At 59.8% G+C, this 54886-nt stretch carries 60 protein-coding genes (2 of these 60 running past the window's edge); 26 read left to right on the forward strand and 34 right to left on the reverse strand.

The genetic code is table 11. The features are described 5' to 3' along the window. Both KGA98_RS03710 and KGA98_RS03715 read left to right on the forward strand, forming a co-directional pair. Positions 1-240: the 3' portion of a PAS domain-containing protein gene (locus KGA98_RS03710; RefSeq protein WP_223501317.1), read on the forward strand. Its footprint begins 237 nt before the window's first position; the window shows 240 of its 477 coding nt (coding positions 238-477); the start codon falls outside the window, past its left edge; it ends in the stop codon at positions 238-240. Positions 241-294: 54 nt separating this feature from the next. Beyond that, on the forward strand, positions 295-900 hold the full coding sequence (locus KGA98_RS03715) for a hypothetical protein (protein ID WP_223501320.1): 606 nt from the start codon (positions 295-297) through the stop codon (positions 898-900). 3 nt (positions 901-903) lie between these two features. On the opposite strand, the gene KGA98_RS03720 is transcribed toward KGA98_RS03715, so the two are convergent. Continuing rightward, positions 904-1863: a MerR family transcriptional regulator gene (locus KGA98_RS03720; RefSeq protein WP_223501323.1), complete on the reverse strand. Its 960-nt coding sequence runs from the start codon at positions 1861-1863 to the stop codon at positions 904-906. A 223-nt stretch (positions 1864-2086) separates the two neighbouring features. Here KGA98_RS03720 and KGA98_RS03725 point away from each other — a divergent pair, with 223 nt between their 5' ends. The 7 genes from KGA98_RS03725 to KGA98_RS03755 all read left to right on the forward strand — a co-directional run bounded on the left by KGA98_RS03725 (position 2087) and on the right by KGA98_RS03755 (position 6719). Then, positions 2087-2656 (forward strand): antibiotic biosynthesis monooxygenase, encoded by a 570-nt coding sequence (locus tag KGA98_RS03725; RefSeq protein WP_223501331.1) that lies wholly within the window; start codon positions 2087-2089, stop codon positions 2654-2656. A gap of 174 nt (positions 2657-2830) precedes the next feature. Further along, entirely contained in the window at positions 2831-3541 is a 711-nt protein-coding gene (gene folM, locus KGA98_RS03730; RefSeq protein WP_090453111.1) for a dihydromonapterin reductase, read from the forward strand. A 19-nt stretch (positions 3542-3560) separates the two neighbouring features. After that, a complete protein-coding gene (gene folE, locus KGA98_RS03735; protein WP_008046221.1) occupies positions 3561-4121 on the forward strand; it encodes a GTP cyclohydrolase I FolE in 561 nt (186 codons plus the stop codon). A gap of 2 nt (positions 4122-4123) precedes the next feature. After that, a complete protein-coding gene (folX, locus tag KGA98_RS03740) occupies positions 4124-4495 on the forward strand; it encodes a dihydroneopterin triphosphate 2'-epimerase (RefSeq protein WP_007970304.1) in 372 nt (123 codons plus the stop codon). Positions 4496-4592: 97 nt separating this feature from the next. Then, a complete protein-coding gene (locus tag KGA98_RS03745; protein ID WP_046040093.1) occupies positions 4593-4889 on the forward strand; it encodes a DUF1244 domain-containing protein in 297 nt (98 codons plus the stop codon). Beyond that, entirely contained in the window at positions 4882-5220 is a 339-nt protein-coding gene (locus KGA98_RS03750) for a HopJ type III effector protein (protein WP_057716401.1), read from the forward strand. Before KGA98_RS03745 ends, KGA98_RS03750 begins: the two co-directional genes overlap by 8 nt. A 248-nt stretch (positions 5221-5468) precedes the next feature. After that, complete coding sequence (locus KGA98_RS03755) at positions 5469-6719, forward strand: aspartate aminotransferase family protein (RefSeq protein WP_223501333.1); 1251 nt, start codon at positions 5469-5471, stop codon at positions 6717-6719. Between the two features lie 175 nt (positions 6720-6894). On the opposite strand, the gene trxB is transcribed toward KGA98_RS03755, so the two are convergent. After that, positions 6895-7851 carry a thioredoxin-disulfide reductase gene (gene trxB / locus KGA98_RS03760; protein WP_057716403.1) on the reverse strand — a complete coding sequence of 319 codons (957 nt, stop codon included), beginning with the start codon at positions 7849-7851 and terminating at the stop codon, positions 6895-6897. 314 nt (positions 7852-8165) lie between these two features. On the opposite strand from trxB, the gene cysZ reads away from it, so the two are divergent. Next, entirely contained in the window at positions 8166-8918 is a 753-nt protein-coding gene (cysZ, locus tag KGA98_RS03765; RefSeq protein ID WP_057716404.1) for a sulfate transporter CysZ, read from the forward strand. Between the two features lie 36 nt (positions 8919-8954). Further along, positions 8955-10154 (forward strand): glycosyltransferase family 4 protein, encoded by a 1200-nt coding sequence (locus KGA98_RS03770; protein WP_154861600.1) that lies wholly within the window; start codon positions 8955-8957, stop codon positions 10152-10154. A 119-nt stretch (positions 10155-10273) separates the two neighbouring features. Here the strand turns inward: KGA98_RS03770 and KGA98_RS03775 are convergent, their stop codons facing one another. The 3 genes from KGA98_RS03775 to KGA98_RS03785 form a co-directional block, all read right to left on the reverse strand. Then, the gene (locus tag KGA98_RS03775) at positions 10274-11377 is read right to left on the reverse strand and encodes an NADH:flavin oxidoreductase (protein WP_223501339.1); all 1104 of its coding nucleotides are present in this window, start codon (positions 11375-11377) and stop codon (positions 10274-10276) included. Positions 11378-11567: 190 nt separating this feature from the next. Next, positions 11568-12050: a glutathione peroxidase gene (locus KGA98_RS03780; RefSeq protein WP_150812800.1), complete on the reverse strand. Its 483-nt coding sequence runs from the start codon at positions 12048-12050 to the stop codon at positions 11568-11570. A 122-nt stretch (positions 12051-12172) separates the two neighbouring features. Then, complete coding sequence (locus KGA98_RS03785) at positions 12173-12658, reverse strand: peptidylprolyl isomerase (protein WP_007942189.1); 486 nt, start codon at positions 12656-12658, stop codon at positions 12173-12175. Here KGA98_RS03785 and KGA98_RS03790 point away from each other — a divergent pair. From KGA98_RS03790 to KGA98_RS03800, 3 genes are read left to right on the forward strand one after another with little or no spacing between them, the layout of a single operon-like run. Continuing rightward, complete coding sequence (locus KGA98_RS03790; RefSeq protein WP_057716672.1) at positions 12627-12953, forward strand: DUF3565 domain-containing protein; 327 nt, start codon at positions 12627-12629, stop codon at positions 12951-12953. The two genes, KGA98_RS03785 and KGA98_RS03790, sit on opposite strands and share 32 nt — an antisense overlap. 60 nt (positions 12954-13013) lie before the next feature. Continuing rightward, a complete protein-coding gene (gene pta / locus KGA98_RS03795) occupies positions 13014-15113 on the forward strand; it encodes a phosphate acetyltransferase (RefSeq protein WP_223501342.1) in 2100 nt (699 codons plus the stop codon). Next, entirely contained in the window at positions 15114-16019 is a 906-nt protein-coding gene (locus KGA98_RS03800; RefSeq protein ID WP_057716407.1) for an acyltransferase, read from the forward strand. Between the two features lie 394 nt (positions 16020-16413). Here the strand turns inward: KGA98_RS03800 and KGA98_RS03805 are convergent, their stop codons facing one another. The 6 genes from KGA98_RS03805 to KGA98_RS03830 all read right to left on the reverse strand — a co-directional run bounded on the left by KGA98_RS03805 (position 16414) and on the right by KGA98_RS03830 (position 22710). After that, positions 16414-17217 carry a hypothetical protein gene (locus tag KGA98_RS03805; RefSeq protein ID WP_223501344.1) on the reverse strand — a complete coding sequence of 268 codons (804 nt, stop codon included), beginning with the start codon at positions 17215-17217 and terminating at the stop codon, positions 16414-16416. Then, positions 17217-17804, reverse strand: coding sequence for a 2OG-Fe(II) oxygenase (locus KGA98_RS03810; RefSeq protein WP_223501352.1), 588 nt, complete (start codon positions 17802-17804; stop codon positions 17217-17219). The genes KGA98_RS03805 and KGA98_RS03810 overlap by 1 nt, the downstream gene beginning before the upstream one ends. Beyond that, a complete protein-coding gene (locus tag KGA98_RS03815) occupies positions 17785-18336 on the reverse strand; it encodes a hypothetical protein (RefSeq protein WP_223501354.1) in 552 nt (183 codons plus the stop codon). The genes KGA98_RS03810 and KGA98_RS03815 overlap by 20 nt, the downstream gene beginning before the upstream one ends. A gap of 542 nt (positions 18337-18878) precedes the next feature. Next, the gene (gene cysN / locus KGA98_RS03820; RefSeq protein ID WP_102669094.1) at positions 18879-20777 is read right to left on the reverse strand and encodes a sulfate adenylyltransferase subunit CysN; all 1899 of its coding nucleotides are present in this window, start codon (positions 20775-20777) and stop codon (positions 18879-18881) included. 9 nt (positions 20778-20786) lie between these two features. Next, positions 20787-21704, reverse strand: a complete 918-nt coding sequence (gene cysD, locus KGA98_RS03825; protein ID WP_008046199.1) for a sulfate adenylyltransferase subunit CysD — start codon at positions 21702-21704, stop codon at positions 20787-20789. A 247-nt stretch (positions 21705-21951) separates the two neighbouring features. Then, complete coding sequence (locus KGA98_RS03830) at positions 21952-22710, reverse strand: Nif3-like dinuclear metal center hexameric protein (protein WP_057716409.1); 759 nt, start codon at positions 22708-22710, stop codon at positions 21952-21954. 103 nt (positions 22711-22813) lie between these two features. On the opposite strand from KGA98_RS03830, the gene algW reads away from it, so the two are divergent. Beyond that, a complete protein-coding gene (gene algW, locus KGA98_RS03835) occupies positions 22814-23974 on the forward strand; it encodes a Do family serine endopeptidase AlgW (RefSeq protein ID WP_223501356.1) in 1161 nt (386 codons plus the stop codon). A gap of 116 nt (positions 23975-24090) precedes the next feature. Here the strand turns inward: algW and hisC are convergent, their stop codons facing one another. The 10 genes from hisC to KGA98_RS03885 form a co-directional block, all read right to left on the reverse strand. Continuing rightward, positions 24091-25143 (reverse strand): histidinol-phosphate transaminase, encoded by a 1053-nt coding sequence (gene hisC, locus KGA98_RS03840; RefSeq protein ID WP_154861588.1) that lies wholly within the window; start codon positions 25141-25143, stop codon positions 24091-24093. A gap of 2 nt (positions 25144-25145) precedes the next feature. After that, entirely contained in the window at positions 25146-26483 is a 1338-nt protein-coding gene (gene hisD / locus KGA98_RS03845) for a histidinol dehydrogenase (protein ID WP_223501364.1), read from the reverse strand. Positions 26484-26609: 126 nt separating this feature from the next. Beyond that, positions 26610-27245: an ATP phosphoribosyltransferase gene (gene hisG / locus KGA98_RS03850; RefSeq protein ID WP_008018703.1), complete on the reverse strand. Its 636-nt coding sequence runs from the start codon at positions 27243-27245 to the stop codon at positions 26610-26612. A gap of 125 nt (positions 27246-27370) precedes the next feature. Next, positions 27371-28636 carry a UDP-N-acetylglucosamine 1-carboxyvinyltransferase gene (murA, locus tag KGA98_RS03855; RefSeq protein WP_056728381.1) on the reverse strand — a complete coding sequence of 422 codons (1266 nt, stop codon included), beginning with the start codon at positions 28634-28636 and terminating at the stop codon, positions 27371-27373. A gap of 22 nt (positions 28637-28658) precedes the next feature. Further along, positions 28659-28898 (reverse strand): BolA family protein, encoded by a 240-nt coding sequence (locus KGA98_RS03860; RefSeq protein ID WP_020796650.1) that lies wholly within the window; start codon positions 28896-28898, stop codon positions 28659-28661. Between the two features lie 114 nt (positions 28899-29012). Then, a complete protein-coding gene (locus KGA98_RS03865; protein WP_057716413.1) occupies positions 29013-29318 on the reverse strand; it encodes a lipid asymmetry maintenance protein MlaB in 306 nt (101 codons plus the stop codon). Further along, a complete protein-coding gene (locus KGA98_RS03870) occupies positions 29315-29968 on the reverse strand; it encodes a phospholipid-binding protein MlaC (protein ID WP_150812804.1) in 654 nt (217 codons plus the stop codon). Before KGA98_RS03870 ends, KGA98_RS03865 begins: the two co-directional genes overlap by 4 nt. 11 nt (positions 29969-29979) lie before the next feature. Continuing rightward, a complete protein-coding gene (gene mlaD, locus KGA98_RS03875) occupies positions 29980-30447 on the reverse strand; it encodes an outer membrane lipid asymmetry maintenance protein MlaD (RefSeq protein ID WP_007970271.1) in 468 nt (155 codons plus the stop codon). Continuing rightward, the gene (gene mlaE / locus KGA98_RS03880; RefSeq protein WP_057716415.1) at positions 30447-31244 is read right to left on the reverse strand and encodes a lipid asymmetry maintenance ABC transporter permease subunit MlaE; all 798 of its coding nucleotides are present in this window, start codon (positions 31242-31244) and stop codon (positions 30447-30449) included. The genes mlaD and mlaE overlap by 1 nt, the downstream gene beginning before the upstream one ends. Beyond that, positions 31244-32053 carry an ATP-binding cassette domain-containing protein gene (locus KGA98_RS03885; RefSeq protein WP_007986707.1) on the reverse strand — a complete coding sequence of 270 codons (810 nt, stop codon included), beginning with the start codon at positions 32051-32053 and terminating at the stop codon, positions 31244-31246. Before KGA98_RS03885 ends, mlaE begins: the two co-directional genes overlap by 1 nt. Before the next feature lie 275 nt (positions 32054-32328). Between KGA98_RS03885 and KGA98_RS03890 the strand changes: the two genes are divergently transcribed. The 10 genes from KGA98_RS03890 to KGA98_RS03935 all read left to right on the forward strand — a co-directional run bounded on the left by KGA98_RS03890 (position 32329) and on the right by KGA98_RS03935 (position 39415). Next, positions 32329-33303, forward strand: coding sequence for a KpsF/GutQ family sugar-phosphate isomerase (locus KGA98_RS03890; RefSeq protein ID WP_223501368.1), 975 nt, complete (start codon positions 32329-32331; stop codon positions 33301-33303). Then, a complete protein-coding gene (locus KGA98_RS03895) occupies positions 33303-33827 on the forward strand; it encodes a KdsC family phosphatase (protein WP_008018712.1) in 525 nt (174 codons plus the stop codon). The genes KGA98_RS03890 and KGA98_RS03895 overlap by 1 nt, the downstream gene beginning before the upstream one ends. Before the next feature lie 7 nt (positions 33828-33834). After that, positions 33835-34407, forward strand: coding sequence for an LPS export ABC transporter periplasmic protein LptC (gene lptC / locus KGA98_RS03900; protein ID WP_154910433.1), 573 nt, complete (start codon positions 33835-33837; stop codon positions 34405-34407). Further along, the gene (gene lptA / locus KGA98_RS03905) at positions 34394-34942 is read left to right on the forward strand and encodes a lipopolysaccharide transport periplasmic protein LptA (RefSeq protein WP_057716418.1); all 549 of its coding nucleotides are present in this window, start codon (positions 34394-34396) and stop codon (positions 34940-34942) included. The genes lptC and lptA overlap by 14 nt, the downstream gene beginning before the upstream one ends. Further along, positions 34942-35667 (forward strand): LPS export ABC transporter ATP-binding protein, encoded by a 726-nt coding sequence (gene lptB / locus KGA98_RS03910; protein WP_008054366.1) that lies wholly within the window; start codon positions 34942-34944, stop codon positions 35665-35667. Before lptA ends, lptB begins: the two co-directional genes overlap by 1 nt. A 246-nt stretch (positions 35668-35913) precedes the next feature. Beyond that, a complete protein-coding gene (locus tag KGA98_RS03915) occupies positions 35914-37407 on the forward strand; it encodes an RNA polymerase factor sigma-54 (RefSeq protein WP_015093497.1) in 1494 nt (497 codons plus the stop codon). A gap of 74 nt (positions 37408-37481) precedes the next feature. Further along, a complete protein-coding gene (gene hpf / locus KGA98_RS03920; protein WP_007941242.1) occupies positions 37482-37790 on the forward strand; it encodes a ribosome hibernation-promoting factor, HPF/YfiA family in 309 nt (102 codons plus the stop codon). A gap of 12 nt (positions 37791-37802) precedes the next feature. Further along, a complete protein-coding gene (ptsN, locus tag KGA98_RS03925; protein ID WP_008046148.1) occupies positions 37803-38267 on the forward strand; it encodes a PTS IIA-like nitrogen regulatory protein PtsN in 465 nt (154 codons plus the stop codon). A gap of 2 nt (positions 38268-38269) precedes the next feature. Next, positions 38270-39127: an RNase adapter RapZ gene (gene rapZ / locus KGA98_RS03930; RefSeq protein ID WP_102669082.1), complete on the forward strand. Its 858-nt coding sequence runs from the start codon at positions 38270-38272 to the stop codon at positions 39125-39127. Between the two features lie 15 nt (positions 39128-39142). Continuing rightward, a complete protein-coding gene (locus KGA98_RS03935; protein ID WP_057716420.1) occupies positions 39143-39415 on the forward strand; it encodes an HPr family phosphocarrier protein in 273 nt (90 codons plus the stop codon). Between the two features lie 28 nt (positions 39416-39443). On the opposite strand, the gene KGA98_RS03940 is transcribed toward KGA98_RS03935, so the two are convergent. The 6 genes from KGA98_RS03940 to pmbA all read right to left on the reverse strand — a co-directional run bounded on the left by KGA98_RS03940 (position 39444) and on the right by pmbA (position 44797). Then, positions 39444-40337, reverse strand: a complete 894-nt coding sequence (locus KGA98_RS03940) for a ZIP family metal transporter (RefSeq protein WP_057716421.1) — start codon at positions 40335-40337, stop codon at positions 39444-39446. Positions 40338-40368: 31 nt separating this feature from the next. Next, on the reverse strand, positions 40369-40980 hold the full coding sequence (locus tag KGA98_RS03945) for a superoxide dismutase (RefSeq protein WP_218494923.1): 612 nt from the start codon (positions 40978-40980) through the stop codon (positions 40369-40371). Positions 40981-40982: 2 nt separating this feature from the next. After that, a complete protein-coding gene (locus tag KGA98_RS03950; protein WP_090453088.1) occupies positions 40983-41411 on the reverse strand; it encodes a hypothetical protein in 429 nt (142 codons plus the stop codon). Between the two features lie 27 nt (positions 41412-41438). Continuing rightward, positions 41439-42815 (reverse strand): class II fumarate hydratase, encoded by a 1377-nt coding sequence (locus KGA98_RS03955; protein ID WP_223501372.1) that lies wholly within the window; start codon positions 42813-42815, stop codon positions 41439-41441. After that, complete coding sequence (locus KGA98_RS03960; protein WP_090453084.1) at positions 42808-43203, reverse strand: FagA protein; 396 nt, start codon at positions 43201-43203, stop codon at positions 42808-42810. Before KGA98_RS03960 ends, KGA98_RS03955 begins: the two co-directional genes overlap by 8 nt. Before the next feature lie 247 nt (positions 43204-43450). Next, positions 43451-44797 (reverse strand): metalloprotease PmbA, encoded by a 1347-nt coding sequence (gene pmbA, locus KGA98_RS03965; RefSeq protein ID WP_057716426.1) that lies wholly within the window; start codon positions 44795-44797, stop codon positions 43451-43453. 108 nt (positions 44798-44905) lie between these two features. Between pmbA and yjgA the strand changes: the two genes are divergently transcribed. After that, positions 44906-45430 (forward strand): ribosome biogenesis factor YjgA, encoded by a 525-nt coding sequence (gene yjgA / locus KGA98_RS03970; protein ID WP_056728351.1) that lies wholly within the window; start codon positions 44906-44908, stop codon positions 45428-45430. Between the two features lie 48 nt (positions 45431-45478). Here the strand turns inward: yjgA and tldD are convergent, their stop codons facing one another. From tldD to mreC, 7 genes are all read right to left on the reverse strand, one after another. Further along, positions 45479-46921 carry a metalloprotease TldD gene (gene tldD, locus KGA98_RS03975; protein WP_223501375.1) on the reverse strand — a complete coding sequence of 481 codons (1443 nt, stop codon included), beginning with the start codon at positions 46919-46921 and terminating at the stop codon, positions 45479-45481. Positions 46922-46933: 12 nt separating this feature from the next. Beyond that, complete coding sequence (locus KGA98_RS03980) at positions 46934-47788, reverse strand: carbon-nitrogen hydrolase family protein (protein WP_218494920.1); 855 nt, start codon at positions 47786-47788, stop codon at positions 46934-46936. 183 nt (positions 47789-47971) lie between these two features. Next, entirely contained in the window at positions 47972-51775 is a 3804-nt protein-coding gene (locus KGA98_RS03985; protein WP_223501384.1) for a YhdP family protein, read from the reverse strand. A 75-nt stretch (positions 51776-51850) separates the two neighbouring features. Next, positions 51851-53308: a ribonuclease G gene (gene rng, locus KGA98_RS03990; protein ID WP_090453080.1), complete on the reverse strand. Its 1458-nt coding sequence runs from the start codon at positions 53306-53308 to the stop codon at positions 51851-51853. 45 nt (positions 53309-53353) lie between these two features. Beyond that, positions 53354-53962: a Maf family protein gene (locus KGA98_RS03995; RefSeq protein ID WP_090453079.1), complete on the reverse strand. Its 609-nt coding sequence runs from the start codon at positions 53960-53962 to the stop codon at positions 53354-53356. Between the two features lie 32 nt (positions 53963-53994). Next, positions 53995-54486 (reverse strand): rod shape-determining protein MreD, encoded by a 492-nt coding sequence (mreD, locus tag KGA98_RS04000; protein WP_007970244.1) that lies wholly within the window; start codon positions 54484-54486, stop codon positions 53995-53997. Further along, on the reverse strand, positions 54486-54886 hold the 3' end of the coding sequence (gene mreC, locus KGA98_RS04005; protein ID WP_411736654.1) for a rod shape-determining protein MreC. The gene runs 688 nt beyond the window's last position; 401 of the gene's 1089 nt are visible here — the last part of the coding sequence; its start codon lies beyond the right edge, outside the window; the stop codon is at positions 54486-54488. Before mreC ends, mreD begins: the two co-directional genes overlap by 1 nt.

Consider the following 54886-nt stretch of genomic DNA (forward strand, 5'->3'; position numbering starts at 1 on the left):
TGCCGGGAAATACTGCGCAACTACCGCAAGGACGGCACGCCGTTCTGGAACGAGCTGTCCCTTTCAACGGTGAAAAATCCAGCGGACGGGCAAACCTATTTTGTCGGCGTGCAGAAAGACGTCACCGTGCAGGTCAAGGCGCAACAGCGCGTGGCACAGCTGGAGAGGCAGTTGGCTGAACTCCAGGCCGAGCTTGCTGCGCTAAAGGCGACGAACGGTGCAAACGAAACTCAGAATTAATGGTCAGTAATTACAATCACCAATGACTTTGTAACTACATCTTTCGAGCTGGCCATGCAACGCGACGCGCTCCTGACCCAGGATGAGCTGGATTTCATCCAGACCATGCAACACAACCCGCAACTCAATGTGCGGGACGCGACGTCGAGCCTGCTCGTCAACGGTGGGTCGCAAATCCGTGACCTGCTCACCCGCCTGGCGGCCCATGAGCAGGTCACCATTCAAGCCAGCTTCGAAAACCAGCAAATGACCTTCCCCCTGCACTTGGTGGAAGACGAGTTCCATGCGCTGCATTTGCGCCTCGGCGTGCCCAGCATCTATGAAGACGGACCGATGGTCCGGCCTTGGCGCCTGGTACTGGACGAACCGGTAGCGCTGGAAAACGCCAAGGGTCAACCCGGCACCCTGTGGGTACACGAAGTGTCGTGCAAAGGGGTTTTGCTGGAAGCTCGCAACAAGACCAAACCACCGAAGCATTTCGCCTTGTGGTTCAGCCCCTCAGGCTACGAGCGGATTGCCTTGCGCGGTACTTTCGAGAAAGAAAACGAACAGGGCTTCTACGCCTATCAACTGAGCCTGAGCGATACCGATGAAGCCGAGCGTCTGCGCCAGTTCATCCTGCAACAGCATCGCTTGACTCATCCCGCGCTGCATCTCTGAACTTCAAGTATCCAGAGTACCCGCCAGGAACTGCTTCAGACGCTGGCTCATGACCTCCCCTTCATTGCCCAGGCAACCGATCGATGACCCGGCCAGGCTTTCCTGTGCCAGGTCAGAAGCATCGCCGGCCAACAACATTCGGCACTCCAGACTCATGGCCAGGCGATTCAGACGCCGCGGCAACTCGGGAGCCGGCACATGATTGGAAAACAGCACCAGAGCCAGGGGTTTGATCCTTTCACACATCAGCGCCAGTTCCTCGAATGGCTGGCCCATGTTCAGTACGCGAACGGCCAATGGCCCGGAACTCAGGAACAGGGCGGCGACCAACAGTTCCAGTTCCCGGCAATTGCCATCCAGGGCACAGATGACCACGCGACGCGGCTGTTTTTCGCGCATCAACAACAGACGCTGCAACATCCGGGAACGCAAAAAGCCATCCAGGAACAGCCACTCGCTGGTGCCACCGAACTGGTCCTGGCGTTGCAACAACAGCTTCCAGACGGGCATCAGAATGCCCTGGAACACCACCGGCAGGGAGTAGCTGGAAAAGACTTGCCCGTAGAGCTCCTCCAGCCGAAGCTCGTCAAACCCGTTGACCGCAACATGAATCTGCTGCCGCCACTGCGCGTAATCGGCTTCCACGAGGTTGTTGGGGATGATATGCGACAACGCCTGGAGTGGCTCGGTCCTGGCCAGGATCTTGCCGATCCTGCTGACGGCAACCCCGCGCTCGATCCAGCCGAGAATGCTATGGACACGCTCAATATCGGACATCGAATACAGTCGATGCCCACTGTCGGTGCGTGTTGGAACAATCAGGCCATATCGTCGCTCCCAGGCTCGAAGCGTGACCGGGTTTACACCTGTCAGTCGCGCCACCTCGCGAATGGGAAAGAGCTCTTCCTGTTCGAGAGCGACGGCCTGCGTGGAGCCTGAAGCGACGTCTGTAAATATGGGCATCCTGTTGAAACATCCTTGTATCGTCCAAGGCGTATTCTAACGCCCCTGCCCCGTAAAGTTTCCGTAAAAAATAGATACCGCGAATGAACGGATAAACGTCACAGACGCCACGGGCGGAATCAGGAATAATCCTTGCTTGTTTCGAGTCGCAGCCCACCACCCCGGCGCTGTGCCTGGCGAAGTTCCTATCCGGAGCGACGCAAATGCCTTACGGAGATGCACAATGTCTACCCCTCCCGTCACGCTGATGGTTGCGCGCCGCGTTGCCAATGGACGCTACCAGGACCTGATCGCCTGGCTGCGCGAAGGCGAACAATTGGCCACCGACTTTCCCGGTTATCTCGGCTCCGGTGTGCTCGCTCCGCCGCCCGGCGATGACGAATTCCAGATCATTTTCCGCTTCGCCGACGAGCAGACCCTGCAGGCCTGGGAACATTCCGCTTCGCGCAGCGCCTGGCTCGGACGTGGCGGCGACCTGTTCGCCCACCCGACAGAACACCGGGTCAGCGGCATCGAGGGCTGGTTCGGTGCCGTCGGTCAACGCCCGCCACGCTGGAAACAGGCCGTGGCGATATGGCTGGCGTTCTTTCCGGTCTCGCTGCTGTTCAACTTTGTGCTGGGGCCGCTGTTGAGTGACATGAGCCTGCTGCCGCGGGTGTTCATCAGCACACTGTGCCTGACGCCGCTGATGGTTTACCTGTTCATTCCATTGTCGACCCGTTTGCTGGCCGGTTGGCTGAACAGCACGCCGACACGCCCATTGCGTGCCGAACCCACCATCCAAAATCGCTGATGATCTCTTGTGGGAGCGGGCTTGCTCGCGAAGGCGGCGCATCAGTCAACATTTGTAATGTCTGACACCACTCTTTCGCGAGCAAGCCCGCTCCCACACAGGCCCGTTTTGCACAATAGGTAGAGCGCTCCCGTCGCTGGTATAGTTTTGCTCTCACCGCGATGCGAGCCGTTCATGACTTCTTCCGCAGCCCCTGTCCTCATTACCGGCGCCGGCCAGCGTGTCGGCCTGCACTGCGCCCGGCGATTGCTGGAAGATGGCCATCGGGTGATTTTCAGCTACCGCAGCGAGCGCCCCGGCGTACAAGCCCTGCGCGACCTGGGGGCCACCGCTGTGTTCGCGGACTTCGCCAGCGAGGCCGGGATCTTCGCCTTCATCAACGAGCTGAAAACCCATACCGACAGCCTGCGGGCAATCGTCCACAACGCCTCCGAATGGCTGGCTGAAACGCCGGACACCGACGCCGCGGCATTCACCCGCATGTTCAGCGTGCACATGCTGGCGCCCTACCTGATCAACCTGCATTGCGCCGACCTGCTGCAACGCTCGAGCCCCGCCGACATCGTGCACATCAGCGATGACGTGACCCGCAAGGGCAGCAGCAGGCATATCGGCTATTGCGCCAGCAAAGCCGGGCTCGACAGCCTGACACTGTCCTTCGCCGCCCGGTACGCGCCGGCCATCAAGGTCAACGGGATCGCGCCGGCCCTGCTACTGTTCAACCCTGAAGACGACGCGGCCTACCGCGCCAAGGCGCTGGCCAAGTCCGCGCTGGGCATCGAACCCGGTTGCGAAGTGATCTACCAGAGCCTGCGATATCTGCTCGACAACCCTTATGTCACCGGCACCACCCTGACCGTCAATGGCGGAAGGCACATCAAATAGTGTCCCGCGAGGATTTTCCATGACGTTATCCCTGCCCCAGAATTATCGAGAGATCCTCATCGGTCTCGGTGAAAACCCCGACCGCGAGGGTTTGCTCGATACGCCAACGCGTGCAGCCAAAGCCATGCAGTACCTTTGCCATGGCTATGAGCAAAGTGTCGAAGAGATCGTCAATGGCGCGCTGTTCGCCTCCGACAACGATGAAATGGTAATCGTCGACAACATCGAGCTGTACTCGCTGTGCGAACACCACATACTGCCCTTCATCGGCAAGGCGCATGTGGCTTATATTCCAACCGGCAAGGTGCTGGGCCTGTCGAAGATCGCGCGGCTGGTGGACATGTTCGCCCGGCGCCTGCAAATCCAGGAAAACCTCACCCGGCAAATCGCCGACGCGGTGCAGCAAGTGACCGGCGCGGCAGGCGTCGCAGTGGTCATCGAGGCGCAGCACATGTGCATGATGATGCGCGGCGTCGAGAAACAGAATTCGACCATGAACACCTCGGTGATGCTCGGTGCCTTCCGCGAGTCGAGCAATACCCGCCAGGAGTTCCTGCAATTGATTGGACGGAGCAAGTAGCAATGCCACAACTTCAGCCAGGTATGGCACGCATCCGGGTCAAAGACCTGTGCCTGCGTACCTTCATCGGCATCAACGAGGATGAAATCCTCAACAAGCAGGATGTGCTGATCAACCTCACCATTCTGTACGCAGCCCAGGAAGCGGTACGGGACAACGACATCGATCACGCGTTGAACTACCGGACCATTACCAAGGCAATCATCGCCCATGTGGAAGGCAACCGCTTTGCGCTGCTCGAACGTCTGACCCAGGAAATTCTCGACCTGGTGATGGCCAACGCATCGGTGCTGTACGCCGAGGTCGAGGTCGACAAGCCCCACGCGCTGCGATTCGCCGAGTCGGTGTCGATAACACTCGCGGCAAGCCGCTGAGCTTCAAGCCTCAAGCCGCAAGCGGTAGACTTCAAGCCACCGCAATCCAACTTGCAGCTTCAAGCGTGCCGCTTGAAGCTGTCTCGCAGAGACCGCCATGACCGATCAACAACGCCTGGAACTCGAAGCCGCCGCCTTTCGTCGGCTGGTGGCCCACCTGGACAGCCGCAAGGATGTGCAGAACATCGACCTGATGAACCTCTCGGGCTTTTGCCGCAACTGCCTGTCCAAGTGGTACAAGGCCGCGGCCGACGACCGCCAGATCGAGGTCAGCCTCGACGAAGCCCGCGAAGTGGTTTACGGCATGCCGTACGCCGAATGGAAAGCCCAATATCAGCAAGAAGCCAGCGCCGACCAGCAAGCGGCGTTCGCCAAAGGAAAACCCAATGAGTGATTTGAACACCCTGCGCGCCAGCCTCAAGACCGGCGAACACGCCTTCGCCGACACCCTGGCGTTCATTGCCGCCGGTTACGACTACCAGCCTCAGGCCTTCAACAACGGCGGTGTGGAAAACGCAGCCGGGCAGAACGAAGGCTCGTGCAAGACCCTGGGCCTGGCGCTGCTCGAAGGCTTGAGCGATGAAGAAGCCCTGCTGGCTTTCGGCGAGCATTACCGCTCGGTGCTGGCAACGCCGGAAGGCAGCGACCACGGCAACATCCGCGCGCTGATCGCCCATGGTCTGGCCGGTGTGAAGTTCTCTCAGCAACCGCTGACTCGCCGCTGATTCAAATTGTAGGAGCGAGCCTGCTCGCGATGGACTGAAGAACGCCACGGGGTGTCAGGCTCCCAGCGTCATCGTTCACCACCATCGCGAGCAGGCTCGCTCCTACAAGTTTTGCGTTCATGGCGCGCAATTGATCACAAGCACAACCCGACTTTTAAGATTGACCCGGCAACTTTATTTCGTTTGCCCCCTACCACCGCTCACGGCTTAGATAAAAAGAAGTCCTCCTTCTTCCGAGCCGGTCATTCATGCGCAGCGAAACCATCAGCCAGTCGATCAACATCGTTCACCCTGTCACGCTCAGCCATGGCAAGAATGCCGAGGTCTGGGACACCGATGGCAATCGCTACATCGACTTTGTCGGCGGCATCGGCGTGTTGAACCTCGGCCATTGCCATCCGCGCATCGTCGAAGCCATTCGCGAACAAGCCACCCGTCTGACCCACTACGCATTCAACGCTGCGCCCCATGAGCCTTACCTCGAACTGATGGATTGCCTCAGCGCATTCATGCCTGTGGGTTACCCGGTCAGCGGCATGCTCACCAACAGCGGCGCGGAAGCGGCGGAAAACGCCCTGAAGATCGTCCGTGGCGCCACCGGCCGCAGCGCGGTCATCGCCTTCGACGGCGCTTTCCACGGCCGCACACTGGCCACCCTCAACCTCAATGGCAAAGTCGCGCCGTACAAACAGAAAGTCGGCGTGCTGCCGGGGCCGGTGTTTCACCTGCCCTTCCCCAGCCGGGACAACGGCGTCACCTGTGGCGAGGCCCTCAAGGCCATGGAGCGCCTGTTCAGCGTCGAGATCGATGTCGAAGACGTCGCCTGCTTTATCGTCGAACCGGTGCAGGGTGAGGCGGGGTTCCTGGCCATGGACGTCGAGTTCGCCCAGGCGCTGCGCAAGTTCTGCGACGACAAGGGCATTGTGCTGATCGCCGATGAAATCCAGTCCGGTTTCGGCCGTACCGGGGAGCGTTTCGCCTTCTCGCGGCTGGGCATCGAGCCCGATCTGATCCTGCTCGGCAAAAGCATCGCCGGCGGCGTGCCGCTGGGCGCTGTGGTCGGGCGCAAGTCGCTGCTCGACAACTTGCCCAAGGGCGGACTCGGCGGCACCTATTCCGGCAACCCCATCGCTTGCGCAGCGGCATTGGCGACGCTGGACGAAATGACCGATGCCAACCTGCAAGCGTGGGGCACGCAGCAGGAGGAAGCGATTGTCGGCCGCTACGAAGCCTGGCGCTCAAGCAGGCTGACGCCATACCTGGGTCGCCTGACCGGCATCGGCGCCATGCGTGGCATCGAGTTGATCAACGCCGATGGTTCACCAGCACCGGCACAATTGACCCAACTGCTGGCCCTGGCGCGCGACGCCGGTTTGCTGCTGATGCCCAGCGGCAAGTCGCGGCACATCATTCGCCTGCTGGCACCGTTGACCACCGAGGCGGCGGTGCTTGAAGAAGGTTTGGATATCCTGGAGGCATGCCTGAAGAAATTGGCCTGAACCTACGCCCCCCCTGTGGGAGCGGGCTTGCTCGCGAAGGCGTAATGTCAGTCGACATAAAAACTGAATGACACACCGCATTCGCGAGCAAGCCCGCTCCCACATTGGAATGTGTTCGGCATTAAATCGCGGGCACAAAAAAACCGGCCGAAGCCGGTTTTTCGTTTCTACAGAATCAAGCGTTCTGCAGATTATCCAGGTAACGCTCGGCATCCAGTGCCGCCATGCAACCTGCGCCAGCCGAGGTGATGGCCTGACGGTACACGTGGTCAGCCACGTCACCAGCGGCGAAGATACCTTCGAGGCTGGTGGCAGTGGCGTTGCCGTCACGGCCGCCCTGCACAACCAGGTAGCCGTCTTTGAGGGTCAACTGGCCTTCGAACAGCGAAGTGTTCGGGGTATGGCCGATGGCGATGAACACGCCGTCGACTTTCACTTCGTCGAAGCTGCCGTCGTTGTTCTTCAGGCGGGCACCGGTCACGCCCATGTTGTCGCCCAGCACTTCGTCCAGGGTCGCGTTCAGCTTCAGCTCGATCTTGCCTTCGGCGACACGGGCGTTCAGCTTGTCGATCAGGATCTTCTCGGCGCGGAAAGTTTCACGACGGTGGATCAGGGTGACTTTGCTGGCGATGTTGGCCAGGTACAGGGCTTCCTCAACAGCGGTGTTGCCGCCACCGACCACGGCCACCGGCTTGTTGCGATAGAAGAAACCGTCGCAGGTCGCACAGGCCGAAACGCCTTTGCCCATGAAGGTTTCTTCCGATGGCAGACCCAGGTAACGAGCGCTGGCGCCGGTGGCGATGATCAGGGCGTCACAGGTGTAAGTCGCGCTGTCGCCGGTCAGGGTGTATGGCTTGGCGGCGAAGTCGACGGCATTGATGTGATCGAAAACGATCTCGGTTTCAAAGCGCTCGGCGTGCTCACGCATCCGCTCCATCAGCGCCGGGCCGGTCAGGCCGTGGACGTCGCCCGGCCAGTTGTCGACTTCGGTGGTGGTGGTCAGTTGACCGCCGGCCTGCATGCCGGTGATCAGCAGTGGCTTGAGGTTGGCACGTGCGGCATAGACCGCGGCGCTGTAACCGGCAGGGCCGGAACCGAGAATAATCACTCGCGAATGACGGACTTCAGACATGACCTGCTCCTGTTGACCGGCCCGGATTACCTGGCACGGAACGCCGGATTGCCGGCTGGAATAAAAAAGAACGGTTGAAAGCACTTGGGGAAGGCTTGACCCGACCGTCCTGTAAAAAGATTGGGTGCAGCGTATCGAGGGGGCGAAGATTAAGGAAATACGGTTTAACAATCCAGCTCATAGGTGGTCTCTATGGCATCTGACCGACGATATCGACGTCTTTGTTACAGTGAATGTCGATACCGCCACCGCGCTTTCGCCTGCAAGGCAAAGCCGGTAAGGTCGGCGCGTTTTCCCTCTGCTCGGAGCACCTTATGCCCGCCCCTGTACTGTCCGGCCCGCAATACCTGCGCGAAGGCCTCAAGCTGGTGTTGAGCCCCAGCCTGCGTTTGTTTGTGCTGTTGCCGTTGGCAATCAACCTGGTGCTGTTCGTCGGATTGATCTACCTGGCCAGCCATCAATTCAGCCTGTGGGTCGACACCTTGATGCCATCGCTGCCCGACTGGCTGAGTTTTCTCAGCTACATCCTCTGGCCATTGTTCGTAGTGCTGGTGGTGTTGATGGTGTTCTTCACCTTCACCATGCTCGCCAACGTCATTGCCGCGCCGTTCAACGGCTTCCTCGCGGAGAAAGTCGAAGTGGTGGTACGCGGCACCGACGACTTCCCGGCCTTCAGTTGGGGCGAGTTGATCGCCATGATTCCGCGTACCCTGGCCCGGGAAATGCGCAAGCTTGGCTATTTTCTGCCCCGGGCGATCGGGTTGTTCATCCTCTCGTTCATCCCGGTGGTGAACATCATCGCCGCGCCGCTGTGGCTGTTGTTCGGGGTGTGGATGATGGCGATCCAGTACATCGACTACCCGGCGGACAACCACAAGCTGGGCTGGAACGAGATGCTCGCCTGGCTGCGCGAGAAGCGCTGGCAGAGCATGAGCTTCGGCGGCAGCGTGTACCTGGTGCTGCTGATCCCTGTGGTGAACATCCTGATGATGCCGGCTGCCGTGGCCGGGGCGACGCTGTTCTGGGTGCGTGAGCGCGGGGCAGAAAACCTGGTGACCCAGCGCTAAGTCACAAATCCATCATCCCGACGTCACACTGACGACATGGCCCCAGCCGACACTGGGGTCATGACGACAGCTCTGCATATCACCCTGATCACCGAAACCTTCCCACCGGAAATCAACGGCGTGGCCAATACCCTTGGTCGCTTGTGCGACGGTTTGCGCGCGCGCGGGCATCAAGTGGAACTGGTGCGGCCGCGTCAGGGCTGCGACCAGCAACTGGGCAGCGACGATGAATTGCTGCTGTGCCGCGGCTGGCCACTGCCGGGCTATCCCGGCCTGCAATGGGGTCAGTCGTCGATGCACAAGCTGCTGCGGCGCTGGACGCGTCACCGCCCGGATGTGCTCTACATCGCCACCGAGGGCCCGCTGGGGCTCTCTGCGTTGCGTGCGGCACGGCGACTGGGAATTTCCGTGGTCAGCGGTTTCCACACCAATTTCCAGCAGTACTCCAACCAGTACGGGCTTGGTTTGCTCACGCGCCTGCTGACTCACTACCTGCGCTGGTTCCACAACCGCTCGACCATGACCCTGGTGCCCAGCGTCAGCCAACGCATGGAACTCGAGCGGCGGCATTTCGAGCGCCTGGCGTTGCTGTCCCGTGGGGTCGACAGCGAATTGTTTCACCCGGCCAAACGCTTGAATGCCCTGCGCGAGCAATGGGGGTTGGCCGAAGCAGACATCGCCGTCATTCATGTCGGACGCCTGGCCCCGGAAAAGAATCTCGGCCTGCTCAAGCGCACCTTCAATACCCTCAAGGCGAGTTATCCCCAGCGCACGCTGAAACTGATCGTGGTCGGCGATGGCCCGCAGCGCCAGGAACTGGAAAACGAAATGCCCGAGGCGATTTTCTGCGGCACCCAACGGGGTGAAGCCCTGGCGTGTCACTACGCGTCGGGCGACGTGTTTCTGTTTCCGAGCCTGACCGAAACCTTTGGCAATGTGGTGCTTGAAGCACTTGCCTCGGGGCTCGGCGTGGTGGCCTACGACCAGGCGGCGGCGGCCCAGCATATTCGTCATGGCTACAACGGCGTATTGGCGATGCCGGGGGATGAAGAAGCGTTCTGCGATGCAGCGGCATGGCTGCTGGAGGAAAGGGAAGCCTTGCGCAATGTCAGGCTCAATGCGCGCCAGCATGCCAGTCGCCAGGGTTGGGCGACGATTATCGAGCAGTTCGAGGGACAGTTGCGCGGGGCCTGTGCCGGGGAGATGGTGGTGCCGAATGCGCCGACTGTTCCCTGATTTTGCAGTGCTCTTTAGTCAGTCTTCGCGAGCAAGCCCGCTCCTACATTGGTTCTGTGTCGTACACAAATCCCCTGTGGGAGCGAGCTTGCTCGCGATGAGGCCTTCCCGGTCGCCGCTTAAACCAGCGTCATCAACGCCTCACGACTGAACGGCAGAATGTCTTCCTCGCGGCCGTCACGCACTTTCTGCGCCCAGTCCGGATCCACCAGCAAGGCACGACCGACCGCCACCAGGTCGAACTCATCGTTGTTCAGGCGCTCCAGCAGTTTTTCCAGGCTGGCAGGCTGCGCGACCTTGTCGGTGTTAACCATGAACTGCAGGAACTCGCCGTCCAGGCCGACGCTGCCCACGGTGATGGTCGGCTTACCGGTGAGTTGGCGGGTCCAGCCAGCCAGGTTCAGCTCGGAACCGTCGAACTCCGGCTCCCAGAAGCGGCGGGTCGAACAGTGGAAAATGTCCACGCCTGCGTCGGCCAACGGCTTGAGGAACTCGCCCAAGGCTTCAGGGGTTTGCACCAGACGTGCGGTGTAGTCCTGCTGCTTCCACTGGGAGAAACGGAAGATGATCGGGAAACCTTCACCGACCGCGGCACGCACGGCCTGAATCAATTCAATGGCGAAGCGCGAACGGTTGGCCAGGCTGCCGCCGTATTCGTCGGTGCGCTGGTTGCTGCCTTCCCAGAAGAACTGGTCCACCAGATAACCGTGGGCACCGTGGATTTCCACGCCGTCCATGCCGATGCTCTGGGCATCCCTGGCGGCTTGGGCGAACGCGGCGATCACGTCCTGGATATCCTGTTTGGTCATGCCGTGAACCACGACCTGGCCTTCCTTCAGTTTTTCCGACGGGCCATAACCCGGCACGCTGGCGTCCGGCTCGGTGCCGATCCGGCGCACGCTGCCCACATGCCACAACTGCGGAACGATCTTGCCGCCTTCGGCGTGAACGGCGTCGACGACTTTCTTCCAGCCGGCCAGGGCTGCTTCGCCATAGAAATGCGGAACGTTCGGGTAGCCGTTGGAAGCCTTGTGACCGACGGTGGTGCCTTCGGTGATGATCAGGCCGACGCCGGCTGCGGCGCGGCAACGGTAGTATTCGATCACTTTGGAATTAGGCACGCCGCCTGGGGAAAAAGAGCGGGTCATCGGCGCCATGACGACGCGGGTCGGCAGTTCGAGGGTGCCGAGGTGGAACGGTTTGAACAGGGCTTTGACGGGCATGGGACGCTCCACAGGAATGACTTTATGACGGCGATAATATGGAGGTTCGCGCGTACTGAACAGCACTATTGATTTGGGTGATGTAGGAGCGAGCTTGCTCGCGATGGTGGTCAACGATAACGCTGGCGGTCTGATGCCCCGCGGTGTTCCTACAACCATCGCGAGCGAGCTCGCTCCTATAGGGGGGATATCAGCTCAGCGCTTTTTCAATCGCGTGAACGATGGTCGGATCATCCGGCGCCGTACGTGGCGAGAACCGTGCCAGCACACGCCCGTCCTTGCCCAGCAGGAACTTCTCGAAGTTCCAGGTGATGTCGCCGGGAAATTCCGCGCCCTCTCCCGCCAGCAGGCGATACAACTGATGACGTTCATGCCCGTTGACTTCCAGCTTGCTGGACAGCGGAAAGGTCACGCCATAGTTGAGGCTGCAGAAATCCTTGATTTCCTGCTCGGTCCCCGGTTCCTGCCCGGCAAACTGGTTGCACGGCAAGCCCAGGACGCTGAAGCCCTTGGCCTTGAATTGCTGATGGAGGTTTTCCAGCGCCGCGTACTGCGGGGTCAGGCCGCATTTGGAGGCGACGTTGACCACCAGTACGACTTGGCCTTTGAAAGGCGCCAGAGGTAGCTCCTGTCCATCCAGGGCTGTCAATTTAAGGTCGTGAAAAGCACTCATGGCGTACTCCAGATTCCCGTGTTCTTCTCGAAACAGCCACTTGGCGGTGTCATCAGGGACGGCCGCAGACTAAAAAGGCGCCCACAAGGCGCCTCTCCAGTTATCTGAGCTTAGCGCAGAAATCAGTGGTGATGGCCACCTTCGCCATGGACGTGACCATGAGCGATTTCTTCCTGGCTGGCGTCACGGATGGCAACGATCTTGACCTGGAAATTCAGGCGCTGACCGGCCAGCGGGTGGTTGCCGTCAACGGTGACGTCGTCGCCGTCCAGATCACGGATGGTCACGATCTGCATCTGGCCGTCCGGAGCGGAAGCGTGGAACTGCATGCCCACTTCCAGCTCGTCGACGCCTTCGAACATGCTGCGGCTCAGGGTGCTGACCAGTTCAGCGGCGTATTCGCCGTAAGCGTCTTCCGGTTCAACGGCTACGGTCAGCTCGTCGCCGACAGCCTTGCCTTCCAGAGCCTTTTCCAGGCCCGGGATGATGTTGCCTGCACCTTGCAGGTAGACCAGCGGCGCGCCGCCGGCGGAGCTGTCGATGACCTCACCAGCGTCGTTGGTCAGGGTATAGTCGATGGAGACAGCCTTATTGGCGGCGATCAGCATGGGGCGAGACCTTTTGCATAGGAAAATTGAAAGGCCAAGTTTAGCGAAGCAATCGTCCGAAAGCGAACACAACCCGGACAGACGGGATTCGACGATCACAGGCTTCCATCAGGACGAGGACGGACACTGGGTGGCCGAGCTTTCCTGCGGCCACACCCAGCACCTGCGGCACCAGCCACCCTGGCAATCCCGCGCCTGGGTCATGGACCCTGTGCAACGCCTTGAAAAAATAGGCCAGCCCTTTGCTTGCGGTTGGTGCGCACAGGGCTCGGTTAGCGATAACCTTGGCGACTGAATTTCGGTAGATCGTCAGATATAGATGATCACCTTTGCCATGCTCCTTCAGAGAATCCGCATGCAAACTTTTTTTATCGCGCCCACCGATTTTGGCGTGGGTCTGACCTCCATCAGCCTCGGGCTGGTGCGCACCCTTGAGCGGGCCGGGCTCAAGGTCGGTTTTTTCAAACCGATTGCCCAGCCGCATCCGGGCGACACGGGCCCGGAACGTTCCACCGAACTGGTGGCGCGTACCCACGGCTTGAAACCGCCCCAGCCCCTGGGCCTGGCCCATGTCGAGCGCATGCTCGGCGACGGCCAGCTCGATGAGTTGCTCGAAGAAATCATCACCCTTTATCAGCAGGCTGCCATCGGCAAGGACGTGCTGATCGTCGAAGGCATGGTGCCGACCCGCAGCGCCAGTTATGCCGCGCGGGTCAACCTGCACCTGGCCAAGAGCCTCGATGCCGAGGTGATCCTGGTCTCGGCACCGGAAAACGAAGTGCTGACCGAGCTCTCCGGTCGCGTCGAGTTGCAGGCGCAGTTGTTCGGCGGCCCGAAAGACCCGAAAGTCCTCGGTGTGATCCTCAACAAGGTCAAGACCGAAGAAAGCATGGAGGCCTTCGCCACGCGCCTGAAAGAGCATTCGCCGTTGCTGCGCAGTGGTGATTTCCGCTTGCTCGGCTGCATTCCGTTCCAGCCGGAACTGAACGCCCCGCGCACCCGCGACGTCGCCGACCTGATGGGCGCGCAAGTGCTCAACGCCGGTGATTACGAAACCCGGCGCATGACCAAGATCATCATTTGCGCCCGCACCATGCGTAACACCGTGGAGTTGCTCAAGCCCGGCGTGCTGGTGGTGACCCCCGGCGACCGCGACGACATCATCCTCGCCGTCAGCCTCGCGGCCTTGAACGGCGTGCCGCTCGCCGGCCTGCTGCTGACCAGCGACACCCTGCCCGACCCACGCATCATGGACCTGTGCCGTGGCGCCCTGCAGGCTGGTTTGCCGGTGCTGTCGGTGAGTACCGGCTCCTACGACACCGCCAACCTGCTCAATGGCCTGAACAAGGAAATCCCCATCGATGACCGCGAGCGCGCCGAAATCATCACCGATTTCATCGCCGGCCATCTCGATGCCAACTGGCTGCACCAGCGCTGCGGTACGCCACGGGAAATGCGCCTGTCGCCAGCGGTTTTCCGCTATCAATTGATCCAGCGCGCCCAGGCGGCCAACAAGCGCATCGTACTGCCCGAAGGCAGCGAGCCGCTGACCGTGCAGGCCGCTGCGATCTGCCAGGCCCGTGGCATCGCTCGCTGTGTGTTGCTGGCCAAGCCCGAGGACGTGCAGGCCGTCGCCCGTGCCCAGGGCATCGAGTTGCCACCGGGCCTGGAAATCATCGATCCGGACTCGATCCGCGAACGCTATGTCGAGCCGATGGTCGCGCTGCGCAAAAGCAAAAGCCTCAATGCGCCGATGGCCGAGCAACAACTGGAAGACACCGTGGTGATCGGCACCATGATGCTGGCCCTGGATGAAGTCGACGGCCTCGTATCGGGTGTGATCAACACCACCGCCAACACCATCCGCCCGGCCCTGCAGCTGATTAAAACCGCGCCAGGCTGCACCCTGGTGTCGTCGGTGTTCTTCATGCTGTTTCCGGAAGAGGTGCTGGTCTACGGCGACTGCGTGATGAACCCGCACCCGAGCGCCAGTGAACTGGCCGAGATCGCCCTGCAAAGCGCTGATTCGGCTGCCGCGTTCGGCATCACGCCACGGGTGGCGATGATCAGCTACTCCAGCGGCGAGTCGGACAGCGGTGAAGAAGTCGAGAAGGTCCGCGAGGCAACCCTGCTCGCCCACGAACAACAGCACTCGCTGCTGATCGACGGCCCCTTGCAGTACGACGCTGCCGCCAACGAAAGCGTGGCCCGGCAACTGGCGCCGAACAGTCAGGTGGCCGGTCGTGCCACGGTTTACGTATTCCCCGACCTCAACACCGGCAATACCACGCACAAGGCCGTACAGCGCAGCGCCGACTGCGTCAGCCTCGGCCCGATGCTGCAAGGCCTGCGCAAACCGGTGAACGATTTGCCGCGCGGCGCGCAGGTCGATGACATCGTCTACACCATCGCCCTGACCGCGATTCAAGCCGCCAACCGACCTATGGATGTGTAAATGCTGGACTTCTTACCTGCTGCGCTGCGGGGCGTGATCGCCTCGCTACTGTTGGCATTGAACACGATTCTGCTCTGCTCGTTCCTGTTCTGCGTGGCACTCGTCAAGGTATTGCCGTTCGCCCTCACCCAGCGCCTCGCGGGCTGGCTGATGAGCCATACCCACGAAGCCTGGATCAGCATCAACAAAGGCTGGATGAACCTGGTGCGCCGCACACGCTGGCACATCAGCGGCCTGCAAGGCCTCGACTATCAGCATTCGTACCTGATCACCAGCAACCACCAGAGCTGGGTCGACATCCTGGTGCTGCAATACGTGCTAAACCGGCGCATTCAGCCGCTGAAGTTCTTTCTCAAGCAGGAGTTGATCTGGGTTCCGGTGATCGGTCTGGCCTGGTGGGCGCTGGGCTTTCCGTTCATGAAGCGTTACTCCAAGGCTTATCTGGAAAAGCACCCGGAGAAGAAAGGCAAGGACCTGGAAACCACCCGCAAGACCTGTGCGAAATTCCGCGACAACCCGGTGGGCATTTTCAACTTCGTCGAAGGCACTCGCTTCACCGAGGGCAAGCACAAGCAACAGCAGTCACCCTTCAAGTACCTGCTCAAGGCCAAGGCCGGCGGCATTGCCTTTGTGCTGGATGCGATGGGCGAGCAGCTTGAATCCCTGGTCAACGTGACCATCCACTACCCCGCCGGGCGCCCGGGTTTCTGGGATTTGCTGTGCGGGAACGTTGCGGATGTGGTGGTGCACTTTGAAGAGCTGAAGATTCCGCCACAGTTCATCGGCAAGAACTACGACCAGGATGGTGAGTACCGCCTGCAGTTTCAGGGCTGGATCAATCAGTTGTGGCTGGACAAGGATGCGTTGCTGGAACAGCTGCACCACGAATTCCCAGACCGCCGCTGAACCAATGTGGGAGCGGGCTTGCTCGCGAATACGGACTGACATTCAACATGGATGCTGACTGATCCACCGCTTTCGCGAGCAAGCCCGCTCCCACATTTGACCGAGTTGACCAAAAAAAAACCGCAGATGATCACTCATCGACGGGTTTCTTTTTACCGGTCAGCGCTTAGATCGCACCACGCTTGCGTAGCAGATCCAGCACTTGCTTGACGCCGTCTTCCAGCGAAACGGAACTCAGTTCCAAGCGATGAAGCTGACGATTACCCACTCACCAGCGCACTCTTAAGTTCAGCCTGACTCGGGCTTGACGCTTAAGACTGTCGAATATCTAGTTGGCTTTCACTGAAAATCTGAAGACAAAAATGAGAAACAGATAACTTATATATGGGTTTCGCTACACATAACCATCACTTCCCCCAGTACAGCATCCATACTCATCACCGTTATCGTCCTTGCCAGCATTTTGATTGCCAAACTCAAGAGGACCGATGGTAACTGTTGGAACTATCTCTGGAGGAGGAACCGGAATCACCGGATTTGTGGGCGGAACAAAACCCCCACCCCTACTATGTTCACTGACTGTAGAAAATGCCGAAGGCACCAACTCCCCGCTCTCAGGCGACCAATTAAATGAAAGCATATAATTGTTGTATGACGCCCCCAGGATGTCTCTATGCACAAGCCTCATATCGGGCGCCCAGACATAGTCAAGATAGCTATCCAAAACGTTACCTTTAAAGAAGTTCGTAGCATTCATCGCTAGACTTTCAAACGCTTTTGATTTAAGAATAGAATACAGACCAACTCCTATTGATACAACACTTGCACCACCAACAACCATGAACGGTGCGGCTCCCAAAACAGCCATGGTAGCAATCACACCTGCAACATTCCCCACAAGACTAATGACATCACCCCTTTGAAAACCGGCCCCATCCCTAACATCCACCCCAATCTTTAGAAACGTAATCGTACCTGCAACTATATTGGCTGGCATACTCACAATGGGAACATAGGGACCTGCCAGCTTAGTGACTGACGTCACGCTCGCTATTACAGCACCGGTTTGCGCTGCTTGGTTAAACAACACCATCCCATTACCGTTAACCAAGAACTGGTCTGATATCGCAGTTGCGCCCGAGCCTACAGTTACACCATCGCTCACGACACCTAAAAATATTTCAGCTTTCCCGGCCATTATTTCTCCTTGATCACAGTTTTAAATGCAAGTGTCATTCTTACCTGATCACACTTCACGGAAGGTGATCTCGCAGCATGTGGAATTCGTCCATCGAATATCACTACGCGACGAGATTTCGGCAGAACTGCCTTGACGATATTTTCTTTATTATCATCGTAGAAAACGAGCTCCCCTCCCCAGGACGTCGGCCAGTACTCGTTACAGAAAACGATCACGGTCAATCCTGGGTTCGTCTTGTTATCACGGTGAATAATGGTGTCTTGCCCGAACGTCTGCCCGTTTGCATAAACACCTAATAATGTCATGTTAAAATTATGTAAGTCTGAAAATCGCTCCCAAAAACCGATCAGAAAACGCCATGATTCATTGCTGCTCAATTCTTCTAAACAGGACTGCCGATCAGGACGACCTTTACCCGCAATAAACACGTGCCAACAGGGTCTAACGAAGGGGAGTTCTTCATAATTCGGCCAGTTGTATCTCCAGACAGCCCCCTTAAGCTGAAGTTTTATACCAACCTCTTCGCTTTCCGTGAGGAAATCGTCAACTACATATATCTGATTATCAATCCGCTCGACTTTCATGCGCTTTCCTTTTCGCTACAACTCTATTCCAAACTCCGTTTCGAACAATTATCAGAAGCAAATACAAGGACGAAACAGCTCCCAAAATCGCCACAAAATAGTTCCCACTATTGTAGTACCTCATCCAATCCAATATCTCTTCACGACTGACAATCAATCTGTTATCAAAATCATAAATCCACCAAACAAACCGCTTACTCCGATCTGAGTCTACAGCGACCCACAGTTTTCGTGACTTCCTCAAATCCAAATGCTGAAGATCACTACTACGAGCCACAATAGTGTAGTTATACGCATCATCACCCAACCCGACCTTCAGATACAAATATGAGTCATTCCTTGACTGCGAAACTTCTCTGTATATGTAAGCATTCTCCATAACCAGCCTTTCTGGCAAGGAAGGGATCTCCTTTACGTCGCCGAGCATATAAGCCGATGCAAAAACCAGGAAAAAAAATACAATTACACAAAAAACAACTTCACCCACACCCGCAACATACCCAGAAGGGATATATAAATCTTTTGCACGCATACACCCCCCCATGAACGCTGACCAACAACATTATGCACCTAAGGGTTGAGTGTTTTCTGGATCGATAAAAATTCCGCTATTACACACTCTTTGGCGCAGCACGCAACATCCAGAACAATTAACGTGCACACTAGTGGCACGTCTCCTACCTTTGATATCTGCCTTTGTGCAATCGACCCAACATACACCCGAATAGACTTCTACCTTGCATCTACCAAGGACAATATCTCTGCATGCGAATAAATATAACTTACCCGTTTCCGATATTCCTGTAGTCCATTTCCCATGCGCTAACAGCGCTGGAAACTCACGCGAAATTGCCGATTGCTTACACGACTTGCATTGGACTTATCCAGCAAGTGATGTGGCTGCAAGGGCCTCTTCGCCGGCAAGCCAGCTCCTACAAAGATCGCGTCGCTCACAAAAATTTGTGAACACCTTCAAAACTGTGGGAGCTGGCTTGCCAGCGAAGGCGTTTTCAAGAACACAAAAAAACCCGCCGATGATCACTCATCGGCGGGTTTTTCATTTCCGGCTAAGGCTTAGATCGCGCCACGCTCACGCAGCAGACCCAGCACTTGCTTGACGCCTTCCTCCAGCGACACGGACTGGGTGTCGATCACCAGGTCGGCATCCAGCGGCACGTCGTACGGGAAGGACTCGCCCGGGATGTTATCCCCGGCCGCCGCGTACAAACCTTGCGGATCACGCTCGGCGCAGACCGTCGGCGAAGCCTGGACGTAGACCGTCAGCAGACGCTCCTTGCCGATCAGTTCCCGGGCCTGTTCACGCCCTTCGGCACTCGGGGCAACGAACGCAGCGAGGGTCAGCAGACCAGCCTCGTTGAACTGACGCGCCACGTGCGCGGCACGACGCCAGTTCTCGGTACGCCCGGCGCGATCCTGTGGCAGACCTTTGTTCAGGTCGTGACGCAGGTTCTGGCCATCGAGCACGAACACCGCACGCCCCATGTCGAACAACTTGCGTTCAACCGCATACGCCAGGGTGCTTTTGCCTGCGCCCGACAAGCCGCTGAACAACACGGTGGCCGGTTGCTGGCCGAAGCGCTGTGCGCGTTCTTCGGTGGCAACGTGGGCCAGTTTGCCGTGGTGCGTACTGGTGCCATGGGCCAAAGGCTGGGCGACGATCATGCCCGCGCCAACGGTGCCGTTGGTCAAGCGGTCGATGATGATGAAGGCGCCGGTGGTGCGGTTGCTGTCGTAACCGTCAAGGGCAATCGGCGCATCGAGCGCGATCTTGACCTTGCCGATTTCGTTCAGCTGCAACGCGCTGGCCGGACCTTCTTCCAGGGTGTTCACGTCGACCTTGTTGACGATGCTGGCGATGGAGCCCGGCACGTAACTGGTGGCGCGTTTGATGTCGTACTTCTTGCCCGGCAGCATCGGTTCCTCAGCCATCCACACCAGCATCGCTTCGAAGCTGTCGGTGACTGGCGGCACGTTGTCGGCATGTACCAACAGGTCGCCACGGGAAATATCGATTTCGTCTTCCATGGTCAGCGTTACAGCCTGACCAGGACCTGCGTGCTCCAGTTCACCTTCGAAGGTGACGATGGATTTCACGCGGCTGCTCTTGCCCGACGGCAGGACCACGACTTCGTCGCCTTTCTTGACGATGCCGCTGGCCAGTGTGCCGGCGAAGCCACGGAAGTTCAGGTTCGGACGGTTGACGTACTGAACCGGGAAACGCAAGTCGGTGAAGTTGCGATCGCCCGCAACTTCCACGGTCTCGAGGATCTCCATCAGCGACTGGCCGGTGTACCACGGCGAGCGCTCGGACTTGTTCACCACGTTGTCGCCTTTCAGCGCAGACATCGGCACGAAGTGCATCGTGGTGGGCTTCATCTTCAAGCCTTCGGCGAACTGCAGGTAGTCGGCCTTGATCGACTCGAACACACCCTGGTCGAAGTCCTTGAGGTCCATCTTGTTGATGGCCACGACTATGTGCTTGATGCCCAGCAACGAGGCGATGAAGCTGTGGCGACGGGTCTGGGTCTGCACGCCGTAACGGGCGTCGACCAGGATGATCGCCAGGTCACAGGTGGAGGCACCGGTGGCCATGTTGCGGGTGTACTGCTCGTGGCCAGGGGTGTCGGCAATGATGAATTTGCGCTTGGCGGTGGAGAAGTAGCGGTACGCGACATCGATGGTGATGCCTTGTTCACGCTCGGCCTGCAGGCCGTCGACCAGCAGCGCCAGGTCGATGTCTTCGCCGGTGGTGCCGACTTTTTTCGAATCGCGGGTAATGGCTTCCAGGTGATCTTCGTAGATCATCTTGGAGTCGTGCAGCAGGCGCCCGATCAGGGTGCTCTTGCCGTCGTCGACGTTACCGCAGGTCAGAAAGCGCAGCAGCTCTTTACGTTCGTGCTGGCCCAGGTAGGCGAGGATGTCCTCGCTGATCAAATCAGATGCGTGCGACATGACAACCCCTTAGAAATAACCCTGACGTTTTTTGTCTTCCATCGAGCCTGCGCCATCGTGGTCGATGACACGGCCCTGGCGCTCGGAAGTTCGCGTCAGGAGCATTTCCTGAATGATGTCCGTGAGGCTTTCGGCCTCGGACTCCACCGCGCCCGTCAACGGGTAGCAACCAAGGGTACGGAAACGCACTTTCTTTTTGACGATGCGCGCTTTGTCTTCGTCGCTCAGGTGTTCGAGGATGCGCTCGTCGTCGATCATGATCAGCGTGCCGTTCTTCTCGATGACTTCACGCTCGGCGGCGAAGTACAGCGGAACGATCGGGATGCCTTCAAGGTAGATGTACTGCCAGATGTCCAGCTCGGTCCAGTTCGACAGCGGGAAGACGCGGATCGACTCGCCCTTGTTGACCTTGCCGTTGTAGACGTTCCACAGCTCGGGGCGCTGGTTTTTCGGATCCCAGCGGTGCTTGCTGTCGCGGAACGAGTACACGCGCTCTTTGGCGCGGGATTTCTCTTCATCGCGACGGGCGCCGCCGAATGCTGCGTCGAAACCATACTTGTCGAGTGCCTGCTTGAGGCCCTCGGTCTTCATGATGTCGGTGTGCTTGGCGCTGCCGTGGGTGAACGGGTTGATGTCCTGCGCCACGCCGTCCGGGTTGACGTGGGTGATCAGGTCGAGGCCCAGCTCGGCGACCATCTTGTCGCGGAAGCTGTACATCTCCTTGAATTTCCAGCGAGTGTCGACGTGCATCACCGGAAACGGCAGCTTGCCCGGGAAGAACGCCTTGCGTGCCAGATGCAGCATCACGGCGGAGTCTTTACCGATGGAGTACAGCATCACCGGGTTATCGAACTCGGCGGCCACCTCGCGGATGATGTGGATGCTTTCCGCCTCCAGCTGTTTCAGATGCGTCAGTTTGTCGACCATGGCTACTCACGAAAACTTTCTTATGAACGGCCACCGGGCCGTGTTCGAGCGGGGATCCTAGCACAGCGACCCCTTCTAATCAGGACGCCAACTAGATCGAAAGAGCATATGAATATGCCTGCCTGTTTGGCCTGCAGGAGCGAGCCTGCTCGCGATGGGCGTCAACGATAACGCTGGGAGTCTGACACCCCGCGGTGTTCTCGGGTACATCGCGAGCAAGGCTCGCTCCTACAGGGATAGCGTTTCGTCAGATCGGATTCGGGCAATCGATGAAGATGTGCTCCAGCGCAAACCGACGGGCCAGATAATCCCCCAGCGCCTGAACGCCGTAGCGCTCGGTCGCATGGTGACCGGCGGCGATGAAGCTGATGTCGTTTTCCCTGGCGCTGTGGAAGGTTTGCTCGGAAGCCTCGCCGCTGAGATAAAGATCGACACCCGCCAGAATGGCTTGATCGATGTAACCCTGGCCACCACCGGTGCACCAGCCGACGCGGCGTACCATGGCGCTGCCTTCGATCAACAGCGGCTCACGCCCCATCACTTCCTGGACGCGGCGGGCGAAATCCCGGGGCATCATTGGCTCGTTCAGCGAGCCGACCAGGCCGACAATCTTCAGGTTGTCCGGATCCAGCGGTCCTTCGACGGTGATGTCGAGCTGTCGCGCGAGCTGCGCGTTATTGCCGACGTCCGGGTGCAGGTCCAGCGGCAGGTGATAGGACAACAGGCTGATATCGTGCTTGAGCAGGGTCTTCAAGCGGCGCTGCTTCATGCCGGTGATGCACGGGTTTTCACCTTTCCAGAAGTAGCCATGATGCACCAGCACCAGGTCTGCGTTGGCCTCCACGGCCGCATCGAGCAAGGCCTGGCTGGCGGTGACGCCACTGACAATGCGCATCACTTGTGGCCGCCCCTCGACCTGCAGGCCATTGGGGCAATAATCGGCGATTTTGGCGCTGTTGAGGTAGCGGTCGGCTTCTTCGACCAGGGTGCTCAGGGCGACGGCCATAAAAGACTCCTAAATATCCCGTTCAGAGGCGCGTGCGGCCTCGTATAATGCGCGTCATTATGAGCGGTCCCAGACCGCCTGCAACTCTCTCAGGAACTGCTTAATGCTCAAGGCGCTGCGTTTTTCCGGCTGGCCGCTGTTGGCCGGCGTGCTTGTCGCTCTTTTGATAATCCAGCGTTACCCGCAGTGGGTCGGGCTCCCGAGCCTCGACGTCAATCTGCAACAGGCGCCGCAAACCACCAGCATGCAGCAGGGTCCGGTGTCTTATGCCGAAGCGGTATCCACCGCGGCACCATCGGTGGTGAACCTGTACACCACCAAAGTCATCAACAAACCCAACCATCCGCTGTTCGAAGATCCGCAGTTTCGTCGCTTCTTCGGCGATAACTCGCCCAAGCAGAAACGCATGGAGTCGAGCCTCGGTTCCGGCGTGATCATGAGCCCGGAAGGCTACATCCTGACCAACAACCACGTGACCAGCGGTGCCGACCAGATCGTGGTGGCGCTCAAGGACGGCCGGGAAACCCTGGCGCGAGTGATCGGCAGCGACCCGGAGACCGACCTCGCGGTTCTGAAAATCGACTTGAAAAACTTGCCGGCGATCACCGTGGGGCGTTCCGACAACATCCGCATCGGCGATGTCGCGCTGGCCATCGGCAACCCCTTCGGCGTCGGCCAGACCGTAACCATGGGCATCATCAGCGCCACCGGGCGCAATCAATTGGGCCTGAACAACTACGAAGACTTCATCCAGACCGATGCGGCGATCAACCCGGGCAACTCAGGCGGTGCGCTGGTGGATGCCATCGGCAACCTGACCGGCATCAACACGGCGATCTTTTCCAAGTCCGGGGGCTCCCAGGGCATTGGGTTCGCAATCCCCGTGAAGCTGGCGATGGAAGTGATGAAGTCGATCATCGAGCACGGCCAGGTGATTCGTGGCTGGCTGGGTATCGAGGTGCAGCCGCTGACCCAGGAACTGGCCGAGTCGTTCGGCTTGTCCGGTCGTCCAGGCATTGTCGTGGCGGGAATTTTCCGCGATGGCCCGGCACAGAAGGCCGGTCTGCAACTGGGTGATGTGATTCTTGCCATCGATGGCGAACCGGCCGGTGATGGCCGTCGCTCGATGAATCAGGTAGCGCGGATCAAGCCGACCGACAAGGTCGCGATCGAGGTGATGCGTAACGGCAAGGAGCTCAAGCTGATGGCTGAAGTCGGCCTGCGTCCGCCGCCGGCTCCGATCAAGGATAAAGAAGAAGAGTAAACGGCTAATACAAACCCTTGTGGGAGCGGGCTTGGTCGCGAAGGTGTGTCAGTCAACATCAATGTATCTGAGACACCATCGCGAGCAAGCTCGCTCCCACAGGGTCGTGCCTGGTTTTACAAGTCGCCCAGGCCGTCGATCAGCGCCTGATTCTGCTCTGGCGTGCCAATGGAGATCCGCAGGAACTGGGCAATCCGCTCCTGCTTGAAGTGCCGGACGATCACGCCTTGCTCGCGCAGCTTCGCCGCAAGCCCCGCCGCATCGTGCCGGGGGTGACGGGCAAAAATGAAGTTCGCCGCCGATGGCAGCACTTCAAAACCCTTCTCCTCCAGCTGTGCAACGACCTTCTCGCGATTCTCGATCACCAACCGGCAGGTCTTGTCGAAATACTCGCGATCCTCGAACGCGGCGGCAGCGCCGACATTCGCCATGCGATCCAGCGGATAGGAGTTGAAGCTGTTCTTGATCCGCTCCAGCGCCTCGATCAGGTCCGGATGGCCGACCGCCAATCCAACCCGCAGGCCCGCCAGGGAACGGGACTTGGACAGGGTCTGGGTCACCAGCAGGTTCGGATAACGGTCCACCAGGGTGATTGCCGTCTCGCCACCGAAGTCGATGTAGGCCTCGTCGACCACCACCACCGAATCCGGGCTTGCCTTGAGAATCTGCTCCACCGCTTCCAGCGCCAACAGGCAGCCGGTCGGTGCGTTCGGGTTGGGGAAGATGATCCCGCCGTTCGGCCTGGCATAGTCCGCCGGGTTGATCTGGAACTGCTCGTCCAGCGGCACCGCGTCGAACTTGATGCCGTACAAACCGCAGTAGACCGGGTAGAAGCTGTAGCTGATATCCGGGAACAACAGCGGCTGATCGTGCTGCAGCAAACCGTGGAAGATGTGCGCCAGCACTTCATCGGAACCGTTGCCGAGGAACACTTGATTGCTTTGCACACCGTAGTACCTGGCGACCGCGTTCTTCAGCAGATCGCTGTTCGGGTCCGGGTACAGACGCAGGTTGTCGTTCAGTTCGGTTTGCATCGCGGCCAAGGCTTTGGGCGATGGACCGTACGGATTTTCATTGGTGTTGAGCTTCACCAGTTTTGCCAGCTTCGGCTGCTCGCCCGGGACGTAAGGCACCAGATTCTTGACGAACGGGCTCCAGAATTTACTCATGTTCAGTTCCCCTGCCCTTGTGGAAAGTCTTCGTCGACGATGCGGTACTCGGCGCTACGCGCGTGGGCGGTCAGCGATTCGCCACGGGCCAGCACGGAAGCGGTTTTGCCCAACTCGGAAGCGCCCTGCTCGGAACAGAAGATGATCGACGAGCGTTTCTGGAAGTCGTACACACCCAGCGGCGAGGAGAAACGCGCGGTGCCGGAGGTCGGCAACACGTGGTTGGGACCTGCGCAGTAGTCGCCCAAGGCTTCAGAGGTGTGGCGCCCCATGAAGATCGCACCGGCGTGGCGGATCTGCGGCAGCCAGGCTTGTGGATCGGCAACGGACAATTCGAGGTGCTCCGGCGCGATGCGGTTGGCCACTTCGATGGCTTGCTCCATGTCGCGCACCTTGATCAGTGCACCACGGCCATTGATCGAGGTTTCGATGATCGCGGCGCGCTCCATGGTCGGCATCAGCTTGGCGATGCTGGCGGCGACCTTGTCGAGGAATTCGGCGTCGGGGCTGACCAGAATCGCCTGGGCGTCTTCGTCGTGCTCGGCCTGGGAGAACAGGTCCATGGCGATCCAGTCCGGATCGGTCTGGCCGTCGCACACCACGAGGATCTCGGAGGGACCGGCGATCATGTCGATTCCGACCTGGCCGAACACGTGGCGCTTGGCGGTGGCGACATAGATGTTGCCCGGGCCGACCACTTTATCGACCTTCGGCACGCTTTCGGTGCCGTAAGCCAATGCGGCAACGGCTTGAGCACCACCGATGGTGAACACACGGTCGACGCCGGCGATGCAGGCAGCGGCCAGCACCAGTTCATTGATTTCACCGCGCGGGGTCGGTACGACCATGACCACTTCGGTGACGCCGGCGACCTTGGCCGGAATCGCGTTCATCAACACCGACGACGGGTACGACGCCTTGCCACCGGGTACGTACAGGCCGGCACGGTCCAGCGGCGTGACTTTCTGGCCCAGCACGGTGCCGTCGGCCTCGGTGTAGCTCCAGGAGTCCTGCTTCTGTTTTTCGTGGTAGCTGCGCACACGGGCGGCGGCGACTTCCAGCGCTTCGCGCTGAGCCACGGTAATGCGCGTCAGTGCCAATTCCAGACGCTCACGCGGCAGGATCAGGTCGGTCATGGACTTCACGTCCAGGCCGTCGAACTGGCGGGTAAAGTCCACCAGTGCCGCGTCGCCACGTTCACGCACAGCCTTGATGATGTCCAGCACCCGCTGATTGACCGAGTCGTCAGACACACTTTCCCAGCTCAGCAGATGATCCAGATGATGCGCGAAATCCGGGTCAGCAGCGTTGAGTCGGCGAATTGCAGTCGGTGCGGTCATAGCGAGAGCCTCATAGGAATGGCAAAAACTCAGGCGCCCTAACTTAGCAGTCGTTTCCGCTTGGGCACCTGAGAATTCTGGCTATGAGGCGGATAGACGGGCGCGACTTAACGTCGCGCAGGTGAATCAGCCGCGGTGTCGAGACTCCACTGCCTTGCGCAGGGTGTCGATCAACGCCTGGATACGGGCGTGCTGCATCTTCATCGAAGCTTTGTTGACGATCAGCCGGGAGCTGATGGCAGCAATGAAATCCTGTGGCTCCAGACCGTTGGCCCGCAGCGTGTTACCAGTGTCGACCACGTCGATGATCTTGTCCGCCAGGCCGATCAGCGGCGCCAGCTCCATCGAACCGTAGAGCTTGATGATGTCGACCTGACGGCCCTGTTCGGCGTAGTAGCGCTTGGCAACGTTGACGAACTTGGTGGCGATACGCAGGCGGCCCTTGGGCTCGACCGCGCCGACCTTGCCGGCGGTCATCAGCTTGCACTGGGCAATTTGCAGGTCCAGCGGCTCGTACAGGCCCTGGCCGCCGTACTCCATCAGCACATCTTTACCGGCGACACCGAGGTCGGCGGCACCATGCTCGACGTAAGTCGGCACATCGGTGGCACGCACGATCAGCAGGCGTACATCTTCCTGGGTCGTGGGAATGATCAGCTTGCGGCTCTTGTCCGGATTCTCGGTCGGCACGATGCCCGCTTCAGCCAGAAGCGGCAGGGTGTCGTCAAGGATGCGGCCCTTGGACAGTGCGATGGTCAACATGGGAAACGTCAGTCCTTATCAAGGTACTCATGCCCGGTCGCAAATGGCGCCGGACACACATCGAGCCGAAAACGGCTCGACTTCAACAAATCAACGGGCATGTCCTTATGCCCATACAGCAGGGACTAGCCCGGAACGCGACGGATCTTGGCGCCCAGCATCTGCAGTTTTTCTTCGATGCACTCGTAGCCACGGTCTATGTGGTAGATGCGGTCGATCAGCGTGTCGCCTTCGGCGATCAGGGCCGAGATCACCAGGCTGGCCGAAGCACGCAGGTCGGTCGCCATCACTGGCGCGCCCTTGAGCTTTTCGGTGCCGGTGACGATGGCGGTGTTGCCTTCGACCTGGATCTTGGCGCCCATGCGGTGCAGCTCGTAGACGTGCATGAAGCGGTTTTCGAAGATCGTCTCGATCACAGCGCCGGTGCCTTCGGCAATGGCGTTGAGGGAGATGAACTGCGCCTGCATGTCGGTCGGGAACGCCGGGTACGGAGCGGTCCGCACGTTGACGGCTTTCGGACGCTTACCGTGCATGTTCAGCTCGATCCAGTCTTCGCCACAGGTGATTTCGGCACCGGACTCACGGAGTTTTTCCAGAACGGCTTCGAGGATGGTCGGATCCGTATCCTTGACCTTCACACGACCACCGGTCACCGCCGCCGCCACCAGATAGGTGCCGGTTTCGATGCGGTCAGGCATTACCTTATAAGTGGTGGTGTGCAGACGCTCGACGCCATCGATGGTGATGGTATCGGTACCGGCGCCGGAAACCTTGGCGCCCATGGCGTTCAGGAAGTTCGCCAGGTCGACCACTTCAGGCTCGCGAGCGGCGTTTTGCAGGACGCTACGGCCCTTGGCCAAGGCTGCGGCCATCATGATGTTTTCGGTACCGGTCACACTGACGGTATCGAAGAAGAAGTGCGCACCGCGCAGGCCGCCTTCAGGCGCCTTGGCCTTGATGTAGCCGCCTTCGACGTCGATGACGGCGCCCATGGCTTCCAGGCCACGGATGTGCAGGTCAACCGGACGCGAACCGATGGCGCAACCGCCAGGCAAGGCGACTTCGGCTTCACCGAAACGAGCAACCATCGGACCGAGCACCAGAATCGACGCACGCATGGTTTTAACCAGTTCGTAAGGTGCGACCAGGGTCTTGATGGTACGCGGGTCGATTTCGACGGCCAGCTTCTCGTCGATCACAGGTTCGATACCCATGCGCCCGAACAGCTCGATCATGGTGGTGATGTCGTGCAGGTGCGGCAGGTTGGCCACAGTCACCGGGCCATCGCACAGCAGGGTAGCCGCCAGGATCGGCAGGGCAGAGTTCTTTGCCCCGGAGATGCGGATCTCGCCGTCAAGACGAGCACCGCCAGTAATAATCAATTTATCCATAAGAATCTCGACGCCCTTGGGCTCAGGTGCGCTCGGCCCAGGCCGCGCTGCTGAAAAATTTCATAGTGACCGCATGGATGCTGCCATCGGTGATCCATGGGTTCAAATGGGCATAGACCTGCTGCTGACGCTTGACCGGGCTCAACGCCGCCAGTTCATCGCTAATCACGTTCAGCTGGAAATTGCAGCCTTCGCCCTCGACTTCTACTTTCGTTCCGGGCAGCTTTCCTTCAAGAAAGCTCTTAACTTCGTTGGCCTGCATGCTCAACCTCAATCGGCGCCCTGTGCGCGCGGGTCGGACATCATACAAAAAAGCCCCGCGCCTGCGAACCCCGCCAAGCAGGACTCAGACGGGGGGCTTCTTCATAGATGCGGGTTAGGGACGCGCCAACAGCTCGGTCAGCTCGCTGACCTGAGCGATTTCACGCATGTCTTCCGGCATCCCACGGATGCTCAGGGCCTTGCCGGCCTCCTGCGCATCACGGATAAAGCACAGCAGCAACGACAAACCGACACTGCTGGACTTGGTTACCGCCGAGCAATCGACCACCAGCGCTGCAGCGTTGCTGGCCTTGATCAGCGCCTTGCCCTGCTCGCGCAGGCCAGGGCCGGTGCGGTAATCCAGCACGCCACTGAGTCGCAGCTCGCCCGCTTCGTCCATCTGGACTGCCGACTCACTCATTGGGCTGACTGCTCTGGTTTCTTGTCGGTGGCTTCCTTGGCCTTGGCGACTTCCCCGGCCCAACTATTGATGGTCTTGTCCAGGTCGTTGCCATTGCGCTGCATCGCATCGGCGAACTGATCGCGGAACAGCTTGCCGATATTGATGCCATTGATGATGACGTTGCGCAGTTTCCACTCGCCGTTGATCTTTTCCAGCGTGTAGGACACTGGATAGATCGAGCCGCTGCTGCCTTTGACAGTCATGCCTACACTGGTACGGTCGCCCGACTCGTCTTTGGCCGGTTCAACGGTGATGCCCTGGTTGTTGTACTCCAGCAAGGCATTGCCATAGAACTGGAACAGACCCTTCTTGAAGTTTTCTTCGAAGGTCTTCATCTGCGCAGGCGTAGCTTTACGCGAGTACTTGACCGTCATGATGCTCTTGGAAATACCCTCGGCATCCACGACCGGCCCGACGATGGTGTTCAGCGCCGCATAAAAGTCTTGCGGATCCTGCTTGTACTTCTCTTTGTTTGCCGCCAGGTCCGCGAGCATACGGTTGGTTGTGTCCTGCACCAGATCGTGCGCCGAAGTCGCCGCTACGGCGTGGGACACCAACGGAAACACCGCGAGCATTACCAACAGGCCACGTCGCAAGATAGAGATCATTTAACAGTTCCTCATTTAGCTTCTTTGCTAACGGTATTGAGCAGGAATTTACCGATCAGGTCTTCGAGCACCAGCGATGACTGCGTGTCATGGATGGTTCCACCATCCTTGAGCAGGGTGTCTTCCCCGCCCACGCTGATACCGATGTACTTCTCGCCCAACAGGCCAGCAGTCAGGATAGATGCAGTGGAGTCCGCCGGCAGATTATCGATGCGTTTTTCCAGCTGCATGGTCACCCGACCGGTGAAACTGTCGCGATCCAGATCGATGGCCGTGACCTTGCCGATGGTCACACCGGCCATGGTCACCTTTGCTCTGACCGTCAAACCGGCGATATTGTCGAAGTAGGCGTAAAGTTTATACGTGTCGGTGCTCGGAGTCGGGGACAGGCCACTGACCCGCAACGCCAACAAGAGCAAAGCCAGGATGCCAGCCAGCAAGAAAAGGCCGACACCGATTTCCAGGGTGCGGTTTTGCATCAGAAATCTCCAAACATCAAGGCGGTCAGAATAAAGTCCAGGCCGAGTACTGCCAACGAGGCATATACAACGGTCTTGGTAGTGGCACGACTGATCCCCTCGGAAGTGGGTTCGCAGTCATAGCCTTGGAATACGGCGATCCAGGTCACGACAAAGGCAAAGACGATACTTTTGATGATCCCGTTGAGCACATCGTCGGCGAACGTCACGCTGTTCTGCATGTTCGACCAGTAGGAGCCCTCATAGACCCCCAGCCAGTCGACCGCTACCCACGAGCCGCCCCAGATACCCACCACGCTGAAAATCATCGCCAGCACCGGCAGGGAAATGAAACCGGCCCACAGGCGTGGCGCGATGATGTACTTGAGCGGGTCGACCCCGATCATTTCCAGGCTGGACAACTGCTCGGTGGACTTCATGTTGCCGATTTCGGCGGTCAACGCCGAACCTGCGCGCCCGGCGAACAGCAAGGCGGTCACCACCGGCCCCAGTTCACGCAGCAGCGTCAGCGCCACCATCTGCCCGACAGCCTGCTCTGAACCATAGCTGGAAAGAATGTTGAAGCCCTGCAGCGCCAGCACCATGCCGATGAACACCCCGGAGACCACGATGATCACCAGGGACATCACGCCCACCGAATGCAACTGCTTGACCAGCAGCCCGAAGCCGCCACCGATACCGCCCCGGCCGAGCAAGGCATGGAAAAGGAACAGGCTCGAACGCCCGAACACCGCCAGCACATCGATGCCGGCCTGGCCGAAGCGGCGAACGCGCTCCATCAATGAAATTCTGCGCATCAGCGCTTCCCCAGAAGATCTGCGCGGTAATCCGTCGCTGGAAAGTGGTACGGAACCGGGCCATCGGGTTCGCCGGTCATGAACTGACGAATGCGCGGTTCATCCGAATTCATCAACTCGTCCGGCGTCCCCTGCCCCAACACCTGACCATCGCCCACCACGTAAATGTAATCGGCAATGCTCGCGGTCTCGGCCAGGTCGTGGGATACCACGATGCTGGTGATGCCCAGCGCATCGTTGAGCAACCGGATGAGGCGCACCAGAACGCCCATTGCGATGGGGTCCTGGCCGACAAAGGGCTCGTCGTACATGAGGATCTGCGGGTCGAGCGCAATCGCCCGGGCCAGTGCAACACGGCGCTTCATGCCGCCGGAAAGCTCGTCGGGCATCAGCTCGATGGCACCGCGCAAGCCCACGGCCTGCAATTTGAGCAGGACAATGTCGCGGATCATTTCATCCGGCAGTTGGGTATGAACACGCAACGGAAAAGCGACGTTCTCGAAGACATCGAGGTCGGTAAACAGTGCGCCGCTCTGAAACAGCACGCCCATATGCTTGCGCGCGTCGAACAGGTCGCTGCGCGACAGTTTTGGCAGGTTCTGACCGTTGACCCAGACTTCGCCCTTGGTGGGCCGCAACTGGGCGCCCATCAGACGCAAGAGCGTGGTCTTGCCACACCCGGAAGGCCCCATGATGCCGGTGACCTTGCCGCGCGGGATACGGATATCGACATTATTGAAAATGCTGCGCGCACCGCGCTTGAAGGACAGTCCCTTCAGCTCGACCGCGTAGGCGTTATCGGCACTCATCTAAACTCCTTGCGATGCAGCCTCTCACTCGGACGCCTGGCTTTCTGACAAAAGCACATACCTCCCGGGCAGGCCGAACTGGCGGCGAACTATATCACTGCAACGGCTGCGCGCCCAAGGCCAAAGCCAGGTCATGTTCAACTGCATGACAGGTTGAAGGCCCCGTTTAGAAGGTTTCCGGCAACAAGGATGGCAATGCGCGACGAACTAGCGTGAGGGATTCGATCATAACCGTTATAATCGCCGCCTTTTCATCAGGCTATACGATTTCTGACATGAGCCAATCCAGCGACCTGATTCAATCTGCACAACGCACCATCCGCCTCGAGGTAGAAGCCGTGCAAGGCCTGCTACCCCATATCGACGCAGATTTCGTACGCGCTTGCGAGATGATTCTGGCCAGCAAAGGCCGCGTGGTCGTGGTCGGCATGGGCAAGTCGGGACACATTGGCAACAAGATTGCCGCGACCTTGGCCAGCACCGGCACCACGGCGTTTTTTGTGCACCCGGCTGAAGCCAGCCACGGTGACATGGGCATGATTACCCGCGACGACATCATTCTGGCGCTCTCGAATTCCGGCTCCACCAATGAAATCGTGACCCTGCTGCCTCTGATCAAGCGCCTGGGCATTCAGTTGATCAGCGTGACCGGCAAGCCTGACTCGCCGCTAGCCAAGGCCGCCGAGGTCAACCTGAACGTTCACGTCGAGCACGAAGCCTGTCCGTTGAACCTCGCCCCCACCTCGTCGACCACCGCCGCCCTGGTCATGGGCGATGCCTTGGCAGTCGCGCTGCTGGAAGCCCGTGGCTTTACCGCCGAAGACTTCGCCTTTTCCCATCCCGGCGGCGCCCTGGGCCGACGCCTGCTGCTGAAAGTGGAAAATGTCATGCACGCCGGGCAAGAGTTACCGCAAGTACAGCGCGGCACCCTGCTGAAGGACGCGCTAATGGAAATGACCCGCAAAGGCCTGGGCATGACCGTGATCCTGGAGGCCGACGGAAAGCTGGCCGGGATCTTTACTGACGGTGACTTGCGTCGCACGCTGGACCGTAGCATCGACATCCACAGCGCTACCATCGACCAGGTCATGACAGCACACGGCAAGACTGCCCGCGCCGAGATGCTCGCCGCCGAAGCGCTGAAAATCATGGAAGACCATAAAATCAACGCGCTGGTCGTAGTCGACAGAGAAGACCGCCCGGTCGGCGCCTTGAACATGCACGACTTGCTGCGTGCAGGAGTAATGTGATGAGTGCGGACCTGCTGCAACGCGGCAAACAGATCAAGCTGGCAGTGTTCGATGTCGATGGCGTGCTGACCGATGGGCGCCTGTACTTCCTCGAAGACGGCAGCGAGTTCAAGACGTTCAACACCCTCGACGGCCAGGGCATCAAGATGCTGATGGCCGCCGGCGTGCAGACCGCCATCATCAGTGGCCGCAAGACCCCGGTGGTCGAGCGGCGGGCCAAAAACCTCGGTATCCCGCACCTCTATCAGGGTCGCGAGGATAAACTGGTGGTACTCGACGAACTGCTGGCCCAACTCAACCTGAGCTATGAACAGGTGGCCTACCTCGGCGACGACCTGCCGGACCTGCCGGTGATTCGCCGCGTCGGCCTGGGCATGGCGGTGGCCAATGCCGCCAGCTTCGTACGTGAACACGCCCACGGCATCACCCTCGCCCGTGGCGGCGAAGGTGCCGCTCGCGAATTCTGCGAATTGATCCTGCGCGCCCAGGACCGCCTCGACGCGGCCAATGCGGCGTACCTGTGAGCCCACTATGCTGAGCAAAAAATTTCGCAACACCCTGATGTTCAGTTGCATCGCGGCGATATTCGCTGCGGTTGGCTACTGGAACATCAGCCCGGAACGCTTCCTCGACAAGCCGGTAATGCCGGTCGATGAAAGCGCGATCGACTATTACGCCATCAACGCCCACAGCGTGCAGTACCTGCCCGACGGCAAGCTGCAATATGATCTGGTGTCCGACAAGGTCGAGCACGTGAAAGCGACCGAGGTGACATTGCTGACCAACCCCGACCTGAATGTTTTCCGCGGCACTGAATTCCCGTGGCACGTCCAGAGCCTGCGCGGCGAGGTCAACCCTGATGGCACACAGGTCGAACTGATCGATGACGTGCGCATCACGCGCTTCGACGAGAAAAACCGTAGAACCCTGATCACCAGCACCCGCATGACCGTGTTCCCGCAGCAGCAATATGCGCAGACCGAGCAAGACGTTAGAATCGACGGCGCTGGCGGTGTATCGACTGGCAAGGGAATGAAAGCGTATTTGAAAGAAAGCAGGATACACCTGCTATCGAACGTAAGAGGACAGTATGAGGCTCGTTAAAACCCTCCCGATTTTGCTCAGTCTGGGCGCAGCACTGGGAAGCGTGAGCGCCTGGGCTCTGCCGGAAGACCAACAGCAGCCTATCCGTATTCAGGCCGACGATGCCCAACTGGACGACAAGCAAGGTATTGCCACCTATAAAGGTGACGTGATCATCACCCAAGGCTCGATGAAGGTGACAGGCAACACCGTTACCATCACCCGCACCCCGGCTGGCGACATTGACGTAGTGACCTCGGTGGGCAACCTGGCGTACTTCGAGCAATTGCAAACGGCTGGCGACACCAAGCCTGTCCAGGGTTGGGGCGTGACGATCCAGTATCACGCTTCGCAAAATCGCGTCGTACTGATCGACAAGGCCAAAGTTGTCGACAAGGACAACAACGTCACCCAAGGTGAGAAAATTGTCTACGACACGGACAAGAAACTCGCCAGCGCCGGTCGCGCCACAGGCAGCAAAGTCACCGAGGCGCGTCCGCGTATCGACATGGTGATCCAGCCGAAGAAGAAAACCGACGAGAAAAAGGCCCAGTAATGGCAACTCTGAAAGCTCAGCATCTGGCCAAGAGCTACAAGAGCCGCCAGGTCGTGCGTGACGTCAGCCTGTCCATCGACAGCGGCCAGATCGTCGGCCTGCTTGGCCCGAACGGCGCCGGCAAGACCACCTGCTTCTACATGATCGTCGGCCTGGTGCAAGCCGATCAGGGCCGTGTCCTGATCGATGACCTGGACGTCAGCCACCAACCGATGCACGGCCGCGCAAAGGCCGGTATCGGCTACTTGCCGCAGGAAGCATCGATCTTCCGCAAACTGTCGGTGGCCGACAACATCATGGCCATCCTCGAGACCCGCAAGGAACTCGACAAGGCCGGTCGTCGCAAGGAGCTGGAAAGCCTGCTGCAGGAATTCCACATCAGCCACATCCGCGACAACCTGGGCATGAGCCTGTCCGGTGGTGAGCGCCGTCGCGTGGAAATCGCCCGCGCCCTGGCCACCAACCCGAAATTCATCCTCCTCGACGAGCCCTTCGCCGGCGTGGACCCGATTTCGGTCGGCGACATCAAGCAGATCATTCACCACCTCAAGGCCAAGGGCATTGGCGTGCTGATCACGGACCACAACGTTCGTGAAACCCTGGATATCTGTGAAACCGCCTATATCGTCAATGACGGCCAACTGATTGCCGAAGGCGACGCAGAGACCATCCTGGCCAACGACCTGGTCAAGGAAGTGTATCTGGGCCATGAGTTCCGCCTGTAAGCGCTGAGCCGTGCCCAGGCAGTTGCCCGGGCACCTGACCAGCCACTCACCAGCGCCTGCGTGCCGACAAGCGTGGTCAGCCCTCGACAAGGGCAGCGCAGCAACACCGCTTTATAGTTTTTTATTGTTACAGCGCTCTAGGCAAACCCTTTAGTTTCAGGCATATAATTTGCTTAAGTTTGGCGCCCCGGCGCCCTGTAGTGGATGGCGCATGTGCGCCGGCGAATAAGGTGTTAAGCCCCTGCCATGAAACCATCGCTAGTCTTGAGAATGGGCCAGCAGCTGACGATGACACCGCAGCTGCAACAGGCCATCCGCCTGCTCCAATTGTCGACCCTGGACCTGCAACAGGAAATCCAGGAGGCCCTGGAGTCCAATCCGATGCTCGAACGCCAGGAAGAAGGCGACGACTTCGACAATTCCGACCCCCTGGCCGACAACGCCGAACAAAAGCCCAACACCGACATCCAGGAGCCCTCCTACCAGGAAAGCGCCCCGACGGTTGATAACCTCGATGAGGGTGACTGGAACGAGCGTATCCCCAACGAACTCCCCGTCGACACCGCGTGGGAAGACGTTTACCAGACCAGCGCCAGCAGCCTGCCCAGCAATGATGATGACGAGTGGGACTTCACCACCCGCACCTCGGCCGGCGAAAGCCTGCAGAGCCACTTGCTGTGGCAATTGAACCTGGCCCCGATGTCCGACACCGATCGCCTGATCGCCGTGACCCTGATCGACTGCATCAACAATCAGGGCTACCTGGACGAAACCCTCGAGGAAATCCTCGAAGCGTTCGACCCGGAACTGGACATCGAACTGGACGAAATCGAAGCCGTCCTGCACCGCATCCAGCAATTCGAGCCCGCCGGCATCGGCGCCCGCAACCTGGGCGAATGCCTGCTGCTGCAATTGCGCCAGCTGCCTGCCAAGACCCCTTGGCTGGCCGAGGCCAAGCGCCTGGTCACCGATTACATCGACCTGCTTGGCAGCCGCGACTACAGCCAGTTGATGCGTCGCATGAAGCTCAAGGAAGATGAGCTGCGCCAGGTCATCGAGCTGGTCCAGAGCCTCAACCCGCGCCCGGGCTCGCAGATCGAGTCCACCGAAGCCGAGTACGTCGTTCCTGACGTCATCGTACGCAAGGACAACGAGCGCTGGCTGGTGGAGCTCAATCAGGAGTCGGTGCCACGGCTGCGGGTCAATGCCCAGTACGCCGGTTTCGTGCGCCGCGCCGACACCAGCGCCGACAATACCTTCATGCGCAATCAGTTGCAGGAGGCCCGCTGGTTCATCAAGAGCCTGCAAAGCCGCAATGAAACCCTGATGAAGGTTGCCACCCAGATCGTCGAGCATCAGCGCGGCTTTCTGGAGTACGGCGACGAAGCCATGAAGCCGCTGGTCCTGCATGACATCGCCGAAGCGGTCGGCATGCATGAGTCGACGATTTCACGGGTGACCACCCAGAAGTTCATGCACACCCCCCGGGGCATTTATGAACTGAAGTACTTTTTTTCCAGTCACGTAAGCACCTCCGAAGGCGGCGAATGCTCGTCCACGGCGATCCGGGCGATCATCAAAAAACTGGTTGCAGCGGAAAATCAGAAAAAGCCGTTGAGTGACAGCAAGATCGCTGGTTTACTGGAGGCACAAGGCATTCAGGTGGCTCGCCGCACCGTCGCCAAGTACCGCGAATCCCTCGGGATCGCGCCTTCGAGCGAACGCAAGCGGTTGATGTAGGGCCACGCCACAGCGTTCCAGTGGTAGATCATCTGATCTGCCGCTTTATGCACTGGCAACGAAGGAGAAGCTGTATGCAAGTCAACATCAGTGGACACCAACTGGAAGTGACCGAACCTCTTCGCACCTACATCGGCGAAAAACTCGAACGATTGGAGCGACATTTCGACAAGATCACTAATGTGCAGGTCACGATGACCGTCGAAAAACTGAAGCAGAAAATCGAAGCCACGCTGCATATTCCCGGGAATGAAGTGGTCGCCAACGCGGAACATACCGATATGTATGCCGCGATCGACGCACTCACCGACAAGCTGGATAAACAACTCAAAAAGCATAAGGAAAAGACCCAGAGCCTCCTCCAGGGCGCAACCGGTCGTTAACACTCCCAACCCATGATCCGACTTGAAAGTATCCTGACCCCCGGCCGTTCCCTGGTGAACGTGCCGGGAGGCAGTAAAAAGAAAGCCCTCGAACAAATTGCCAATCTTATCGCCCGCGAAGTGCCGGCCCTGGAGATGCAAGATGTCTTCGAGGCGCTGATCGCCCGTGAAAAACTCGGCTCCACCGGGTTTGGCAATGGCATCGCTATTCCACATTGCCGTCTCAAGGGCTGTGTTTCGCCCATCAGTGCATTGATGCACCTGGACGCCCCTATCGATTTCGACGCCATCGACGGCGCGCCGGTTGACCTGCTGTTCGTGCTGTTGGTCCCGGAAGCCGCCACCGATGCGCACCTTGAGCTGCTGCGACAGATCGCCAGCATGCTCGACCGCAAGGAAGTTCGCGAAAAGCTGCGTAGTGCTGCAAGCAACGAAGCCCTGTATCAGGTTGTCCTTGACGAGCAAAACGGTCAGTAATCATGCGCTTGATCATCGTCAGTGGCCGTTCCGGCTCAGGTAAAAGTACCGCCCTCGACGTTCTTGAGGACAGCGGCTACTACTGCATCGACAACCTGCCAGCCGGTCTGCTGCCGGAGCTGGCCGAACGCGCCCTGGTTCATACCGAGATGTTGCAGCCGCTGGTCGCCGTTTCCATTGACGCGCGCAACCTGCCCAGCCACCTGTCACGCTTCCCCGACCTGCTCGAGGAAGTCCGTGCCCGCCATATCCAGTGCGATGTGCTGTACCTGGACGCCGACGAAGAAACCCTGCTCAAGCGTTTCTCGGAAACCCGCCGACGTCACCCCCTGACCAACGCCAACCGCTCGCTGGCCGAAGCCATCAACGTTGAGAGCGTCCTGCTCGGGCCGATTGCCGACCTTGCCGATCTCAAGATCAACACCACCAGCCTGAACCTCTATCAACTGCGCGATGCCATCAAACTGCGTCTGTTGAATCAGCCGGAGCCGGGGACTGCGTTCCTGGTGGAATCCTTCGGCTTCAAGCGCGGCATGCCGGTGGACGCCGACCTGGTGTTCGATGTGCGCTGCCTGCCCAACCCTTACTGGAAACCGGAGTTGCGCGAACAGTCCGGGCTCGATCAACCGGTTGCCGAATACCTGGCGGCTCAGCCGGATGTCGAAGAGATGTTCCAGGACATTTCCACATACCTGCTAAAGTGGCTGCCTCGCTTTGCCGCCAGCAACCGCGCCTACGTCACCATTGCCATTGGCTGCACTGGCGGACATCACCGCTCCGTCTACCTGACCGAGCGCCTGGGGCAAACGCTGCAACAATCCCTGAAGAACGTCCAGGTCCGCCACCGCGACCTCAGCTAAAGGATTCACATCGCGATGCCTGCTCTGGAAATCGAAATCATCAATAAACTGGGTCTGCACGCTCGCGCTTCTGCAAAATTCGTTGGGGTAGCAGGTCAGTTCCCGTGCCAGATCAGGGCCGGACGTACACCACAGTCCATGGTCGATGGCAAAAGCATCATGGCGATGATGATGCTGGCCGCCGGCAAAGGCACCACGATCCACTTGAGCACAGAAGGCGAGCAGGAACAGGAAGCGCTGGATGCTCTGGTGGCGTTGATCAACAACTTCTTCGACGAAGGCGAGTAATACAACCACAAAAGCCCCTCACCACAAATCAAGCGAGGGCTGTATCCATCACCATCATCAAACAAAACCCCATCAGCAGCCCGAGGCTGGCAAGCTTGTCATGACCATTGCGGCGCGACTCGGGAATGACTTCGTGGGTCACCACCAGCAGCATCGCCCCCGCCGCCAGCGCCAATCCCAAAGGCAGCAGCAGTTCGGCCAGGCTCACCAGCCACGCGCATAGCAGTGCGAACACCGGTTCTACCAAACCTGACGCCGCACCGATCAGGAACGCCTTGCCCCGGGACATCCCTGCCCCGGCCAGCACCAAAGCGATGACCAACCCTTCCGGTACATCCTGCAAGGCAATGCCCATGGCCAGGCTGTCGGCGTCAGGCATTGCGCCACCGGCCGAAACACCTACCGCCATGCCTTCCGGGATGTTGTGGGCGATGATGGCAAATACGAACAGCCAGATCCGCGGAGCAATGACCGGTCGTTCCAGCGTGCCGACCAGCATGTCCGGGCTGGCGCCAGAGACCTTCCGATCCACCAGGAACAACAGGAAGGCGCCGAGCATAATGCCGAAGCTGATCAGCCCACTGGACGCCCAAGGTGACAGTCCAAGCCCTTCGGCGGCAGAGATGCCCGGAACGATCAGCGAAAATGCCGTCGCAGCCAGCATCACACCAGCGCCAAAGCCAAGCAAAGTGTCGCTGAGCCTCTGCGGCATCCGCCGAATCACCAACACCGGCACCGCGCCCAGCGCGGTACCCAAGGCGCAGATCGCACCGCCCTGCAGTGCGCGCAGCAACTTCGGCTCAAGGTCGAGCCATGCCAGCCCATGGGCAACCAAAAGGCTCATTCCCGCCAGCAGTAACAGCGATCCGAACGCGTAACGAAACATCCGTCCATTTCCGATCGCCAGTGTTTCAGTGCCCATAGTCCAGCCTTGGATTGTTTTTATGGAAGACTTAAACCAGTGCGGCCTGATAGCGCGCAGCGACTTGCGGCCAATTGATCACGCGGTAGAACGCGCTGATGTATTCCGGACGACGGTTCTGATAACGCAGGTAATAGGCGTGCTCCCAGACGTCGAGGCCCAGAATCGGGGTATTGCCGTTCATCAACGGGCTGTCCTGGTTACCGCTGCTTTCCACTACCAAGGTCTTTTGCGGGGTCACGCTCAGCCAGGCCCAGCCGCTGCCGAAGCGGGTCAACGCGGCCTTGGTAAAGGCTTCCTTGAAGCTGTCGAGACCGCCCAGTTGTTCATCGATGGCCTTGGCCAGCACGCCTTCGGGCTCGCCACCACCGTCGGGCGCCATGACTTCCCAGAACAACGAATGATTGGCGTGGCCGCCACCTTGGTTGATCACCGCCGTCCGTAGTTTTTCCGGCAGTTGCTGAACGGCGGACACCAGCTTCTCCACGGGCCACTCGGCATACTCGGTGCCTTCAACAGCCGCGTTCAGGTTATTGATGTAGGTCTGGTGATGCTTGGTGTAGTGGATCTCCATGGTTTGCGCATCGATGTGCGGCTCCAGGGCGTCGTAGGCGTACGGCAAGGCAGGCAAGGTAAAAGCCATGTTCAATGGACTCCATGATGATGAGGCGCAGGCGAAGCGGCATCGATGTGCAGCAGCCGATGGGTACGCGGATACTCGCCGTGCTCACTGATGAAATTCAGCAGCTCGACGTAGGTCTTGCTGCTCTGGCGCAACGCGGCTTCTCGCAATGTTTGAGGTAGCCGCGGGTCCTGCATGGTCTGCAGCAGCCGTTGGTGGATGGCACACAAATATTCGGCGCTCTCCTCCGGCTGATTCAGACGCAAGTGCAGGTCTGCCAGGTTGTGATGGGAAATCACGCAGGCCGCTACCGCTTCGTCGGCATCCGCCCAGCGCTCGAACAGCACCTGGGCCAGAGCCAATGCCTGCAGGTACGCCTCGCGGGCATCGACCAGTTCACCCAGCATGAAAAAGCGATTGGCTCTTTCGATCGTGCGTTTCCAGTGCTCCATGGTGCGCCTCCAAAGCGGTAACGGGGCTTAGACGCCGCCCGCAGTGAGTTTTTCCGGGTTGAGCAATTCTTCCAGTTGGCTGCGCGTCAGGTCGCTGTGTTCCAGCGCGACATCAATCACCGGCCGACCTTGCTGATAGGCCTTCTTGGCAATCTCGGCAGCCTTCTGGTAACCGATGATCGGGTTGAGCGCGGTGACCAGAATCGGGTTGCGTGACAGTGCTTCCTTGATCCGGCCTTCGTTGACCTTGAAGCTGGCGATGGCCTTGTCTGCCAGCAGACGACTGGAATTGGCCAGCAACTCGATACTGCTCAGCAGGTTCTGGGCGATGATCGGCAGCATCACGTTCAGTTCGAAATTGCCCGACTGACCGGCGATGGTGATAACACTGTCGTTGCCGATGACCTGAGCCGCGACCATCGCGGTGGCCTCTGGAATGACCGGGTTGACCTTGCCCGGCATGATCGAAGAACCCGGCTGCAAGGCTTGCAGTTCGATCTCGCCAAGGCCGGCCAGCGGGCCGGAGTTCATCCAGCGCAGATCGTTGGCGATTTTCATCAGCGATACGGCGGTGGCCTTTAGCTGTCCGGAGACGGCAACGGCAGTGTCCTGGGAGCCGATCAGCGCGAACAGGTCCTTGCCTGGCTGGAACTCAACCCGGGTCAATTTGCTTAGCTGCTGGCTGAAACGCGCCGCGAACTCGGGGTGGGCGTTGACACCCGTGCCCACCGCCGTGCCGCCTTGAGCCAGGGATTGCAGGCTTGGCTGCAAGTCCTGCAGATGGCCGATGTTGGCCTTGAGCTGCTGCGCCCAACCGTTGAGCACCTGGCTCATGCGCACCGGCATGGCGTCCATCAGGTGCGTACGCCCGGTTTTGACGTGATGATGAACCTGCTCGGCCTTGCGCTCGATGACCTGCACCAGATGTGTCAGCGCCGGCAGCAGTTGTTCATGGAGCGCCAGTGCTGCGCTGACGTGAATGGTGGTCGGGATGATGTCGTTGCTGCTCTGCCCGCAGTTGACGTGATCGTTGGGGTTCACCGCCTCGCCCAGCAAGCGGCTGGCCAGCGTGGCGATCACTTCGTTGGCGTTCATGTTCGAACTGGTACCGGAACCGGTCTGGAACACATCCACCGGGAAGTGCTGCATGAAATCGCCTTCGAGCAAGCCTTGGGCTGCGTCGACGATGGCTTTGCCCTGGGCTTCGCCGATCTGCTTGAGCTCAACGTTGGCGCGGGCGGCCGCTGCCTTGGCCAGGATCAACGCGCGGATGAACTGAACCGGCATCGGTTTGCCGCTGATCGGGAAGTTATCCACCGCACGCTGGGTCTGTGCGCCGTAGAGGGCGTCTTCCGGGACCTGAAGCTCGCCCATACTGTCGCGTTCGATACGGGTATTACTCATCGGGAGATCCTTGCATCAGTTCTATGAGAGGAATCGAGGGCTGCAACTCACAGGTAGCGAGTTGCCAGGTGTAGCTCTGCCAGCGCTTGAGGCGGCATTTGCACAACGAGAGGCGTTCCAGTTCGCGCAGCGGGCGCCAGGCCTGGTCAAGACAGTAAGTGCGCCAATGCCACGGCAGCGCGACATCGGCGGCGGTATCGAGTAACAATCGGAAGGAAGTTTCGGCGACGGTCCAGGGTGAGGTGGCCGTGCAACAAGCCAGGTACCGGCCTTCGGCCAGGTAGTGGTCGATCAGGCGAGGCTCGTCGGGGTTCATCGCGCAACGGATCTGGCGACTCATCCAGCGCCAGCTTTCGAGGTAAGGCTGCTCGTGCAAGGCAGAACTCATGATCCGGGGCTCATTCGATAATGAGATTTATTATTATATGATAATGAGAACCAAAACAAGCTCGAGACTCTGGTACACACTCAATGTGGGAGCGGGCTTGCTCGCGAATGCGGTGTGTCAGTCGATGCTTAGGGTGGCTGACACATCGCATTCGCGAGCAAGCCCGCTCCCACAGGGGTCGCGTGCAAGTCAAAAAAAAGGCGCGCCACCCAATGGGTGGCGCGCCTTTTGGTGAAGCGGCCGAGGCTTAGCTGCCTGCCACCGTCATCCGCTCGATCAGCACCGAGCCGGTGCGAATGTTGCTGCGCAGCTCCAGATCATTACCCACGGCAACGATCTGCTTGAACATGTCGCGCATGTTGCCGGCGATGGTCACCTCCTGGACCGCGAACTGGATTTCACCGTTCTCGACCCAATAACCCGCTGCACCACGGGAGTAATCGCCAGTCACCATGTTGAGGCCCTGCCCCATCAATTCAGTCACCAGCAAGCCACGCCCCATGCGCCGCAGCAACGCCGCCTGGTCTTCGTCGCCATGGGTGACGAACAGGTTGTGCACGCCGCCGGCGTTGGCCGTGCTCGGCATACCGAGCTTGCGGCCGGAATAGGTGCCGAGGATGTAAGACACCAACTCGCCCTTTTCGACGAACGGTTTGGCGTAGGTTGCCAAACCATCACCGTCGAACGCTGCACTGCCCATGGCCCGCATCAGATGCGGACGTTCGTCGATGGTCAGCCACTCCGGAAACAGCTTCTGCCCGAGGGTACCCTCAAGGAAGGACGACTTGCGATACAGGCTGCCGCCGGAAATCGCCGACAGGAAACTGCCGAACAGCCCCCCAGCCAACTCTGCGGAAAACAGCACCGGCACCTCGCAAGTCGGCACCGGACGCGCGCCCAGACGACTCGCCGCCCGTTGCGCAGCGCGTTGACCGATGCTCACCGGGTCGGCGAGCAGATTGCCCTGGCGGTTCACGTCGTACCAGTAATCGCGCTGCATCTGGCCATCGGCCTCGGCGATCATCACGCAGCTCAGGCTGTGCCGAGTCGATGCGTACCCGCCGATAAAGCCGTGGCTATTGCCATAAACGCGGCAGCCCTGATGGGTACTGAGGGTGGTGCCGTCGGCGTTCTTGATCCGGCTGTCGGCGGCAAACGCCGCGGCTTCGCAGGCCAGGGCCTGTTCGATGGCTTGTTCCGGAGTGATGTCCCATTGGTGGAACAGGTCGAAATCCGGAATATCGCGCGCCATCAGCGCGGCATCCGCAAGGCCCGAGGCTTCGTCTTCCGAAGTGTGTTTGGCGATGGCCAGTGCCGCGGCGACGGTTTCGCGAATCGCATCAGGACCGCTGGCCGAGGTGCTGGCCGAGCCTTTGCGCTGCCCCACGTACAAGGTGATGCCAAACCCCTGGTCGCGGTTGAACTCAACGGTTTCGACCTCACGCTGGCGCACCGAAGTCGACAACCCCTGCTCCAGCGACACCGCCACTTCACAGGCGCTGGCCCCCTGGCGCTTGGCTTCAGCGATGATCTGCTCGACTTGTTCCTGCAGTGCCGGCAACGCTTGTGGGCCGACGCTTTCAACTGCACTCATGCTGTTCTCCACTCAAATTCTGCTTTCGGTAACGGTCATCGAGCGACCGGGCCGGACAAGCGGCCCCCGACTGGTTATCATGGCGGCGTTTCTTTGCGGACGGCCACCATGGTTGATTCTTACGACGACTCCCTCGATACGGGAGAAAAAAGCAAATCCCAGGTCAAACGCGAGCTGCATGCTCTGGTTGACCTTGGCGAGCGCCTTACAACACTCAAGCCTGACTTGCTGGCAAAACTGCCCTTGACCGACGGAATGCGTCGGGCTCTGGCCGATGCGCCCAAGCACACCGCGAACATCGCGCGAAAACGGCACCTTCAGTTCATCGGCAAACTGATGCGCGATCAGGACACTGCCGCCATTCTGGTTCTGCTCGATCAACTCGATGCCTCCACCCGTCAATACAACGAACGCTTCCATAACCTGGAACGCTGGCGCGATCGTCTGATTGCCGGCGACGATGCCGTACTGGAAAAATTCGTCGTCGACTACCCGGACGCGGACCGCCAGCAATTGCGATCCCTGATCCGTCAGGCCCAGCATGAGGTTGCGCAAAACAAACCTCCTGCTTCCAGCCGTAAAATCTTCAAGTACATCCGTGAGCTGGACGAGACTCAACGCGGTCTGCGTTAATTCTCGAAGCGGGTGAGCTGCCTCGCAGCTCACCCGCAGCCTCACTTCTTACGACCCCGTGCCACCCACGGTGATCGCATCAATCTTCAGCGTTGGCTGGCCGACACCCACCGGCACCGACTGCCCATCCTTGCCACACGTACCCACGCCGCTGTCCAGCGACAGATCATTACCGACCATCGACACCTTGCTCATGGCTTCCGGCCCGTTGCCGATCAGGGTCGCGCCCTTGACCGGAGCGGTAATCTTGCCGTCCTCGATCAGGTACGCCTCGCTGGTGGAGAACACGAACTTGCCGCTGGTGATGTCCACCTGACCGCCACCCAGGTTGGCGCAGTAAATGCCGCGCTTCACCGAAGCGATGATTTCCGCCGGGTCGCTTTCGCCGGCGAGCATGTAGGTGTTGGTCATGCGCGGCATCGGCAGGTGCGCGTAGGATTCGCGACGGCCGTTACCGGTGCGTGCCACGCCCATCAGGCGGGCGTTGAGCTTGTCCTGCATGTAGCCTTTGAGTACGCCGTTTTCGATCAGCGTGGTGCACTCGGTCGGCGTGCCTTCGTCGTCGACACTCAACGAGCCACGGCGACCGGCCAGGGTGCCGTCATCGACAATGGTGCACAGCTTCGACGCAACCATCTCGCCCATGCGACCGCTGTAGGCCGAACTGCCCTTGCGGTTGAAGTCGCCTTCCAGACCATGACCGACCGCTTCGTGCAGCAACACGCCCGACCAGCCGGAACCGAGCACCACCGGCAAGGTACCGGCCGGTGCCGGAATGGCTTCGAGGTTGACCAGCGCCTGGCGCAACGCTTCACGGGCATAGCCCATGGCGCGGTCTTCGCCGAGGAAATAACGGTAATCGGTCCGACCGCCACCGCCATGACCCCCGCGCTCGCGGCGACCGTTCTGCTCGACGATCACACTGACGTTGAAGCGCACCAGCGGCCGTACATCCGCCGCCAGACCGCCGTCGGTGGAAGCCACCAGAATCCGCTCCCAGACACCGGCCATGCTCACGGTGACTTGCTGGATGCGAGGGTCGAGGGCGCGGGTCGCGGCATCGATTCGCTTGAGCAAATCGACTTTCTCGGCACGGGTCAGCACTTCCAGGGGATTGTCCGGCGCATACAACTGCGCGACATCCTGGCTGGTGAATGCCTGCACGGTGCCATGCTGGCCAGCGCGGGAAATCGAACGGGCGGCCCGCGCCGCCGCGCCAAGGGCTTCCAGGGTGATGGCATTGCTGTAGGCAAAACCGGTTTTTTCACCCGATTGCGCGCGCACGCCCACACCTTGGTCAAGGTTGAAGCTACCTTCCTTGACGATGCCGTCTTCCAGCGCCCAGGACTCGGAGATCTGCCCCTGGAAATACAGGTCGGCCGCATCGATGCCCGGCCCGGCCAGGTCGCCTAGCACGCCTTGCAGGCTCTCGATCGTGACGCCACCGGGCGCCAGCAGGTGTTCACTGACTGAGGACAACAACTCGCTCATATGCTTTACGCCTTAAATTCGTCGTTCTGATGCAGGTCGCTGGGCGCCCTGCGAGAAAAAGCGCCGGTGACTGGACACCGGCATCCGCGCCCGGATGGACGCCTGTTCGCTGCTGTCGCGTTCGGCCAGCAGCACGGCCTCGCCTTGATCCTGTTGTGCCAGCACACGCCCCCACGGGTCGATGATGGCAGCATGACCGAAAGTTTCCCGCGGCCCCGGATGCGTCCCACCCTGGGCAGCCGCGAGCACATAACATTGTGTCTCGATGGCCCGTGCGCGGATCAGCACATCCCAATGCGCCGCGCCGGTCACCGCCGTGAAGGCCGAAGGGGCGGTAATCAGTTCCGCGCCGGCCGCGCGCAATTCGCTGTACAGCTCCGGGAAGCGCAAGTCGTAACAGACCGTCAGGCCAACCCGCCCAACCGGTGTGTCCGCCACCACGACCCCACTGCCATAAGCATAGTCATCGGATTCACGATAACGGCCGCGATTGTCGGCCACGTCGACGTCGAACAGGTGCAGCTTGTCGTAGCGCGCCACCGTTTCACCCTGGTCATCGACCAGCAACGAACAGGCATGCACCTTGGCCGCCGGTTGATCCACCGGCGGCAACGGCAACGTGCCGGCCACAATCCATAACTTGAGGTCGCGTGCGGTCTGTTTCAACCAGGGCAGGATCGGGCCTTCGCCCAGTGCTTCGGCGCGTCCGATGTCGGCAATGTCGCGCCGGCCCATGGCGGCGAAGTTCTCCGGCAATACCGCGAGCTTCGCGCCACCGGCAGCCGCTTGCTCGAGCAGCCGACGGGCCTGGGCCAGATTGGCCAGCACATCGCTCTGGCTGACCATTTGAATCACCGCTAGAGACATGGCCTTTTCCTTATTGAAACCAACACAGACCTTGTAGGAGCGAGCTTGCTCGCGATGAGTTTGAATGCGACGCGTTTTTTCAGACAGCCTGCGTCATCGTTCACGTCCATCGCGAGCGGGCTCGCTCCTACAAGGGGCGAGCCGCAATGGCCATGCTACTCCATAGGCCCGAAGGATGGCGTTTCAAAAAGCCTTGTCGAAGGTGATTTTCGGTTCTTTCCACGGCCCTTTGACGGTGTACTTCACACTGGCGAAACGGGCGACCCGGTCTCCGATCAGCTTGTCGATCAGGAACAGCGCCCCGCCGACCGCAGGTGCACCGACGATCAATGCGGCAATCGGCAGGTTATTGGTCACCGGCAAGGTCACCATCAGTTTCGCATCGATCTGATCGGCCACCATGTTCAGGGTGCCGTCGAGTTCAATGGTGCTCGACGGGCCCGTCAGCTGGATCGGCTTACGGGTGACATACACACCATTGGTCCCGACCAGCAGCCCCTTGACCCGGTCATAACTCAGGCCTTTGCCGAACAGGTCGGAGAAATCCAGGCGCAGGCGCCGGCCGATGGAGTTGAAGTTGAGCAAGCCAAATACCCGCAGCGCCTGGGCACTGCCCTCAACCTCGACGAACTGACCCTGATTAAGGGTCGCATCAAGCGTGCCGGAGAAACGCTTGGTCGCCACCCAGGCCGGTGAGCCGGGCCAGCGGCCATCGACATCCATATAGAAGTCCTGGCTGGTGACGCTCGGCGCAAACCCCCAGCCCTTGAGCACATCGGCGAGGTTCTTGCCGCTGATACGACCCTTGTACCAGCTGTTGCTGGCGCCAGGCACGCCTTCCCAACCACCGCTGCCCACCAACAGCATGCCCTTGAGGCCCAGGTCCAGGGAGTTGAACTCTATGCCCTTGGGCGTCGGACGAATTTTCAGCGACCAGCCCCCCACCAGATCCTGCCCCTGGAATAGCTGATTGATGGTGATGTCCATCGCGGGGATTTTTGTCGGGTCCACCGACGCCAGCGGATCCGGCGAATTTTCATCGGCCAGCACGGTCGGGTCCGGTGCGGGCAGGCGCACAGTTTGCAGATTGATCGTGATCGGCGTGGCTTTCGCATCGGGAAGGCTGGCGCTGCCATTGATCTGCTGGCTGTCCAGTTGTAGCGCCCAGGCGGAAGGCTTGCGCGCCAGCTGGATCGAGGCCTGATCGAGGGTGGTGCCGATACCGCTGAGTTTGCCCACCTTGAAATCCGCGCCGCTGAGCAGTTGCCTGGCGCTGCCGCCGGGGTCTTGTCCGGCGTATCTGTCCACCAGATCCTTCCACGGGCCAACGTCCAGCTCCGACAGCACGCCCCGTATCCGCAAGCCTTTGGTGCCAGGCAAGACGGACTCGCCGCCACCGAGGAACAACTCCCCGCGACCGTCGGCGAAACTACTGGCCGGGGCCGCGAACGTGAAACTCGCCAAGTCCCCGTAGTTGACCCAATAACGCCGCTCGTCGCCCTGCAAGGTCATGCGGAACGTGGTGTCGCGCCCGGCCTCGGAGGTTATGCCGAACGGTGCAGGCAAATCGACGGCCACGCCCTTGAGGCTGGAATTGACCATCAACTGGCTGTCGGCGCCGTCCAGGGTCAGTTGCAGTTGATACGGGATCACACCGTTCACCGGCAGAGGCTGGGTGACCTTCAGCCAGTCGGTCAGTTTCTTGACCTCGACCTGCCCTGACGCGGCCACCCGGGTACTGTGCTTGCCCGGGCTGCCATCGGCAAATATCTGTGCGGTGACCGGTTTGTCAAACGCCCGGGCGCTGATGTTCTGCCCGCTCAGGCCTTTGCCGCTGTCGAAACGGAAATCACCTTTGAGTTGGGTCAGTTCCAGCGCAGGTTCGGCCAGTTTCAAGCGCGCCTTGGCGGTCTTGAAATCGACGAGGATCTTCGGCTCCTCGCCTTTTGCCAGGGGAATATCGAGCTTCAACTTGCCTTGCAGGTCACCCTCGCCTTCCCAGCCGGCAAAGGTTGCTGCGGTGCCGATCGGTGCTTCCTGAAGGATTTTCAAGCCATCGCCCAAACCGCCGGAAAATCCGCCATCGAGGAACAAATGAACGTTCTGTCCGGCCGGCACATGGGGAATGTCGACGTAGATATCGTTGACCTGGGTGTCGAGCAACTGGCCCTTGCTGGCCAGAATCCGCACGCCGCTGTCTTCGACAAACACATCGCCGCTGACCTTGCTGACATGGGGCCAGCCCGGCTGGAAGGCCAGTTCGGCATCGTGAACCTTGAAGTACAGGCTGATGCTGCGATCGACGTCCGCGGCACCGGGGCTGAGCGACCCTTGATACTGGAAGAAGCCTTGATCCACCGCGCCCTTGAGAATCGCCGTGCGCAGCCATTCGTCCAGCGCCGGACTGAGGACCGTCGGCAAGTACTTGGCAGTGTAGCGACCGTCACCGTCCACCAGGCCGACCCGCAAGTCCATGTAATCTTCCCGGGTGTGATCGAAATACAGGCGAATCAGGAAGTCGCCGGCGATCTTGCCTTCCTCGCCCAGCACTTTCAGATACGGCGCGATCAGGGTGAAACCTTCTTTATCGAGTTTCCAGGTCAGCCGCGCATTGGCCTGAATGTACTGCCATGGCTTGGCGAAAATCGGGTCCAGGTGCAGCATGAAATCCTTGCTGTCCATGCGCAGTTCGCCGTGCCCCAGGTCACCGCCGATGCTGCCGCTGACATTTCGCGCCGCCGGCGCACCGTGATAGGCGTCGAAGCCCACCTGGTCGAGGTTGGCGGCAAACCCGAACTTGCTGTCGTCAGTGGCATTGGGGCGGAAGTCGACCAGCACGTTACGCAGGCCGCCCGTGACCTTGAGCCGCTCGACGACCGTGGCAAAACCCTCTGGTAACGGCGCCAGGGCGTTGAGCAGCGGGGTCAGCGGCGTGAGATCAACCCGGTCGGCTTGCAGGTGCCAGAGTTCTTCGGCTTTATCGGTGGCGGCGTTTTGCGTGAGCTGCAGGTGCGTTTCCCAGCGAGTCTCGCCGAAGTTCATCGCCAGGGAGTCCAGAGTCAATGACGCACCTTTGGCACTGCGCTGGAAGTAACCATTGAGCGCCAGGTTATTGATCTGGACCGGCTTGCGCTCGGCGTAGGCACCCTTGAGTTGTGGCGCGTTCACGCGCACCGCAGCGCTTTGCAAGGTGCCTTTGCCCCAGGTCACCCACAGCTCGCCGCCGGCCTTGATCTCGGAAAAATTCCACTGTTGGGTCAGACGTTCAGGCAACCACTTCGACCAGTCGCTTTGCGGCAGGCTCAGGTAGACCTCGGCTTCTCCATCCTTCCATTGGCTGGCTCGAATACGGGTACGCAGGCTCATGGCCACCGGTTGCCCGTCCGGCAGGGTCAGCCGTGCGTCGAGCCGCTGCCGTGACGCCCCGGTTTTCAGATTCAGGCCGACATAAGTCAAGGTCAGCGGCGATTCGCCAAACGGCTGCAAGGTCACCTGGCTGTCGAGCACCGACAGTTGCTGGATCATCTGCATCTGATTGAGCAGTTGCTCCGGATCGGTGGGCTGGTCCTGACGCATCGGCAAACCTTCCAGAGCCCACTGACCGCCCTCACCTTGCCTGAGGTTGATCTTGAGGCCGCTGAACTCCAGATGAGCGATGCGTACCTGACGAGCCAACAGGCTGGCCCAAAGGTCCGGCACCGCGCGCACCTGATCCAGGTGCAAGGCATTGGCGCCGTCGCCGACCGTCACGTCGCGGGCCATCAATATAGGGGCGAACCCACTCCAGTTGCCTTCGAGCTCGCCGATCTGCAACGGCATGCCCAACGCATCGCTGGCTTTGGTTTCGATGTCGGCGCGGTACTCGGCGACTAGCGGCGTCAGCTCCCGGCCAAGGCTGACGTAGAGCGCCATCAACACCAAAACCAACGCGCACAGGCCCAGACCCCAGCGGGTCAGTGCGGCCAATATGCGTGTCAGACGGTCCATGTCAGGTGGCCCCCATGGCAAAAGTTTTGCAAAAAGCTGAGGCCAGCCATTCTCGAACAATCAAAACAAAACGCTTCAGAGCAGCACCACGTCGTATTGTTCCTGGGAATACATGGTTTCGACCTGGAAGCGGATGGTGCGCCCGATAAACCCTTCCAGTTCGGCAACGTTGCCCGACTCTTCGTCGAGCAGGCGGTCCACCACTTTCTGGTTTGCCAATACACGATAGCCTTCCGCCTGATAGGCGCGAGCCTCGCGCAGGATTTCACGGAAGATTTCGTAGCAAACGGTTTCCGGGGTCTTGAGCTTGCCCCGTCCCTGACAGGCATTGCACGGCTCGCACAACACCTGTTCAAGGCTTTCTCGAGTGCGCTTGCGGGTCATCTGCACCAGGCCCAGCTCGGTGATACCGATGATGTTGGTCTTGGCGTGATCGCGCTCCAGTTGCTTTTCGAGCGTGCGCAACACCTGGCGCTGGTGCTCTTCATCTTCCATGTCGATGAAGTCGATGATGATGATTCCGCCCAGGTTACGCAGGCGCAATTGACGGGCGATGGCCGTCGCGGCTTCGAGGTTGGTCTTGAAGATGGTCTCTTCGAGATTGCGGTGGCCGACAAACGCCCCGGTATTGACGTCGATGGTGCTCATGGCTTCCGCCGGATCGACCACCAGATAACCGCCGGACTTGAGCGGGACCTTGCGTTCGAGTGCCTTCTGGATTTCGTCTTCGACGCCATACAGGTCGAAAATCGGCCGCTCGCCCGGGTAGTGCTCCAGGCGGTCAGCAATCTCGGGCATCAGTTCGGCGACGAATTGCGTGGTTTTCTGAAAGGTTTCCCGGGAGTCGATGCGGATCTTCTCGATTTTCGGGCTCACCAGATCACGCAGGGTGCGCAGCGCCAGACCGAGGTCTTCGTAGATTACGCTAGGCGCACTGATGGTTTTGATCTGGGCGTTGATCTGATCCCAGAGACGGCGCAGATAACGGATGTCCATGAGGATTTCATCCGCGCCGGCACCTTCGGCTGCCGTGCGCAGGATGAAACCGCCAGCTTCCTTGATACCTTCCTTGGCCACGCAATCAGTGACCACCTGTTTGAGGCGTTCGCGCTCGGCTTCGTCTTCGATCTTCAGAGAAATGCCGACATGGGCCGTGCGCGGCATGTACACCAGATAACGTGAAGGAATCGAAAGCTGGGTGGTCAGGCGTGCGCCTTTGGAACCGATCGGATCCTTGGTCACCTGCACCACCAGGCTCTGGCCCTCGTGCACCAGTGCACTGATGCTCTCGACCGCCGGGCCTTCTCGCACGGAAATTTCCGACGCATGAATGAACGCGGCACGGTCCAGGCCGATATCGACGAATGCCGCCTGCATTCCAGGCAATACCCGCACGACTTTGCCTTTATAGATGTTGCCGACGATCCCGCGCTTTTGCGTACGCTCGACGTGGACCTCTTGCAGGACACCGTTTTCGACCACCGCCACGCGCGACTCCATCGGCGTGATGTTGATCAGAATCTCTTCACTCATGGCAGGGTCTCGTTCAGGCATGTTCACGATAATGGCCGCATCTGTTCAGAACGTTGCTTGGTGTGCGTTCCGGGGTTGCCAACAGGGTATGCCGAAATGGCCGAGCAGTTCCGCGGTTTCGCAAAGCGGTAGTCCGACCACCGCTGAATAACTTCCATCGAGCCCGGCGACAAACACCGCACCCAGTCCTTGAATGCCATAACCGCCCGCCTTGTCCCGTGGTTCGCCGCTGGCCCAGTAGGCTGCGGCTTCCTCACGACTGATATCTCGAAAACGCACCCGGCTGGTGACAACCCGGGATTCGCAACGTCCGCCATCGAGCACGGCAATCGCGGTCAGGACTTCATGTTCACACCCTGACAGCATCGTCAGCATGGCGCACGCATCCGCTTGATCAACCGGTTTGCCGAGAATTTTTCCATCGAGCACCACGGCGGTATCGGCACCGAGCACGCAGAATGGTTCGTCAGACACGACGACGCCGCGCCCGGCCTCGGCCTTGCCGCGAGCCAGACGCTCGACGTAGGCCGATGGGGATTCTTGAGCTAAAGGAGTTTCATCGATGTCCGCACTGACGGCGCAGAACGCAACGCCGATCTGCGTGAGCAATTCACGTCGACGCGGTGAACCAGAGGCGAGGTACAACCGTTTCATCAAGACCTCTCCCTGTCCAATGCCTGAGCGAATTAATTGATTTTGTAGCGTCGACGCAGTCCGCGCAAACCGAAACTGATCCAGGGCCAGAGCAGCGCACTGACCAGTGCCGGCAGCACCAGCGCCAACGTCGGCTGACGATTGCCGGTCAAGGCACTGAGCCACAGCTGTACTAGCTGGGCGAGGCCGAAGATCACCAGGATCACCAAGCTCTGCTGCCACATCGGGAACATCCGCAGGCGTTGCTGCAGCGCCAGCACCAGATAGGTGATGAGCGTCAGGATCAAGGCATTCTGACCCAGCAAGGTACCGTAGAGCACGTCTTCAGCCAGCCCCAGGCAAAACGCCGTCACCATCCCGACGGTCTGCGGCAGGTTCAACGCCCAGAATGCCAGCAACAAGGCCAGCCACAGCGGGCGCAGGATTTCCATGAATTGCGGCAGAGGCGAAACGCTCAACAGCAGACCGACGGCGAACGTCAGCCAGACTATCCAGCCGTTTCGGGATGCTTTCACACCGCCCATTATTCTCTCCCCACTGGAGTGACCGGCGCGGACACTGGCGGTTTGGCGGCAGGCTTCGCGGCAGCGGGTTGCGCCGCCGGCGGTTTAGCCGCCGCAGCATGCGAGGCCGCAGGCTTGGCTGGCGTGGTGGTTGGCTTGGCTGGCGCGGTGGCCGCAGGCGCCGCCGTCGCAGGAATCGCCGGTGCGGCGGCCGGTACAGCGGGTACCGCGGGGCTGACCGGTTTCGGAACCGTCGACGGAATGATCGGCCCACCGCCCTGCGCATCCAGGCTTTCCTGGGCCTGGGCGGCAGCGTTGACGCGCTCTTCGGCAGTCCGGTTGTCGCTGAACACCAGCAACAGGTAACGGCTACGGTTCAAGGCGGCGGTCGGAACGGCGCGGACAATGGCAAACGGTTGGC

The sequence above is a fragment of the Pseudomonas sp. BF-R-24 genome (genome assembly GCF_019947335.1).
In the GTDB taxonomy this organism is placed as follows: domain Bacteria; phylum Pseudomonadota; class Gammaproteobacteria; order Pseudomonadales; family Pseudomonadaceae; genus Aquipseudomonas; species Aquipseudomonas jessenii.

What these genes read in the sequence shown, in the direction of transcription:
- KGA98_RS03715 (WP_223501320.1), top strand. Translation starts at nt 295, where the DNA reads ATGCAACGCGACGCGCTCCTGACCCAGGATGAGCTGGATTTCATCCAG.
- KGA98_RS03720 (WP_223501323.1), bottom strand. Translation starts at nt 1,863, where the DNA reads ATGCCCATATTTACAGACGTCGCTTCAGGCTCCACGCAGGCCGTCGCT.
- KGA98_RS03725 (WP_223501331.1), top strand. Translation starts at nt 2,087, where the DNA reads ATGTCTACCCCTCCCGTCACGCTGATGGTTGCGCGCCGCGTTGCCAAT.
- folM (WP_090453111.1), top strand. Translation starts at nt 2,831, where the DNA reads ATGACTTCTTCCGCAGCCCCTGTCCTCATTACCGGCGCCGGCCAGCGT.
- folE (WP_008046221.1), top strand. Translation starts at nt 3,561, where the DNA reads ATGACGTTATCCCTGCCCCAGAATTATCGAGAGATCCTCATCGGTCTC.
- folX (WP_007970304.1), top strand. Translation starts at nt 4,124, where the DNA reads ATGCCACAACTTCAGCCAGGTATGGCACGCATCCGGGTCAAAGACCTG.
- KGA98_RS03745 (WP_046040093.1), top strand. Translation starts at nt 4,593, where the DNA reads ATGACCGATCAACAACGCCTGGAACTCGAAGCCGCCGCCTTTCGTCGG.
- KGA98_RS03750 (WP_057716401.1), top strand. Translation starts at nt 4,882, where the DNA reads ATGAGTGATTTGAACACCCTGCGCGCCAGCCTCAAGACCGGCGAACAC.
- KGA98_RS03755 (WP_223501333.1), top strand. Translation starts at nt 5,469, where the DNA reads ATGCGCAGCGAAACCATCAGCCAGTCGATCAACATCGTTCACCCTGTC.
- trxB (WP_057716403.1), bottom strand. Translation starts at nt 7,851, where the DNA reads ATGTCTGAAGTCCGTCATTCGCGAGTGATTATTCTCGGTTCCGGCCCT.
- cysZ (WP_057716404.1), top strand. Translation starts at nt 8,166, where the DNA reads ATGCCCGCCCCTGTACTGTCCGGCCCGCAATACCTGCGCGAAGGCCTC.
- KGA98_RS03770 (WP_154861600.1), top strand. Translation starts at nt 8,955, where the DNA reads ATGGCCCCAGCCGACACTGGGGTCATGACGACAGCTCTGCATATCACC.
- KGA98_RS03775 (WP_223501339.1), bottom strand. Translation starts at nt 11,377, where the DNA reads ATGCCCGTCAAAGCCCTGTTCAAACCGTTCCACCTCGGCACCCTCGAA.
- KGA98_RS03780 (WP_150812800.1), bottom strand. Translation starts at nt 12,050, where the DNA reads ATGAGTGCTTTTCACGACCTTAAATTGACAGCCCTGGATGGACAGGAG.
- KGA98_RS03790 (WP_057716672.1), top strand. Translation starts at nt 12,627, where the DNA reads ATGGAGACAGCCTTATTGGCGGCGATCAGCATGGGGCGAGACCTTTTG.
- KGA98_RS03785 (WP_007942189.1), bottom strand. Translation starts at nt 12,658, where the DNA reads ATGCTGATCGCCGCCAATAAGGCTGTCTCCATCGACTATACCCTGACC.
- pta (WP_223501342.1), top strand. Translation starts at nt 13,014, where the DNA reads ATGCAAACTTTTTTTATCGCGCCCACCGATTTTGGCGTGGGTCTGACC.
- KGA98_RS03800 (WP_057716407.1), top strand. Translation starts at nt 15,114, where the DNA reads ATGCTGGACTTCTTACCTGCTGCGCTGCGGGGCGTGATCGCCTCGCTA.
- KGA98_RS03805 (WP_223501344.1), bottom strand. Translation starts at nt 17,217, where the DNA reads ATGGCCGGGAAAGCTGAAATATTTTTAGGTGTCGTGAGCGATGGTGTA.
- KGA98_RS03810 (WP_223501352.1), bottom strand. Translation starts at nt 17,804, where the DNA reads ATGAAAGTCGAGCGGATTGATAATCAGATATATGTAGTTGACGATTTC.
- KGA98_RS03815 (WP_223501354.1), bottom strand. Translation starts at nt 18,336, where the DNA reads ATGCGTGCAAAAGATTTATATATCCCTTCTGGGTATGTTGCGGGTGTG.
- cysN (WP_102669094.1), bottom strand. Translation starts at nt 20,777, where the DNA reads ATGTCGCACGCATCTGATTTGATCAGCGAGGACATCCTCGCCTACCTG.
- cysD (WP_008046199.1), bottom strand. Translation starts at nt 21,704, where the DNA reads ATGGTCGACAAACTGACGCATCTGAAACAGCTGGAGGCGGAAAGCATC.
- KGA98_RS03830 (WP_057716409.1), bottom strand. Translation starts at nt 22,710, where the DNA reads ATGGCCGTCGCCCTGAGCACCCTGGTCGAAGAAGCCGACCGCTACCTC.
- algW (WP_223501356.1), top strand. Translation starts at nt 22,814, where the DNA reads ATGCTCAAGGCGCTGCGTTTTTCCGGCTGGCCGCTGTTGGCCGGCGTG.
- hisC (WP_154861588.1), bottom strand. Translation starts at nt 25,143, where the DNA reads ATGAGTAAATTCTGGAGCCCGTTCGTCAAGAATCTGGTGCCTTACGTC.
- hisD (WP_223501364.1), bottom strand. Translation starts at nt 26,483, where the DNA reads ATGACCGCACCGACTGCAATTCGCCGACTCAACGCTGCTGACCCGGAT.
- hisG (WP_008018703.1), bottom strand. Translation starts at nt 27,245, where the DNA reads ATGTTGACCATCGCACTGTCCAAGGGCCGCATCCTTGACGACACCCTG.
- murA (WP_056728381.1), bottom strand. Translation starts at nt 28,636, where the DNA reads ATGGATAAATTGATTATTACTGGCGGTGCTCGTCTTGACGGCGAGATC.
- KGA98_RS03860 (WP_020796650.1), bottom strand. Translation starts at nt 28,898, where the DNA reads ATGCAGGCCAACGAAGTTAAGAGCTTTCTTGAAGGAAAGCTGCCCGGA.
- KGA98_RS03865 (WP_057716413.1), bottom strand. Translation starts at nt 29,318, where the DNA reads ATGAGTGAGTCGGCAGTCCAGATGGACGAAGCGGGCGAGCTGCGACTC.
- KGA98_RS03870 (WP_150812804.1), bottom strand. Translation starts at nt 29,968, where the DNA reads ATGATCTCTATCTTGCGACGTGGCCTGTTGGTAATGCTCGCGGTGTTT.
- mlaD (WP_007970271.1), bottom strand. Translation starts at nt 30,447, where the DNA reads ATGCAAAACCGCACCCTGGAAATCGGTGTCGGCCTTTTCTTGCTGGCT.
- mlaE (WP_057716415.1), bottom strand. Translation starts at nt 31,244, where the DNA reads ATGCGCAGAATTTCATTGATGGAGCGCGTTCGCCGCTTCGGCCAGGCC.
- KGA98_RS03885 (WP_007986707.1), bottom strand. Translation starts at nt 32,053, where the DNA reads ATGAGTGCCGATAACGCCTACGCGGTCGAGCTGAAGGGACTGTCCTTC.
- KGA98_RS03890 (WP_223501368.1), top strand. Translation starts at nt 32,329, where the DNA reads ATGAGCCAATCCAGCGACCTGATTCAATCTGCACAACGCACCATCCGC.
- KGA98_RS03895 (WP_008018712.1), top strand. Translation starts at nt 33,303, where the DNA reads ATGAGTGCGGACCTGCTGCAACGCGGCAAACAGATCAAGCTGGCAGTG.
- lptC (WP_154910433.1), top strand. Translation starts at nt 33,835, where the DNA reads ATGCTGAGCAAAAAATTTCGCAACACCCTGATGTTCAGTTGCATCGCG.
- lptA (WP_057716418.1), top strand. Translation starts at nt 34,394, where the DNA reads ATGAGGCTCGTTAAAACCCTCCCGATTTTGCTCAGTCTGGGCGCAGCA.
- lptB (WP_008054366.1), top strand. Translation starts at nt 34,942, where the DNA reads ATGGCAACTCTGAAAGCTCAGCATCTGGCCAAGAGCTACAAGAGCCGC.
- KGA98_RS03915 (WP_015093497.1), top strand. Translation starts at nt 35,914, where the DNA reads ATGAAACCATCGCTAGTCTTGAGAATGGGCCAGCAGCTGACGATGACA.
- hpf (WP_007941242.1), top strand. Translation starts at nt 37,482, where the DNA reads ATGCAAGTCAACATCAGTGGACACCAACTGGAAGTGACCGAACCTCTT.
- ptsN (WP_008046148.1), top strand. Translation starts at nt 37,803, where the DNA reads ATGATCCGACTTGAAAGTATCCTGACCCCCGGCCGTTCCCTGGTGAAC.
- rapZ (WP_102669082.1), top strand. Translation starts at nt 38,270, where the DNA reads ATGCGCTTGATCATCGTCAGTGGCCGTTCCGGCTCAGGTAAAAGTACC.
- KGA98_RS03935 (WP_057716420.1), top strand. Translation starts at nt 39,143, where the DNA reads ATGCCTGCTCTGGAAATCGAAATCATCAATAAACTGGGTCTGCACGCT.
- KGA98_RS03940 (WP_057716421.1), bottom strand. Translation starts at nt 40,337, where the DNA reads ATGGGCACTGAAACACTGGCGATCGGAAATGGACGGATGTTTCGTTAC.
- KGA98_RS03945 (WP_218494923.1), bottom strand. Translation starts at nt 40,980, where the DNA reads ATGGCTTTTACCTTGCCTGCCTTGCCGTACGCCTACGACGCCCTGGAG.
- KGA98_RS03950 (WP_090453088.1), bottom strand. Translation starts at nt 41,411, where the DNA reads ATGGAGCACTGGAAACGCACGATCGAAAGAGCCAATCGCTTTTTCATG.
- KGA98_RS03955 (WP_223501372.1), bottom strand. Translation starts at nt 42,815, where the DNA reads ATGAGTAATACCCGTATCGAACGCGACAGTATGGGCGAGCTTCAGGTC.
- KGA98_RS03960 (WP_090453084.1), bottom strand. Translation starts at nt 43,203, where the DNA reads ATGAGTTCTGCCTTGCACGAGCAGCCTTACCTCGAAAGCTGGCGCTGG.
- pmbA (WP_057716426.1), bottom strand. Translation starts at nt 44,797, where the DNA reads ATGAGTGCAGTTGAAAGCGTCGGCCCACAAGCGTTGCCGGCACTGCAG.
- yjgA (WP_056728351.1), top strand. Translation starts at nt 44,906, where the DNA reads ATGGTTGATTCTTACGACGACTCCCTCGATACGGGAGAAAAAAGCAAA.
- tldD (WP_223501375.1), bottom strand. Translation starts at nt 46,921, where the DNA reads ATGAGCGAGTTGTTGTCCTCAGTCAGTGAACACCTGCTGGCGCCCGGT.
- KGA98_RS03980 (WP_218494920.1), bottom strand. Translation starts at nt 47,788, where the DNA reads ATGTCTCTAGCGGTGATTCAAATGGTCAGCCAGAGCGATGTGCTGGCC.
- KGA98_RS03985 (WP_223501384.1), bottom strand. Translation starts at nt 51,775, where the DNA reads ATGGACCGTCTGACACGCATATTGGCCGCACTGACCCGCTGGGGTCTG.
- rng (WP_090453080.1), bottom strand. Translation starts at nt 53,308, where the DNA reads ATGAGTGAAGAGATTCTGATCAACATCACGCCGATGGAGTCGCGCGTG.
- KGA98_RS03995 (WP_090453079.1), bottom strand. Translation starts at nt 53,962, where the DNA reads ATGAAACGGTTGTACCTCGCCTCTGGTTCACCGCGTCGACGTGAATTG.
- mreD (WP_007970244.1), bottom strand. Translation starts at nt 54,486, where the DNA reads ATGGGCGGTGTGAAAGCATCCCGAAACGGCTGGATAGTCTGGCTGACG.